The organism is Streptomyces sp. NPDC006450 (genome assembly GCF_040612195.1).
Lineage (GTDB): Bacteria > Actinomycetota > Actinomycetes > Streptomycetales > Streptomycetaceae > Streptomyces.
Map to the genome: position 1 here is coordinate 70,066 of NZ_JBEXPT010000004.1, position 57,671 is coordinate 127,736.

A 57,671-nucleotide genomic window follows, 5' to 3' on the forward strand; every position below is an offset into this window, starting at 1 on the left:
GACACGGTCGAACGGGAGCGCAGCCGGGTCTTCACCGTCGGCTCCGAGGCCACGGCCGCACTGCTGGGCGAGGTCCCCGCGAAGTTCCACGCGGGCGTCAACGACGTCCTGCTGACCGCGCTCGCCGTCACCCTCGCCCGGTGGCGCCGCGGCCGCGGCCAGGAGCAGACCTTCGCGCACATCGAGCTGGAGGGCCACGGCCGCGAAGGACGCCACGTGGCGGGCGACGCCGGCATCGAGCCGGAACTGTCGCGGACCGTCGGCTGGTTCACGACGCTGTTCCCGGTGACCGTGGACCCCGGCACGACCGGCGACTTCACCGACCCCCGGTACCTCGCCGCCGCGCTCAAGGCGGTCAAGGAGGACCTCGCCCGCGTACCGGGCAACGGCGTCTCCTACGGAGCCCTGCGCTACCTGGCCGACACCCCCTTCACGGCCCCGGCACCCCAGGTCCTCTTCAACTACCTGGGCCGCTTCGACGCGGGCGCCTCGGGGGACTGGCAGCTCTCCGGAACCACCGGTCAGCTCGGCGAGAAGCGCGACCCGCGGATGCGCCTGCCGCGCGCCCTGGAGTTCAACGCGATCGCCGAACCCTCCGCCACCGGCGCGTACGAACTCGTCACCACCCTCTCCTGGCCCGACGGGATGTTCACCGACGAGGACATCGAGGCGATCGGCGGGCACTTCCAGGCGGCCCTCACCGCCCTGGCCGCACTCGACGAGGGCGGCCACTCACCCAGCGACTTCCCGCTGGTGCGCCTGACCCAGGCCGACGTCGACGCCCTGGACGGTCCCGCGCTGCGCGCTGTCCTCCCGCTGACCCCGCTGCAGGAAGGCCTGTACTTCCACTCGGTCTTCGACGACGACTCCGCGGGCAGCTACGTCGAACAGCAGCTCCTGACCCTGGAGGGCGAGCTCGACCCCGCCCGCCTCCGGGCCGCTGCCACCCGGCTGCTCACCCTGTACCCGAACCTGGCCGCACGGTTCACGGCGCTCTCCGACGGCCGCGTCGTCTCCGTACTGGAAAGCGGCGCCGAGGCGCCCTTCACCACCCTCGACCGGCCCGGCATCACCGAGGCGGAGCTCCACGAACTCGCCGAGCGGGACCGCCGCGCCGGATTCGACCTGGCCACCGGCCCGCTGATGCGGTTCACCCTGGTCCGCGACCCGGAATCCGGCCGCAACGTCCTCGTGCAGACCGTCCACCACATCATCGCCGACGGCTGGTCGGTGCCCCCGATGCTCCGCACGCTGCTCGCCGAGTACCACGCGCCGGGCAGCACCTACGCGCTGAGCGGCTTCCCCGACTACGTCGGCTGGCTCGCCGCACGCGACGCCGACGAGAGCGACCGCGTGTGGGGCGCCGAACTCGCCGGGCTGCCCGGCCCCTCGCTGGTGGCCAGGGACCACACCCCGTCCGACCGGTTCGCCGACACGTCCGTCGAGCCCGCGGAGTCCCTCGACGTCGACGCCGCCGCCCGTTCCGCCGGCGTACCGCTGAGCGTGGCCGTGCACAGCGCCTGGGCGGTGACCCTGGGCGGGATCCTGCACTCCGCCGACGTGGTCTTCGGCTCCACGGTCTCCGGCCGCGACGCCGACGTCCCCGGCATCGAGGACATGGTCGGCCTGTTCATCAACACCGTCCCGCTGCGTGCGCGGTGGGCCGAAGGCACCACGGCGCGCGAACTGCTCACCTCGGTGCGCGAACACCAGGGCGCGGTCCTGCCGCACCAGCACGTCTCGCTGGCCCGGATCGGCCGGCTGGCGGGCGTCGGCTCCCTCTTCGACACCCTCGTGGTGTTCGACGTGGCCACCGACGTGGCCGCCCTGCGCCGCACCGGCGACACCCTGTCCGTCACCGGCCTCGTCAACGAGGGCGCCCCGCACTACCCGCTGACCCTGGTCGTGGAGCGGGCCCTCGACGGCCGCCCGCGCTTCAACCTGATCTACGACGGCGAACTGCTCCGCGAGAGCAGCGCCCAGGACATCCTGAACCGGTTCACGCACACCCTCACCGGCCTGCTCACCCGGCCGGACGCCCAGGTCGCCGACCTGGCGCCCCAGGGAGCCAGGAGCCCCGCACGGATCACCCCGACCACCCTCGGCGCACTCTTCGATGCCGCCGCGGACCGGAACCCGGCGGCCACCGCCGTCACCCAGTGCGCGCTCGACGGCACCACCCGCTCGCTGACCTACGGCGAACTCGCCGCCGCGAAGAACGAACTGGCCGCCGCCCTGCGCGCGGCCGGGGTCCGGCCGGGCCGGCGCGTCGCCGTGGCCGTCCCGCGCACCATCGAGCAGGTCGTCGCCCTGGTCGCGATCGTCAGCGCGGGCGGCGCGTACGTACCGCTCGACATGGCCTACCCGGACGAGCGGCTGGAGTACGTCCTCGGCGACGCCGCCCCGCAGGCCGTCCTCGTGGACCCCGGTCAGCGCGAACGCTTCACCGCCCTGCTGGAGCGGGCGGGAGTCGCCGCCCGGGTCCTCGTACAGGGCGACGAGCCGGCGCGGGAGCCCGCCGAGGCCGCCGAGGCCGCCGAGGCCGCCGAGGCCGCGGCGGACGAGGTCAGCTGGAACGACCCCGCCTACGTGATCTACACCTCCGGGTCGACCGGCAAGCCCAAGGGCGTCGTCGTCCCGCACTCCAGCGTCGTGGCGCTGCTCGCCAACACCCAGCCCGACATGGGCTTCGGCCCCGACGACGTCTGGGTCCAGTTCCACTCCTACTCCTTCGACTTCGCGGTCTGGGAGCTGTGGGGCGCCCTGGCGCACGGCGGCGAGCTGCTCGTCCCCGACTACGGCCTGACCCGCTCCCCGGTCGACTTCCACCGGCTGGTCCGCGAGCGCGGAGTGACCGTGCTGAACCAGACGCCCTCGGCCTTCTACCAGTTCGTCGAGGCAGACCGGCACGCCGGCCGGTCGCTCACCGGCCCGTCGCTCCCCGCCCTGCGCCGCGTCATCTTCGGCGGCGAGGCACTGGACCTCGGGCGGCTGCGCGGCTGGGTCGAGCGGCACGGCGCCGCCTCGCCCGAGCTCGTCAACATGTACGGGATCACCGAGACCACGGTCCACGTGACCCACCGGGTGCTGACCGACGAGGACTTCGCCTTCGGCGACGACGTGAGCCCCATCGGCGGACCCATCCCGGGCCTGGTCACCCACCTGCTCGACGACCGGCTCCGGCCGGTGCCGCCGGGGCAGGTCGGCGCCATCTACGTGGCCGGCGACCAGGTCTCCCTCGGATACCTCGGGCGGCCGGGCCTCACCGCGGGCCGGTTCGTGGCCAACCCGTTTGCGAACGACGGCTCCCGGATGTACCACACGGGCGACCTGGCCGTCCGCACCCTCGACGGGGAGCTGGAGTTCACCGGCCGCGCCGACGACCAGGTGCAGCTCAAGGGCTTCCGCATCGAGCTCGGCGAGGTCGAGTCCGCGCTGCGGGACCTCGACGGGGTGGTCGACGTGGCCGTCACCGTGGCCGACAGCGGCGACCACCTGGTCGCGCACGTCGTGGGCCGGGTGCCCGGCGACCTCTCCGCCCTGCTCGCCGAGAAGCTGCCCGTGCACATGGTGCCGGGCCGGGTCCTGCCCGTGGACGCCCTGCCGCTGACCGTCAACGGCAAGCTGGACCGCAAGGCCCTGATCGCGCGGGCCGCGCAGGACGACACCGCGGTGGCCGGCGGTTCGTTCGCCGGTTCCACGGGCGGTTCCGCCGCCGGTTCCGTCACCGGTTCCGTCACCGGCGGCACCGAATCCGTACGGGCCTCCCTGGTCGGCATCTTCGCCGAGACCCTGTCCCACCCGGACGCCGACGCCGACACCGACTTCTTCGGCGCCGGCGGCGACAGCATCATCGCCATCACCGTGGTCAACCGCGCCCGGGCGCTGGGCCTGCCGATCGCACCCCGCGACGTGTTCCTCCTGAAGACGCCGCGCGCGCTCGCCGAGCTCCTGGGCACCCGCGCGCCGCAGACCCAGGGCCCCACCGCGACGCCCGCGCGCCGCGAGGACGGCCCGCTGGCGCCCACGCCGATCATCCTGCGCCAGCGCGAACTCGGCGGCTCCCTCGCCCGGTTCGCCCAGGCCCGGACCGTGGACGTGGCCGAAGGCACCGCCTTCGCCGACATCGAGCGCGCCGCGAACGCCGTACTGGCCGCCCACCCGGCCCTGCGGATGCGCCTGAACACCGAGCACGGCGTGTGGACCCTGCGCACCGAACCCGCCCGTGAGGCCACCGTCGTCCGCGCGGACACGGCCGACGCCACGGCCGCCGCGAACGAGGCCGCCGGACGGCTCGACCCCGAGACCGGCGAGGTCGCCGCCTTCACCTGGCTCGCGGCGACCGGCACCCTGGTGGTCACCGTGCACCACATCGCGGTCGACTCGGTGTCCTGGCTGATCCTGCTGGACGACCTGGCCGCCGCCCTGCGCGGGGAGACCCTCGCCCCGGCGACCACCTCCTACGCCGAGTACGCCGACGCGCTGACCCTGCGGTCCGCCGCCGGCGCCGACGACCTCGGGCACTGGGTCGACACCCTCCAGGCGCCCCCGCTGCTGCCCGCGTCCGGCGCGCTGCGCGACACCACCGTGGTCCTCGGCCCCGAGGCCAGCGACCGGGTGACGCGCACCGCCCCCGCCGCGCTCGGCGTCGCCCTCACCGAGCTGCTGTGCGGCGCCCTGCGCACCGCCCTGACCCGGATCCAGCCGGCGCCCACCGATCTCGCGATCGAGCTGGAGCGGCACGGCCGGGTGTCGGTACTGGAGCACCACGACTACACCCGTACGGTCGGCTGGTTCACCGCCATCGCGCCCGTCCGGCTCACCGCGCACACCGACCCGGTCGCGGCGGCCCGCGAGCTCGCCGAGCGGCAGCCCGACGAGTCCGGGCACCTCGCCTACGGCCGGCTGCGCTACCTCAACCCGCAGACGGCCCCGCTGCTGACCGCCCGCCCGCAGGTGCTCTTCAACTACCTCGGCCGGGGCAGCGAGTCCCAGGCACTGCACATCACGGGCGGCGACCAGGGCAGCCCGTACGCCGTGGAGGTCAACGCCTGGACCGACGCGGCCACCGGCAGCCTGCACGCGACCTTCACCCTCGCCGAGGAGATCCCCGACGAGATCACCGCGCACTGGCTGCGGGCCCTGGAAGCCCTCGCGGAAGCCTCCGTGACGGCCGAGCGCACGGCGCCGGTCACCGCGCTCCAGCGCGGCCTGTTCTTCCAGGCCCAGCTGGCCGGCACGGCCGGACACTACGTCGCACAGAGCTACTTCGCCCTCGACCACCGCCTCGACACCGAGGCACTGACCGAGGCCATGGCCGTGGTCATGGCCCGGCACCCGGTCGTCGGCGCCGGCTTCACCACTGACGACGACGGCAACCCGGTCCAGATCCTCACGGCGGGCCGCCGGGTCGGCGTCCACACGGTCGAGCTGTCGACCGAGGAGGAAGTCGAGGCCCTGCGCGTCCGGGACCGCAACACCGGCTTCGACCCGGCCGAGCCGCCGCTGATCCGGCTGACCGTGATCCGGCTGCCGGGCGGCCGCGACGGCCTGCTCCTCAGCTACCACCTGCTGCTGTGGGACGGCTGGTCCCGGGCGATCGTGCTGCGGGACCTGTTCGAGGCCTACCGGGCCCTGCTCGCCGGTGAGCAGCCGTCCGCGACGCCGGCCGTGCCGGGCTTCGAGGACCACGCCCGCGCGCTCGCCGCCAAGGACCCGGCCGTCTCGGAGCGGTTCTGGGCCGAGCACCTGACCGGGCTCTCCGGCCCGACGCTGCTCGCCGGACCCGCGCCGTCCCTCATCGACGACCTGCCGCCCGCGCTCCTGCACACCCTCACCGCCGAACAGTCACAGCTGCTGCGGGAGACGGCCAAGGCGCACGGAGTCACCCTCAACTCGGTCCTCACCGGAGCCTTCGGCCTGCTCCTCGGCGCCCACACCGGCCGCAGCGACGCCGTGTTCGGCGTGACCGTCTCCGGCCGCGAGGGCGAGGGCCTGTCCGACATCGTCGGCGTGCTCCTCAACACCGTGCCCATGTGGACCCGCGCCCGGCCCGGGGACACGGTCGGGGAGTACCTGGCCCGCGTACAGGCGGCCCGGGTCGACGCGATGGAGCACGAGCACCTGGGGCTCGGCGAGATCCAGCGGGCCAGCGGCCACGACACCCTCTTCGACAACCTGTTCGTGCTCCAGAACTTCCTGGACCTGGACGGGCTCGCCGAGATGAACGCCCGCCACGGCATCACCGAGGTGAAGTCGGACGACTCCACGCACTACCCGTTCACCTGGGTCGTGACGCCCGGCGACCGGCTCACGGTCAAGCTGGAGCACCGCCACGGCGACTCCGGCAGCGCCCGCCGCCTCCTCGACGACTACGTCGGCCTGCTCCAGGACCTGGCCAGGTCCACCGGACCGGTGGGCGCGCTGCCCGGCCTCGGGCCGGTGCCCGCTCCCGCGGACCGCACGGACATCGGCACCGACACGGTCGTCGACCGCTTCGACCGGGCGGCGGACCGCGCACCCGAGCGGGTCGCGCTCGTCGCACACGGCCGGAGCATGACCTTCGCCGAACTCCAGGACCGCAGCCGCCTGCTGGCGGGCGTGCTCGCCGGACGCGGCATCGGCCCGGAGAAGACGGTGGGCCTGGCGATCCCGCGCACGCTGGACTGGATCGTCGCGCTGTTCGCCGTACTGCGCACCGGAGCCGCGTACGTACCGCTGGAGCTGGACCACCCGGACGAGCGGATCGCCACGATCGTCGCGGACGCCCGGCCCGAGGTGATCCTCACCGTCAGCGCCGTCTCGCCCCGGCTGACCGGCGACCTGATCGAGCTGGACCGGCCCCTTCCGGAGGCCGAGCCGCTCGTGACGTTCGCGCCGGACGACCCGAACCGGCTGCGGTACCCCGCGTACACGATCTACACCTCCGGTTCGACCGGCAAGCCCAAGGGCGTCGTGACCGAGTACGCCGGACTCACCAACATGCTGATCAACCACCAGCGCCGCATCTTCGAACCGGTGCTGGCGGAGCACGGCAACCGGATCTTCCGGATCGCGCACACCGTGTCCTTCGCCTTCGACATGTCGTGGGAGGAGCTGCTGTGGCTCGCCGACGGCCACGAGGTGCACATCTGCGACGAGGAACTGCGCCGCGACGCACCCGCCCTGGTCGACTACTGCCGTGAGCACGGGATCGACGTCATCAACGTGACCCCGACCTACGCGCAGCAGCTGGCGGCCGAAGGCCTGCTCGACAACCCGGACCGGCGCCCCGCGCTGGTGCTCCTGGGCGGCGAGGCGGTCACCCCGACCCTGTGGCAGCGGCTCGCGGAGACCGAGGGGACGGTCGGCTACAACCTGTACGGCCCGACCGAATACACCATCAACACCCTGGGCGTCGGCACCTTCGAGTGCCAGGACCCGGTGGTGGGCGTGGCCATCGACAACACCGAGGTGTTCGTCCTGGACCCGTGGCTGCGGCCGCTGCCGGACGGGGTTCCCGGTGAGCTCTACGTCTCCGGCATCGGCATGGCCCGCGGGTACCTGGGCCAGCCGGCCCAGACCGCGCACCGCTTCGTGGCCTCCCCGTTCGGTGCGCCCGGCGAGCGGATGTACCGTACCGGCGACCTGGTGGTCCGCCGGCCGGACGGGAACCTGATGTACCTCGGCCGCACCGACCAGCAGGTCAAGATCCGTGGCCACCGAGTGGAGTTGGGGGAGGTGGAGGCCGCGTTCGCCGCGCACCCGGCGGTACGGTTCACCGCCGCGGTCGCCCAACCCGACCCGCAGGTCGACGGCGCCCACCGGCTGGCCGCGTACCTCGTACTGGAGGCCGGAGCCGACCTGGCGGCGGTCGCCGCCGAGGCGGGCACCGGACTGCCGGACTACATGCGCCCGACGCACTACGCTCAGGTCGACGCCATCCCGCTCACGGTGAACGGGAAGGCCGACACCAAGGCCCTGCCGGAGCCCAGGCCGCTGGGCGCGCTGACCACGTCGGGCGAGCGCCGCCCGCAGACCGAGACCGAGATCCTGGTCTGCGAGCTCTTCGCCGAGGCCCTGGACCTGGACGACGACGAGGTGAGCGCCGTGAGCGACTTCGTGTCCCTCGGTGGACACTCCATGCTGGCCGTACGCCTGGTCGGACTCCTGCGCCGTGAATTCGGCCCCACGATCACCATCCGCGACCTGCTCACCCTGCGAACCCCCGAAGCGATTGCCCGGCACCTTGATGACAACTCCTGACGTCCAGAGATCCCGCCGCGCGGGATCCGACATCCTCCGGACCGCCATACGGCGCAATGTCGGCGCCATGGTCTGGGGCACCGTCCTCATGGGCCTGTACCAGGCGGGCGAGACGGCCTTCCCGATCGCGCTCGGCATGATCGTCGATCACACGATGCGCGAACGGAGTCCCGGGGCGCTCGTCCTCTCGATCGCCGCGCTGGCCGTGATCATCACGACCGTGTCGCTGTCGTGGCGGTTCGGGATGCGCATCCTGCAGAAGGCCAACACGACCGAGGCCCACCACTGGAGGGTTCGGGTCGCGTCCTGCGGCCTGCAGCCGGTGGCCCGGGACGTGGACCTGAAGTCCGGCGAGGTCCTCACCATCGCCACCGAGGACGCCGACCAGACCGCCGACATCGTCGAGGTCGTGCCGATGCTGATCAGCTCCTCGGTCGCGGTGCTCGTCGCCGCGGTCGCGCTGAGCCTGGCGGACCTGCGCCTCGGCCTGCTGGTCATGGTCGGGACGGTGGCGATCCTCTCGACGCTCAGCGTGATGTCGAAGCGGATCGGCAGCAGCACCCAGGAGCAGCAGGCCCGGGTGGCGCGGGCGGGTGCGAAGGTCGCCGACCTGATCACCGGCCTGCGCCCGCTGCACGGCTTCGGCGGCAACCACGCGGCCTTCCGCTCCTACCGGAAGGTCAGCACGGAGGCCAAGGAGCAGGCGATCACGGTCGCCAAGGTGAACGGCGCCTACACGGGCACCGCGCTGGCCCTGAACTCGACCCTCGCCGCCGCGGTGACCCTGACCGCCGGCTGGCTGGCCTTCGACGGGCAGATCAGCATCGGTGAGCTCGTCATGGCCGTGGGCCTGGCGCAGTTCATCATGGAACCGCTCCGGCTGTTCTCGGACATGCCCAAGTACGTGATGATGGCGCGCGCTTCGGCGGAGCGGATGGCCCTGGTGCTGTCAGCCCCGCCGGTGGCGGCCCCGGGGACGGCCCGCCCGGCGCCCGGCGGGGACCTGGAGATCGACTGTGTCCGGTACGAGTCCCTCCAGGGCCTGAAGTTCCACGTCCCGGCCGGCCAGTTCACGGCGATCGCGGTCTACCAGCCGCGCGCGGCGGCCGAGCTCGCCTCGATCCTGGCCGTGAACGTGCCGCCGGGCGCCTACGGCGGAACGGTGCGGCTCGGCGGGCAGGACCTCGCGGACCTGTCGGTCGAGGCGGTCCGCGAACTCATGCTGGTGAACCCGTACGACGGGGAGATCTTCGCGGGAACGCTCCGTACGAACATCGACCCGTCGGGCACCAGCCGGACGGTGCCCGAGGCCGTCGAGGCGTCCATGCTGACCGATGTCGTCGCCCTGCACCGGCAAGGACTCGACTACGAGGTCCGCGACCGCGGTGCGAACCTCTCCGGCGGGCAGCGCCAGCGGCTCTCGCTGGCCCGGGCGCTGGCCGCGGACTCCGACGTGCTCGTGCTGCGCGACCCGACCACGGCCGTGGACGCGGTCACCGAGCAGCTCGTCGCCCGCAGGATCGCGGAGCTGCGCCGGGGCCGTACCACCGTGGTCATCACCAGCAGCCCGGCCCTGCTCGACGCGGCCGACCGGGTCCTCGTCCTGGACGAGGGGGTCGTCACGGCCGAGGGCACGCACCGTCACTTGCTGGCCACCGACCCGGCGTACTGCGCGGCGGTCACGCGCTGACCTGGGGCGCCGGTGCGCAGAGGGGGCCCGGGTGCACGGCGAATCGCCGCGCACCCGGGCCCCCTTGTCGTCAGGCCGTCAGGCCGTCGGCCGGTCAGGCGCACAGCCCGTCAGGCCAGCGCCCAGGCGACATCCCGGAGCAGGGCCTGCCGCCAGCCCGCCCGGTCGTGGCCCGACGCCGACCTGGAGACCCGTACGGTCGCACCGGCCTGTTCCGTCAGGGCCTCGACCAGTTCGCAGTGGGGGAGCATGCGGGTCTCGTGCTCGCCCAGGTCGAACGCGATCCGCAGCCCGGGCGGGGCGGGGCGCTCGCGCAGGCGCGCGGCGATGGCGCCGCCGCGCGGGCCGCCCAGGGGGTCGGGCAGGTCGGAGGCCTCCGGCGTCCACCAGAACGACCCCGACTGGCAGGCGACCCGGGACACCAGCTCGGGGAACTCCGTCGCCGCGTAGAGCGCGCTCAGACCGCCCAGGCTCTGCCCGGCGACCACCAGCCGGCCGAGGTCCGCGGGCACCCCGCTGTCGGCGACCAGCGGCAGCAGTTCGTCCCGTACGGCCTCCCACAGCTCGGGCCGGCAACCGAACTCCGCCTGCCGGTCCTTGGTGGGCAGGAACACCAGCGTGGCCGGGGGCATGTCGCCGGCCTCGAAGGCCGCGTCGAAGGCGGTCATGGCCGGGTGCAGGTACAGCCAGTCGTCCCCGTCGAGCAGCAGGACCACCGGTCCGCCGCCGCCCACCGGGTGGACCCGTACGGTGCGCCGCCCGCCGAGCCGTTCGCTCGCCCAGCGGATCCGGGTGCGCGGCAGGGGCAGGACGTCGTCGGCGCCCACGGCGGGCCAGTACGGCTGGGGCGGTGCGTCGGGGGTGGCGACGATGGACCGGTCGCCGCCGGCCCGCAGCGGGTTGAGCGGATCGGGGTACGACGCACCGTCATCCGCGAGGAACCGGTAGGTCACTCGGAGCCGTGCGGGCATGCGCACCTCGGCGTACCAGCAGTCCGTGTCGCGCCACCGGAGCAGCACGACCGGGTCCGACCAGCTCTCGAAGTCGATGACCGTCGGGGTGCCGCGCCAGAGGAACAGGGTGACCCAACCACCGTCTCCGCAAGGCGCGGACACGGGAGTCGCGGTCGCCCAGAACTCATCGGTGCCGGGCGCGGCGGGCAGGCCGAACGCGGCGAAGGGGCTCTCCGAGCCGTCCTCGGCCAGGATCCGTTCGAGTGCAGGCATCGGTGCCTCCTTGTGAGGGGGAAGGGGAAACGTTAAGCTCTATAATTAGGGGAGCCTAACCTAAGTGGATGGCTCTCTTCATTCCCGATCGACCTTCCCCACGGGCACGGCGCCCGCTGTCGGACTGCGCGCGCCGCACACCGACGCCATCCGCCGGTCCCATCGGGCTCCTGGAGGAACCCCAGTATGAGCACCAACCCGTTCGACGACGCTGACGGCCGTTTCCTGGTCCTGGTGAACGACGAGGGTCAGCACTCCCTCTGGCCCTCCTTCGCCGAGGCTCCCGGCGGATGGACGGTCGCGCTCGCCGAGACCACCCGTGACGCGTGCCTGGAGTTCATCGAGTCGAGCTGGACCGACCTGCGCCCCCGCTCCCTCGCGGCGGCCGTCGAAGCCTGACCGGGACCGCCCGGATGGGGTGAACACCCTTGCGGGGAACCGGTGTACGGCCCCGGACGTGCCGCGCTCGCGGCGCGTCCGGGGCCGCTCTGTGCCGGGTGACCCCATCTCGGCCGCGCGAGCACGGCCGGGCTGAATTAGGTTAGGCTAAGCTAACTGCGCAGGGGTTGCGTGGCGCCGCGTGCGGCATCAAGGGGAAGGGGATCGTCATGAGCCTGCCGGCCATCGGCTCCTACCCCATGCCCGATCGCGCCGCCCTGCCCCGCTCCTGCGCGTCCTGGGTCATCGACCCCGGCCGCGCCGCCCTGCTGGTCCACGACATGCAGAACCACTTCGTGGGGGAGCTCCCGACGGACAGGTCCCCGGTCGTGGAACTCGTGGAGAACATCGCGGCACTTCGGGCCCTCGCCACGGCCCTGGGGATTCCGATCGTCTTCACCGCCGAGCCGGCCGCCCAGTCGCCGAGCCGGCGCGGCCTCGCCGCGGACGTCTGGGGGCCGGGCATCGGTGACGGGACCGACGCCGCCGCGATCATCCCGCCGCTCACCCCGCGGCCGGGCGAGCGCGTGCTGGCCAACGAGCGCCAAAACGCCTTCCTCCGCAGCCACTTGGGGACGACGCTGCGCTCGGAGGGCCGTGACCAGCTGATCGTCTGCGGGGTCCACGCCCACCTCGGCGTCCTCCTGACGGCCGCGGACGCCTTCATGAACGACATCCAGCCCTTCGTGGTGGCCGACGCCATCGCCGATTTCTCAGCCGAGGAGCACGCGATGGCTCTGCGCTGGGCCGCCCGCAGCGCGGTGGTGTGCACGACCGAGACCCTGCTCCGCGAGCTGCTGCTCGGCGGAGGGTCCCGGACCGTGCGCACGGATGCCTGAGCGCACCCCGCCGGCGGCCGCACCGCGGCGTCGCCCTGCGCCCCAGGCGCCCACACGAACCGAGAGAGAGCGGAAGAACATGACCGTACGGGTCGCGGTGGCCGGTGTCAGCGGCTACGCGGGCGGGGAGCTGCTCCGCCTGCTGAGCTCGCACCCCGCCGTGGAGATAGGGGCGTTGACCGCGCACAGCAGCGCGGGGCGTCCCCTGGGCTCCGTACAGCCACAGCTTCCGGACTTCGCCGACCGGATCCTCCTGGACACCTCCGCCGCCTCCCTGCGCGGCCACGACGTGGTGTTCCTCGCCCTGCCCCACGGCCAATCCGCCGCATTGGCCGCGGAGTTGGAGCCCGCCACGCTGGTGGTGGACTGCGGCGCCGATTTCCGGCTGCGGGACGCGGCCGCCTGGGAGCGGTTCTACGGCAGCGCCCACGCGGGCACCTGGCCCTACGGGCTGCCGGAACTGCCGGGAGCCCACGCGGAATTGAAGGGAGCAACCCGGATCGCCGTACCCGGCTGCTACCCCACGGCGGTCACCCTGGCCCTCTTCCCCGCCTACGCGGCGCACCTGGTCGAGCCCGAGGCCGTCATCGTCGCCGCCAGCGGAACCTCCGGCGCCGGACGCGCGCTCAGGACACACCTCCTCGGCAGCGAAGTGATGGGCTCCATGAGCCCGTACGGAGTCGGCGGCGGCCACCGGCACACCCCGGAGATCGCCCAGAACCTGTCCCGCGCGGCCGGCGAGCACGTGACGGTCTCCTTCACACCCACCCTGGCACCCATGCCCCGGGGCATCCTCGCCACCTGCTCGGCCCGGCTGCGCCCGGCCGCGGGCACCTCCGCGGTCCCCGCGGAGGACGAGGTGCGCGCCGTGTTCGAAGCGGCGTACGCCGACCAGCCGTTCGTACGCCTGCTGCCGCCCGGCGCGTGGCCCACCACCGCCGCGGTCCTCGGCTCGAACACCGCCCAGGTGCAGATCGCCGTGGACCCGGACGCCCGCAGGCTGATCTGCGTGAGCGCCATCGACAACCTGACGAAGGGCACCGCCGGTGGCGCGGTGCAGAGCATGAACATAGCCCTCGGCCTGCCGGAACGGCTGGGCCTGCCCATGAATGGAGTGGCTCCGTGAGTGTGACCGCAGCCCGGGGATTCCTTGCGGGCGCCGTGCGTGCCGGCATCAAGGAGTCCGGTGACCCGGACCTGGCCCTGGTGGTGAACCGGGGGCCGTCGCGCGCCGCCGCCGGTGTCTTCACCTCGAACCGCGTGCAGGCCGCGCCCGTCCGCTGGTCCCGCCGCGCACTCGCCGACGGGCGGATCTCCGCCGTCGTCCTCAACTCCGGTGGCGCCAACGCCTGTACGGGTCCCGGCGGCGCCCAGGACGCGCAGACGACGGCAGAGCGCACCGCGGCGGCCGTGCAGGCCACCGCCGACGAGGTCGCCGTCTGCTCCACCGGCCTGATCGGTGTCCGGCTGCCGATGGACCGGGTGACGGCCGGCATCGACGCCGCCGCCGGCCGGCTGTCACCCGAGGGCGGTGCGGAGGCGGCCGTCGCGATCAAGACGACGGACTCCGTCCACAAGACGGCCGTCGCCGCAGGCCCCGGCTGGACGGTGGGAGGCATGGCGAAGGGCGCCGGGATGCTCGCCCCGGGACTCGCCACCATGCTGGTCGTCCTGACCACGGACGCCGACGCGAGCGCCGGCGTCCTCGACGCGGCACTGCGCGAAGCGGTGCGCACCACCTTCGACCGGGTGGACTCGGACGGCTGCATGTCCACCAACGACACCGTGCTGCTGCTCGCCTCGGGCAGCTCGGGCATCACGCCCGCACCCGCGGAGCTCACCGCCGCCGTGCACGCCGTGTGCCGGGACCTGGCGCTCCAGCTGGTGGCGGACGCGGAGGGCGCGTCCAAGGAGATCGAGGTGGCCGTCGTCGGCGCGGCCTCGGAGGCGGACGCCGTGGAGGTGGGCCGCTCGGTGGCCCGCAACAACCTCCTCAAGTGCGCCCTGCACGGCGAGGACCCGAACTGGGGCCGGGTGCTGTCCGCGATCGGCACCACCTCGGCCGTCTTCGACGCGGACCGGCTGGACGTGGCGATCAACGGCGTCTGGGTGTGCCGGGACGGAGCCGAAGGAGAGCCGCGCGACAAGGTCGACCTGTCCGGCCGCCGGATCACCCTCACCGTGGACCTGCGCTCCGGTGACTCCTCGGCCGTCATCTGGACCAACGACCTGACGGCCGAGTACGTGCACGAGAACAGCGCCTACAGCTCGTGAACGGGGTCGGGATGACGGCGGAGACGACGCAGGCGCAGGCACGGACACAGGCGCGGACGCGGGTCGGGCCGCAGGCGGCGGCCGCCGTGCCGGCACCCCGGGACCTGCCGTGGCTGGAGCAGCTCCAAGGCCGGACGGTCGTCGTCAAGTTCGGCGGCAACGCCATGGTGGATCCGTCCACGCACCGGACGTTCGCCCAGGACGTCGTGGAGCTCTGGCACGCGGGCCTGCGGCCCGTCGTCGTCCACGGCGGCGGTCCCCAGATCAGCGCACTGCTCGACCGGCTCGGCCTGGAGGTGCGCTTCGAGGCAGGCCTCCGGGTGACCACGCCGGAGACGATGGACGTGGTCCGCATGGTGCTCACCGGCAAGGTCCAGCGCGAACTGGTCGGAGCCATCAACGCCCACGGCCCGTTCGCCGTGGGCCTGTCGGGCGAGGACGCCCACACGATGACCGCCGTACGCCGCCCGGCCTGGGTCGACGGCCTGCCGGTGGACATCGGCCTGGTCGGCGACATCGTGGACGTGGACGCCGCGACGATCGCCGGGCTGCTGGAGCAGGGCCGCATCCCCGTGATCTCACCCGTCGCGCGCGGCGAGGACGGCGAGGTCTACAACGTCAACGCCGACCTCGCGGCCTCGGCCCTGGCCGTGGCCCTCGGGGCCGACCGGCTGGTGGTGATGACCGACGTGGAGGGGCTGTACGCGGACTGGCCGCACAGCACCGAGGTGATCGACCGCCTGACGGCCGGCGAGCTGGACGCCCTGCTGCCGGAGCTCGCGAGCGGCATGCTCCCCAAGATGGAGGGCTGCCTGCGCGCCGTACGGGCAGGCGTCGCCAAGGCGCAGGTCATCGACGGCCGGGTGCCCCACGCGCTGCTGCGCGGAGTGTTCACCGAGGACGGACCCGGCACCACGGTGGTGCCGGACGAGGAGCCCGGGCCCGAGCGGTCCGGAGGCAGGGGAGACGGCGCGTGACCGCCGACAGCACGACACCGCTCGCCGACCGCTGGCGCGCCGTGATGATGGACACCTACGGCACCCCCGCGCTGGCCCTGGTCAGGGGCGAGGGCAGCACCGTCTGGGACGAAGACGGCCGCGCCTACACGGACTTCACCGGCGGGATCGCCGTCAACGCCCTCGGGCACGCCCACCCGGCCCTGGTCTCGGCCGTCCAGGACCAGGTCGCCCGCCTCGGCCACGTCTCGAACCTGTTCGTCTCGGAGCCGGCCGTCGCGCTGGCGGAACGGCTGCTGGCCCTGCTGGACAGGCCGGGCAGGGTGTTCTTCGCCAACTCGGGCGCGGAGGCGGTCGAGGCCGCCTTCAAGATCGCCCGCCGGACCGGGCGCCCGCACCTGGTCGCGACGGAGGGCGGGTTCCACGGCCGCACCATGGGCGCGCTGGCCCTCACCGGGCAGCCGCCCAAGCGCGCCCCCTTCCTGCCCCTGCCCGGGGAGGTCACGCACGTTCCCTACGGGGACGCGCAGGCGCTCCGCGCGGCCGTCACGGAGCACACGGCCGCGGTCGTACTCGAACCCCTGCAGGGCGAGGCCGGAGTCCTCCCGGCGCCCGGGGGGTACCTGCGCGCGGCCCGCGAGATCACCCGCGCCACGGGCACCCTGCTCGTCCTGGACGAGGTGCAGACCGGGATCGGCCGGACCGGCCACTGGTTCGCGCACCAGGCGGAGCCGGGAGCGGAGCCGGACGTGATCACCCTGGCCAAGGGGCTGGGCGGCGGCCTGCCGATCGGCGCCACGGTCGCCTTCGGGGCCGCCGCCGAGCTGCTGACCCCCGGTCAGCACGGCTCCACCTTCGGCGGCAACCCGGTGGCGTGCGCGGCCGGGCTCGCCGTCCTGGAGACCATCGAGAAGGAAGGGCTGCTCGCCCACGCCGGGCGGATGGGGGAGCGGCTGAGGCTCGGCATCGGGGCACTGCGGCACCCCCTGGTCCGAGAAGTGCGGGGCGCCGGCCTGCTCCTGGGCATCGTCCTCGCCGAGCCGGTCGCCGCGCGGGTCCAGCGGGCCGCACAGGACGCCGGGTTCCTCGTGAACGCGGCGGGCGCCGGCGTCGTACGGCTGGCTCCCGCCCTGACGCTGCCGCAGGAGCGGGCCGACGCCCTGGTGGCGGCGCTGCCCGGGATCCTCGACGCCTCGTAGGGCGGACCGGCGGTTCCCCGTAGGTTCTGCGCAGCTTCTTCGTACGCCGGCCGAGGCTTCTTCGTACGCCGGTCGCGGCGCGGGGCGGGTCCCTCAGGGGCCCGCCCCTTCGCCTTCGCGCGGTACCGCCGTCCGGGGTCGGCTAAAGGGCGCGGGACAGGACGCGCGCGCCCCGGCCGGGGTCCAGGGACTGCGCCCACTCGGCCGGCGCCAGGCTCGGGCAGGCCGGGAGGAACCCGTTGAGGAGGAAGAGGCGGCCGCTGCCGGTCGTCGCCGTGAACAGCGTGGGCAGGGAGCGGTTGCGGGCCCGGGCGAACGCCGCGTGCAGCAGGCGGGCGCCCATGCCCGTTCCCTGCCGGTGGGCCGCGACGCAGAAGTTGTACAGCACTCCGGCGGCGGGGTGTTCGCGCAGACCGAGGCAGCCTTCGAGGGTTCCGTCGGGCGCCTGCGCGACGACGAAGTCGGACGTCCGGGAGAGGTAGAGGGAGAGCGGGCGTTCGCGGAGCGCCCCCGCGAGGACGAACGGCCGGGAGAGGGCGGCGAGAGCCGGGCCGTCGCCCCGGCGCGCCGGGCGCACCGAGAACTCGGGGACCTCGTGCCACCGTGGGGCGGGGGCGCGCGGCGACAGGGTGGCGTGCGCGGCGGCAGGGGGCAGCGTGGCCGTGGTCAAGGTGTTCCTTCCTCGGTTCCGCCGTGTGCGTGCGTGTGCGGATGCGGGGGCGGGGCCTCCCGGCGGAACGGTCAAGGTTAGGTTAGCCTTACCTAGCCGGGCGGGCCAAGTCGGCCCGTACGGACGGCGCGTGCCGCCACGTAGCCGGGGGAGGCGGGCACATCGGTGAGGGTCCATCCCGACGGAGCCGAGGGGACGGCGCCGGTGCCCACGTAGGTCAGGGCCGGGTTCCCGCCGAGGCCGATCCCTACTCCTTTGAGATAGGCCTCCTTCCGGGACCAGCAGCGGGCCACCGCGGCGGGGCGCTCGTCGGGCGGCAGCGCCGACAACTCGGCCCGCTCGGCCACGTGGAGGACCTCCGTCAGCTCGGAGGCCACCTGGGCGGCGAGCGCGGGGGCCGGCCACTGCTCGATGTCGACTCCGACCGGACGGTCCGCGAAGCCCACCAGGACGGCGTCTCCCGCGTGGGACAGCGAGAAGTGCAGCGGGGTGCCGGGCACGGCCGGCCGGCCGTGCGGTGCGCCGCAGCCGGGACACGGCTCGCGGACGAAGCGCACCTGCGCCGGGTCCTGGCCGAGGCGCTCGCCCAGCAACTGCCGCAGCACGACGTGGGCGACCCGGTACTGGTCACGGTCGGCGGCGCGCCGGGTCCGCTGGAGCCGGTCCCGCTCGGCATCGTCGAGCAGCCCCTCCAACTCCCGCGCCCGGTCCGCGTACAGGCTCACGCGCACGGCCCAGAGCCCCGGTCCGGGCGAGGTGAGCCAGGGCTGCGCCGAGGCGTCGGCGGTGGCGTCGGCGTCGGGGGCCGGGTCTCCCGCGGCCGTCATCCGCACGGGCGGCCGGGGTAGGCGTCGCCCTCCGGGGCCCCGGCTTCGCGCATCCGGCACAAGACCTCCCCGAGGAGCGCGTCGTCCACGTCGACGGGCATGTTGAACTCCCGGTCGAAGACGAAGGAGTCACCCGCACCCGCGTGCCAGATCACCCAGCGCGGAGGCATGGCGGGCGACTCCCACAACGGGGAGAGCCGTTCCAGAACACCCATCTGACCACTCACGTCCAACACACCCATCACGCCGGTCGCACCCCTCACGTCCATCACACCCGTCACGTCCATCACATCCGTCGCGCCACTCACGCCATTCACGCCACTCACAGCTTTCCCGAATCCGTCGTCCGGTCCCCGTCGACAAAGGTCTCCACGACCTCGATGGCACTGATCCGGGCGGGATCGACGTACCGCGGGTCGTCACCCAGGACGACCAGGTCGGCGCGCTTGCCCGGGGTGAGGCTGCCGGCACTGTCGTCCCACCGGCAGGCGTACGCACCGGCGACCGTGTAGGCGCGCAGCGCCTCCTCGACGGTGACCGCCTCGTCCGGCCCGACCGGCCGCCCGGAGGCCGAGGCGCGCTCGACCATGAACTGGATCGCCCGGAGCGGAGCACCGTCCGTGACGGGGCGGTCCGAGCTGCCCACGAGCGTCACCCCGTGGTCCAGGAAGCCCCGGCCCCGGTACATCCAGGGAGCCCGCTCCGGGCCCATCACGTCCGCGTAGTCGTCCCCGAAGGAGTGGAGGAAGGTCGGCTGGACGACCGCACTGACACCCAGGCGGGCGAAGCGCGGGAGCTGGTCGGGGCGGATCAGCCCGGCGTGCTCGATCCGGTGCCGCGCGTCCGGCCGGGGCCGCAGCCGCTGCGCCTGCTCCAGCGCGTCGAGCGCGAGGTCGGCGGCGCGGTCCCCGATGGCGTGGACGGCGAGCTGCCAGCCGGCGAGGTGACCGTCCACGATGAGCCGGGTGAGGCGGTCGGGGTCGTCCTGGAGCTGTCCGGTGTGGTCCGTGCCCGCGTACGGAGCCGTGAGCGCGGCGGTACGGGCCATCATCCCGCCGTCGGTGTAGATCTTCAGCGCGCCCAGCGACAGCCAGTCGTCGCCGAACCCGGTGCGCATGCCCAGGTCCAGGGCCCGGGGGATCCCGTCCTCCCGGTGCGCCCCGCGCGGCCGCAACGCATCGCCGGCGGGCATGAGCTGCACCCGCAGGGGCAGCCTCCCCTGGTCCCGCAGCAGTTGGTACGCGCCGAGCTCCACCGGGCTGTGGCCGAGCAGCCCGCCGCCGATGCCGGCCTCGGCGACGGCGGTGACGCCCTCGGAGAGGCAGGTCCGGGCCGCGCGCTCGACGGCATCGGCGATCTCGTCCTGCCCGTACGGCAGCCGGAGCCGCCGCGCGGCGGTCATGGCGCCCTCGGCCAGGAAGCCGTCCTGGTGCGGAACGTCCGCGGGAAGCAGGCGCAGCACCGCACTGTTCACGACGCACCCGTGCCCCGAGTCGTGCATCAGGAACACCTTGCGCCCGGGGCTGACCGTATCCAGCTCGGCGGCCGTCAGATGGCGCCCCAGGGCCCGCTGGTCATAACCCATCACGTCGACCCAGGCGCCGTCCCCGGAGGTCCGGGAGGCCGCCTCGGCCACGACCGCCAGCACGTCCTCGACCCGCTCGCACGGGGCGACGCTCGGGGTGCTCTGCTTCAATCCGGTCCAGGCCAGGTGCACATGGCTGTCGATGAAGCCGGGCAGCAGGGTGGCACCTTGCAGATCGACGACCTCGCGGGCGGGCAGCGAGGCCACGTCCTCATCGAGCCCCACGATCCGCCCGCGCCAGATCCCCAGCTCACGGGCGAAGGGACGGTCCGGGTCCATGGTGATGATGTTCGCGTTGGTCAACCTCGAACACAGCAAGGGCGGTCCATCCGTTGCGGCCGTAACTTAGGTAAGGCTAACTGTATTTTCGGTACAGGGTCAATGCGGGGCCGGCCGGGCCGTGGGCCCGGCGCGCCGGGATCGGCGACGTCAGACCGGCAGGCCCGTCGGTTCCTTGATGCGTTTCATGATGATCTGGGAGTTGACCTCCGTGACGCCCGAGAGGGCCGTGAGCTTTTCGATCCAGAGGCGTTCGTACGCGCGGAGGTCCGCGACCGCGATGCGCAGGAGGCAGCCGGGGCTGCCGAAGAGGCGGTAGGCCTCGATGACGTCCGGGATGTCCTGGAGTGCCGCCTCGAAGGCTTCGACGGCCTCGCGGTCGCGCCGGACCTCCACGGAGACCAGGACCTCGAAGCCGCGGCCCACGGCTTCGGGGGAGATCACCGCGCGGTAGCCCTGGATGATCCCTTCCTCTTCCAGCTGGCGGACCCGGCGCATGCAGGGGGAGGGGGTGAGGCCCACGCGCTGGGCCAGCTCCTGGTTGCTGAGCCGGCCGTCGGCCTGAAGCTCGCGCAAGATTTCTTTGTCGATCGCATCCATGGCGCAATTATCACTCAGGGTTTGTTGCGCGGTAGGGGGAAATCGCAATCGCATTGCGCGTAGATCGGCCTACCATTGCGGTTTGTAGAAAATCTGTGCGGGCCGTTTCGGGCTGTGTGAGGGAAGGGTCGTGGTCATGGGACGCATCGTCGTGATCAGTACGGGCGGGACGATAGCCAGCCGCTGGCAGGGTTCCGGTTTCGCGGCCGATGCCGACGGGGCCGAGGTCATGGCGACCGCGCCGCTGCCGGAAGGGGTGAGCGTCGAGGTCGTCGATCTGTTCAGCGTCAACAGCCCCCGGCTGACCACCGCCCACCAGCTGACCCTGCTGCGGACCGTGCACGAGGTGCTCGCCGACCCGGATGTGGACGGCGTCGTCGTCACGCACGGCACGGACACGCTGGAGGAGTCGGCGTTCCTCGTGGACCTGCACCATCACGATGAGCGCTCTGTGGTGTTCACCGGCTCGCAGCGGCCCATGGGGGCGGCGGACGGGGACGGTCCCGGCAATCTCTACGATGCCCTGCTGACCGCGTCGACCACGCGCGGGCTCGGCGTCCTGATCACGTTCGCCGGGCGGGTGCACGCGGCCCGCGGGACCGTGAAGGCGCAGGCGGTGGCGCTCGACGCCTTCGCCGACCCGTCGAAGGAACTGCTGGGCAAGGTCGGTTTCGGCAAGGTCACCGTGCTGCGGACGCCGGTGCGGCCGGAGCCGCTGCCGTTGCCCGCGATGCCCGAGGCGCCGGAAGGGCCGCCGCGGGTGGACGTCGTCGTACACCACGTGAGCGGTGACGCGGTGCTGCTGAACGCCGCGGTGGCGGCGGGGGCGCGGGGGATCGTGCTGGTCGGGACCGGCGCGGGGAACGCGACGCCGGAGGTGGTGGACGCGGTGAAGGCGGCCGTAGCGGAGGGCGTGCTGGTGGCGTTGACCACGCGGGTCGCGGCCGGGCCGGTGACGGAGATCTACACCCATGGGGGCGCGGTGGATCTGGTCGCGGCCGGGGCCGTGCCCACGGGGACGTTGAGGGCGCCGCAGGCGCGGGTCGCCGTGCTGGCGGCGTTGCTCGCCGAGGGGGAGCCGGAGGAGCGGGTACGGGTGCTGCGGCGCGTGCTGGCCACGGGTGGGCCGGTGCTGGTCGCCGCCTGACCCCGGCGGGAGCGGTGCCGGCGCCTGGGACGGTGCCGGCGCCTGGGCGGGGCCGGGTGTGCGCTGCGCGGGCTTGCTCCCCGCCCCGCCCTTGCTCCGTTTCCTGGGGCTCGGCCCCGGACCCCGCGCCTCAAACGCCGGCGGGGCTGGATTCGGCAATGCGGACGGGGCTGGATTTCCCCGTCCGGTCAGGAGTCGGTGAAGGCGGCCAGGAGGCGGTCCGCTGCCAGGGTGGGGGTCAGGGTGCCCCCGCGAACCTCTGATTCCAGGGCCGGGGCCAGGTCCCGTACCGCCGGGTTGGAGCGGAGGCGTTCGAGGAGTTCGTCGCGGACCATCGACCAGGTCCACTCCACCTGTTGGGCCGCGCGCTTCGACGCGAGGCGGCCGCCTGCTTCCAGGAGCACGCGGTGTTGTTCGAGGCGGTTCCAGACCTCTTCCAGGCCTGTGGATTCCCGGGCGCTGCAGGTCAGGACGGGTGGGGTCCAGGCGGCGTCGGCGGGGTGCATGAGGCGGAGTGCGCTGGAGAGTTCGCGTGCCGCTGCTTTCGCGTCGCGTTCGTGGGGGCCGTCCGCCTTGTTGACGGCGAGGACGTCGGCGAGTTCGAGGACGCCTTTCTTGATGCCTTGGAGGCCGTCGCCGGTGCGGGCGAGGGAGAGGAGGAGGAAGGAGTCGACCATGCCGGCGACTGTGGTTTCGGACTGGCCCACGCCCACCGTTTCGACGAGGACGACGTCGTAGCCCGCGGCCTCCATCACGATGATCGATTCCCTGGTGGCTTTCGCCACCCCGCCCAGTGTTCCCGCGGAGGGGGAGGGGCGGACGAAGGCCGCGGGGTCGACCGACAGGCGTTCCATGCGGGTTTTGTCGCCGAGGATGGAGCCGCCGGTGCGGGTGGAGGAGGGGTCGACGGCGAGGACCGCGACTTTGTGGCCGAGGCCGGTCAGCATCGTGCCGAACGCGTCGATGAAGGTGGACTTGCCCACGCCCGGCACACCGCTGATGCCGATGCGGCGGGCCCGCCCCGAGTGGGGGAGGAGTTCCGTCAACAGGCCCTGCGCCAGCACCCGGTGCGCGGGCAGGGTGGACTCGACGAGGGTGATGGCGCGCGCGATGAACGCGCGCTTCCCGTCGAGTACCCCCTTGGCGTAGGCGTCGAGGTCGATCTTCGGCACCTGCTCGCCCCGCCTACAGCTCGTGGCCCAGGTCCGCGGCGAGCCGCGTCACCAGGTCGTGGGCCGCGTCCGGGATGACCGTGCCGGGCGGGAACACCGCCGTGGCCCCCATCTCGAGGAGGGTGGGTACGTCCGCCGGCGGGATGACCCCACCCACGACGATCATGATGTCCTCGCGGCCTTCCGAGGCGAGGGCTTCGCGCAGTGCCGGGACGAGGGTGAGGTGGCCGGCTGCGAGGGAGGAGACGCCGACGACGTGCACGTCGGCCTCCACGGCCTGGCGGGCCACTTCCTCGGGGGTCTGGAACAGCGGGCCGACGTCCACGTCGAAGCCGAGGTCGGCAAAGGCGGTGGCGATCACCTTCTGGCCGCGGTCGTGTCCGTCCTGGCCCATCTTGCAGACCAGGATGCGAGGACGGCGACCCTCCGCCTCCTCGAACCGGTCGACGAGCGTGCGGGTGCGCTCCAGGGACGGGGACTCGCCTGCTTCGGTTCGGTACACACCCGAGATCGTACGGATCTGGCTCGCGTGCCGCCCGTACACCTTCTCCAGGGCGTCCGAGATCTCGCCCACGGTGGCCTTCGCGCGCGCCGCGTCCACCGCCAGGGCGAGGAGGTTGCCGTCCCCGCGCTCGGCCGCGTTGGTCAGCGCCCGCAGGGTGTCCTGGGTGACCGCCTCGTCGCGCTCCTCGCGCAGTCGCCGGAGCTTGGCGATCTGCTGGGTGCGGACGGAGGAGTTGTCGACCTTGAGGACGTCGATCTGCTCGTCCGTCGCCACCCGGTACTTGTTGACGCCGATGACGGGCTGGCGGCCGGAGTCGATACGGGCCTGCGTGCGGGCCGCTGCTTCCTCGACGCGGAGCTTGGGGATGCCTGCGTCGATGGCCTGGGCCATGCCGCCGGCGGCTTCGACTTCCTGGATGTGCTGCCAGGCCCGGCGTGCCAGGTCGTAGGTGAGCTTTTCGACGTACGCGCTGCCGCCCCAGGGGTCGATGGAGCGGCAGGTGCCGGACTCCTGCTGGAGGAGGAGCTGGGTGTTGCGGGCGATGCGCGCCGAGAAGTCGGTGGGCAGCGCGAGGGCTTCGTCGAGGGCGTTGGTGTGCAGGGACTGGGTGTGGCCCTGGGTCGCGGCCATGGCTTCGATGCAGGTGCGGGTGACGTTGTTGAAGACGTCCTGCGCGGTGAGGGACCAGCCCGAGGTCTGCGAATGGGTGCGCAGCGAGAGGGACTTGGCGTTCTTCGGGTCGAACTGCTTGACCAGGCGCGCCCACAGGAGGCGGGCCGCACGCAGCTTGGCGACTTCCATGAAGAAGTTCATGCCGATGGCCCAGAAGAAGGACAGGCGTGGTGCGAAGGCGTCGACGTCCAGGCCGACGGCCTGCCCGGCGCGCAGGTACTCCACGCCGTCCGCGAGGGTGTACGCCAGCTCCAGGTCGGCCGTGGCTCCGGCTTCCTGGATGTGGTAGCCGGAGATGGAGATGGAGTTGTAGCGGGGCATGTTCTGCGAGGTGAAGGCGAAGATGTCGGAGATGATCCGCATCGAGGGCTTCGGCGGGTAGATGTAGGTGTTGCGGACCATGAACTCTTTGAGGATGTCGTTCTGGATGGTCCCGGCGAGCTTGTCGGGCGAGACGCCCTGTTCTTCGGCTGCCACGATGTAGAGGGCGAGGACGGGCAGCACGGCGCCGTTCATCGTCATCGACACGGTCATCTTGTCGAGCGGGATGCCGTCGAAGAGCTGGCGCATGTCATAGATCGAGTCGATGGCCACACCGGCCATGCCGACGTCGCCCGTGACGCGCGGGTGGTCGCTGTCGTAGCCGCGGTGGGTGGGCAGGTCGAAGGCGATCGACAGGCCCTTCTGCCCGGAGGCCAGGTTGCGGCGGTAGAAGGCGTTGGACTCCTCGGCCGTGGAGAAACCCGCGTACTGCCGGATCGTCCAGGGCTGGTTGACGTACATCGTGGGGTACGGGCCGCGCAGGTAGGGGGCCACACCCGGGTACGTCTGCAGGAAGTCCAGGCCCTCCAGGTCACGGCCCGTGTACAGGGGCTGCACGCCGATCCCCTCGGGGGTCTCCCACAGCAGATCGGCGGCTCCCGAGCCGGTGGACTCCTTCAGCGCGGTACGCCACTGGTCCTCGGAACCGGCAGCGGGGGCCGCGCCGTTGAGGGCGAGTTCGGAGAAATCGGGGATGCTCACAGCGCGACTCCCATCCGGTCGAGTACGGAGGACAGCACGGCGATCGCGTCGCAGCCGGCGAAGACGTACTCGTCCACAGCCTCCGCGGCGGTACCGGGCTTGCCCGCGAGGAACACGGTCGTCGCGCCCGCCGAGCGCAGGGCCGCAGCCACCGCCCCGGCCTGCTCCTCATAGAGCGCGTCGCTGGAGCACAGCACGGCCATGCCGTCGGCGCCGCTGGCCGCGTAGGCCGCCGCAGCGCTCTCCGGGGTCACCGATACGGGGTCGTGGACGGGTGTGATTCCGCCCGCCTGGAACAGGTTGGAGGCGAAGGTGGCGCGTGCGGTGTGCGCGGCCGCCGGGCCCAGGGCCGCCAGGAAGACGGTCGGCCGGGCCCCCGTCGCCGCCAGGTGTGCGTCGCTGCGCGCACGCAGAGTCTCGTAGGCCTCATCGCGCCGCACGCGGGGCAGTCCGCCGGCGAGCGGGGCCGGGGCCGCTTCGCGTACGACGGGCTTCTCGGAGAGGTGCGGGAACTCGCTGACTCCGGTGATGGGTTCGCGTCGGGTGGCCAGCTTCTTGGAGCGTGCGGCCCAGGTCGCGGCGAGGCGTTCGGCCACCAGGCCGGAACGCAGGGCGGCGGCCTGGCCGCCGGCCTTCTCCACGGTCTGGAAGAACTCCCAGGCGGCGTGGGCGAGTTCGTCGGTGAGTTGCTCGACGTAGTACGAGCCGCCCGCCGGGTCGATCACGCGGGCCAGGTGGGACTCCTCCAGCAGGATCGTGGAGGTGTTGCGGGAGATGCGCCGCGCGAACGCATCCGGCAGACCGAGCTCCTGGTCGAAGGGGAGCACGGTGACGGCGTCGGCGCCGCCGACACCGGCCGCCATGCAGGCGACGGTGGTGCGCAGCATGTTCACCCACGGGTCACGGCGGGTCATCATCACCGGCGAGGTCACCGCGTGCTGGCGCTGGGCGCCGGCCGCCGGTGCCCCGCAGGCCTCGGCGATGCGGGCCCACAGGCGGCGGGCGGCACGCAGCTTGGCGATGGTGAGGAACTGATCGGCGGTGGCGGCGTAGCGGAACTCCAGCTCACCGAAGGCCGCTTCGGTGCTCAGGCCCGCGTCGGTGAGGGCGCGCAGGTAGGCGACCCCGGTGGACAGGGACAGCCCCAGCTCCTCGGCGGCGCTGCCACCCGCCTCGTGATACGGAAGCGCGTCGACGGTCAGAGCGCGTACGTGGGGCCAGGCGGCCGTTTCCGCGGCGAGCGCGGCGGCTTCCGCCAGGTCCAGGGCCTCGCCCGTCCGGGCCTCGTGGCCCAGCGGGTCGGCACCCAAGGAGGCGTGGGCGGCCTCGGGGGCCACCGCGCGCTCGGCGTACAGCGCGAGCAGGGCTCGGGCGGCCTCGGCGTATCGGGCTCCGGGGTCCAGGGAGACGGGTGCGAGGTCGAGGTAGACGCCCTCCAGCGCCCGGCCCAGGCCCTCGACGGGGAGGCCGGCGTCACCGACGGCCAGCCACAGCGAAGTGGTGCCGTTCTCCAGGTCGGCCAGGGCCGCCTCGTTCACCCGTACGGGATCGGTGCCCGCGATCCGCTGGCGCACGTCCCAGCCCGAGGCGGCGCTGCCCTCGGGGCGTCCGCCCCGTACGAAGGGCGCGAACCCGGGGAAACCGGTGTCCGGCGCGGTTTCGGGCGCGGTGTACAGCGGGCGGGTGGTGAGCCCGTCTTCAAGCTTTGTGGACAACGCGTCTTCCGCTGCCTCGCCGGAAACTTCCTTACCCGACTTGCGCAGCACGCCCTCTACCAGGCGCTGCCACTGCTCATGCGTCGCGTCAGGGAATTCGGCGGCCAAGGAGAGCCCGTCATCAGGCAGGACCGTCATGGCTCGAATGTTAGGGGGGTACCTGTGAACGACCTATAACCACCGGATGTGATCTCCCCCTCTCATGTGAGTCGGGAGGGGTCACGAAAGAGCGGGGCGAGGAGGACGGTCGCGGAGGCAACCGGGAGTACGGCGGGACCCGCCTGCGGGGCGACGATCCGCCGCCCGTAGCGGTCCGGGTCGCCGGCCGCGTCGCGGATCTCGTCGAGGTAGCCGTCGTGGAGGACGCTGGACAGCTCGGCGACCACCATGACGGCCGGGTTGAACACGTCGAGGAGCAGGGCCGCGGCCCGGCCGACGGTACGGGCGCGCTCGCGCAGCAGCCGGTCGGCGCGGGGGTCGCCGGTGGCGGCGGCGTCGACCAGGAGGTTGACCGCGTTGTGGGCGGGTTCCGGGACGATGCCCCGGCGCACGGCCTCCGCGCCGAGGACTCCGTCGGAGGCGCTCGCCTGGAGACAGCCCGTACGGCCGCACGCGCACGGGGTCCGCGAACCGGGCACCGGGAGGTGCGCGACGTCGCCGGCGGCGGCGCCGGGGCCCTGGTGCACGGTGCCCTCGATGCCGAAGGCGGCGTCGACGACGTTTCCGATGAAGAGGTGGAGAAGGCTGGAGCGGGCCTCCGGGCGGCCGAAGAGGATCTCGGCGTGGGCGACGGCGCGGGCGTGGTTGTCCACGGAGACGGGCAGACCGAGGCGGTCGGAGAGCTCCGCGGCGAGGGGGAGCTCGCGCCAGCCGAGGGCGTCGTGGCGCACGACGGTGCCGTCGGCGGGGCGGACCCAGCCGCCGAGGGCGGCGCCGAGGCCGAGCAGGGGGCGGCCGGCTGGACGGGAGCCCCGGAGGAACCGGCCGAGCTCGGCGGCGATGGCGGCGGGCAGGCGGCCGGGGGAGCAGCCCGCGTGCGGGAAGGCCCGGCGGGCCAGGACACGGCCGCGGAGGTCTACGAGGCTGAAGGTGGAGGAGGGCACGCCGATGTGCAGGCCGGCGGCGAGGGGCCCGCCGAGGGCGCCGGTGTGCAGGTCGAGGGGGATGCGGGGGCGGCCGGGCGCGGCGGTGGGTCCCGGGCCGGGGCCGGTCGCCGAGGGCGGCGGCTGCGGTCCCGGGCGCTCGTGCAGCAGGCCGGCGCGGAGGAGGGCGGTGGTCTGGCGGGACACGGCGGCCGGGCTGAGACCGCAGAGCTTCGGGATGTCGCTCCGTGCGAGGGGGCCGTGGGTCAGGACGGCGCGGAGCACGGCGGCGGCGTTGGCGGCGGCCCGGCTGTCACCGGGGGTGGGGGGCACGGGCGGGCTCCTCGGGGGGTGGGGTGTGGTCCCGATCATGCCGTGTCGCTGCGCCCGGCGGGGCGGGGTGGGGTTGCGCCGTGCGGCGGGGCTCCTCGGTGGCCGGCCCCGAGCCCCTGCGCCTCAAACGCCGGCGTGGCTGAGTGGGCCGGGGGGTGTGCGGTGGGGTGCGGCGCCGTTGCCGGGGCTCCGCCCCGGGCCCCGCGCCTCAAACGCCGACGGGGCTGATTTTGGCTGCGGGTGGTGTGGCCTCGTTGTCGGGGCTCTGTGTCGGGCCGGGCTGTTTTTGGCTCCGGGTGGCGTGCGGCGTCGCCGGCTCTCGGCCCTGCCTCAAGCGGCGGCCCGGCGGGTGGTGGCCGGGCTGCGTGGCGGGTGCGTTGCGGGGGCGTGAAATCAGGCCATGGTTTTCGGCCGTTCCGGGAGTGGCGGGAAACGGCGAAAGTGCAGGTCGCGGGGGGTGTGGATCGGAAGATGGGGGTGAGAGTGGGGGGTGCTCGGCGGGGTTGACCGGGCGTGGGGGGCGCTGGCAGTCTCCGGGACATGTCCGCGACCGAGTTCCTCGCCCCGCGGCTCCACACCCCCGGCTTCTGTACCGCGCCGGGCGAGTGTCAGGGCCGTCGTTGTACGGCCCCGCGCTGTTCCTGAGCGTTTGAGCCCCTGAGCCGTCGAGCACTTGGGCCCTGCGCCTCTGAGCCCTGAACGACTCTGGCCCTGAGTCCCCGACTCCCTGAGTCCCCGAGTACCTGAGGCTCTGAGTCACGGGTGACTGGGCGTTCGGGCCCCGTCGTCCGGGGTGTGGAGAGGGGCTCGCGCCGTCCCCCCCGGGATGGTGCCGGGAGTCCGGGGTTCAGGTCGATCGGCTCCGAGCGCCGCCCGCTCACCCGTCGCAGGTCGGCCGCTCCCGTCGAACCTCGTCGTCCGCCGGTCCCATCCGCCGAACCTCACCGTCCGGCGTCCTCTGTCCGTCGAACCTCGTCGCCCGCCCGCCCGCCCGCCGGACGTCGCGGAACGCCGATCCGGCCGCCCGCCTGCCCTTGCCTCCTGTCCAGCAGTCCGTCCGTCCGTCCCCGTAGTCCGTCCTGTTCGGCCGGATCTTCTCCGCCCCCCGCTTCCCCTAATTTCTTCCGCTGCGGAAATAAACAAGGAGCCCTTCATGTCCACTGCCACCCGCACCGACCTCAACGTCACCAAGATCGGCGGCCGCATAGGCGCCGAGATCGGTGGGGTCCGGCTCGGCGGCGAGCTCGACGCCGATGCCGTCGCCGGGATCCGGGCCGCGCTGCTCGCCCACAAGGTCGTCTTCTTCCGGGGCCAGGACCACCTCGACGAGGACGGGCACGAGGCCTTCGCCGAGCTGCTCGGCGCGCCGGTCGCGCACCCCACCGTGCCCTCCGCCGACGGGCGTTACGCACTCGGCATCGACTCCCACCACGGAGCCCGCGCCAACCAGTGGCACACGGACGTCACCTTCGTGCCCGCCTACCCCGCCTTCTCCATCCTGCGTGCCGTCACCATCCCGCCGTACGGGGGCGACACCCTGTGGGCCAACACGGCCACCGCCTACGCCGGTCTGCCCGAGCCGCTGCGCGTCCTCGCCGACAGCCTGCGCGCCGTGCACTCCAACGAGTACGACTACGCGGCCCTGAAGCCCGATGCCCTTCCCGAGGCGCTCGCCCAGTACCGCGAGGTGTTCACCTCGACCAAGTTCCTCACCGAGCACCCGGTGGTCCGGGTCCACCCCGAGACCGGCGAACGCACTCTGCTCCTCGGCAACTTCGTCCAGCGGATCAACGGGCTCACCGGCCGTGACTCGCGCCTCCTCCAGGACCTCTTCCAGGCCCACATCGAGCTCCCCGAGAACACCGTCCGCTGGCAGTGGCAGGCCGGTGACGTCGCGATCTGGGACAACCGCGCCACCCAGCACTACGGCGTCGACGACTCCGACGACCACGAGCGCACCCTGCGCCGGGTGACGGTCGACGGCGACGTCCCGGTCGGGCCCGACGGGGTCCCGTCGCGGCTGATCAGCCCGGAGACCGTGCCGGACCCGGCCTTCGGCATCGCCTCCGGAGCCTCCACCTCCGAGCCCTCCGAGCGCTCCGAGCCCTCCCAGGCATCCGAAGCCTGAGCCGGCAGGCGAAGGCCGGCCCCGCCAGACACCGAACGACCCGTCCCACCCCGCCCCGCCCCGCCCCGCCAGCCAAGGAGCGCTCCGTGCCCAAGCTGCTCGCCCTCACCGGCAGTCCATCCGTCCACTCCCGTACCGACGTGGTCGCCGATCACGTGCTGCGCCGCCTGAACCACGCCGGTTTCGAGACCGCGCAGCTCGCCGTCAGGGAGCTCCCCGCCGCCGACCTGCTCGCCGCCCGCCGCGGCGAGCCGGAGGTCCGCCGGGCCCTCGAAGCCGTCGCCGAAGCCGACGGGATCGTCATCGCGACGCCCATCTACAAGGCCTCGTACACCGGGCTGCTCAAGGCCTTCCTCGATCTGCTCCCGCAGGACGGGCTGGCCGGCAAGACGGTCCTCCCGCTGGCCACCGGCGGCAGCCTCGCCCACGTCCTGACCATCGACTACGCCCTGCGCCCGGTCCTTGCCGCGCTCGGCGCCCGGCACGTCACCGCCGGCCGCTTCGTCCTGGACTCCTCCGTCGAGCGGGGGGCCGGCCCGGACCGGCTGCGCCCCGAGGCGGAGCTGGACCTGTACCAGGCCGTCGACGAGTTCGCCGAGGCCCTGCGCGCAGCTCAGGCCGCCGCGCTCGCCACCGCGCACTGATCTCCGTACGGAAACAGACACCGAAGCAGAAGCAGAAACCGCAGCACAACCGAAATCAGCCGCAACAGCCCGCCCGACCCGGATCGACAAGGAATCGCCATGTCCGCAGCATTCACCACCACCCGTACCTCCCGACGCCAGTTCCTCACCCTGCTCGGCATCTCGGCGGCCGCGGTGAGCTGCGGGACGGCGACCGCCAGCGGCGGCTCCGGCGGCGGGCAGGTCACCTCCCTGAAGTACCAGGGATCGGTCGGCGCGGTCACCATCCCCGAACTCGCCGCCGACCTCGGCTACCTCGGCGACGTGACCCTGGACTGGGTCGGCAACACCATCAGCGGCCCGCAGGACATCCAGTCCGCCGCCACCGGCCAGACCCACTTCGGCAGCGCCTTCAACGGCGCGGTCATCAAGCTGGCCTCCACCAAGGCCCCGATCAAGGCCGTCATCTCCTCCTACGGATCCGACCAGTACTCCTTCGGCGGCTACTACGTACTGGAGGACAGCCCGATCCGCTCCGCCCGCGACCTGATCGGCAAGAAGGTCGGCATGAACACCCTGGGTGCCCACTACCAGGCCCTGCTCGACATCTACCTGAGCCGCGGCGGTCTCTCCAAGGAGGACGCGGCCAAGGTCGAGCCCATAGTGGTCCCGCCCGTCAACACCGAACAGTCGCTGCGGCAGAAGCAGATCGAGGTCGGCGTCCTCACCGGAGTCCTGCGCGACAAGGCCCTCGCGACCGGTGGCATCCGCCCGCTGTTCACCGACGTGCAACTGCTCGGCCCCTTCAGCGCCGGGAGCTACATCATGACCGAGCGCTTCATCAAGCAGAACCCCGACACCGTACGGACCTTCGTGACCGGGGTGGCCAAGGCCATCGACTGGTCCCGCACCACCCCGCGCGAGGAGGTCGTCGCGCGGATGACGGAGATCGTCAAGAAGCGCGGTCGCAACGAGGACACCGCGACCCTGCAGTACTGGCGCTCCTACGGGGTCGCCGAGACGGGCGGCCGGATCGAGGACAAGGAGTTCCAGCTCTGGCTCGACTGGCTCGGCGACCGCGGCGAGATCAAGAAGGGCCAGCTCAAGGCGGCCGACCTCTACACCAACGAGTTCAACGGACACGGGAAGGGCTGACGGCGCCATGGCGAAGATCGTGTTCGAGTCCGTGACGAAGACCTTCCCGACGAAGGACAGGAAGAACAGGAGCAGGGAGGAGTTCACCGCCCTCGACGGCATCGACCTGGAGATCGGGTCGGGGGAGTTCGTGGTCGTCGTGGGCCCCAGCGGCTGCGGCAAGTCCACCCTCCTGGACCTCCTCGGCGGCCTGACCCCGCCCACCTCGGGCCGGATCCTGCTCGACGGCAAGCCGGTCACCGGGCCGGGGCTCGACCGGGGCATCGTCTTCCAGCAGTACGCGCTGCTGCCGTGGCGCACCGCGCTCGGCAACATCGAGTTCGGCCTGGAGGCCACCGGCGTCCCCCGCCGCCAACGTGCCGCGAAAGCGCGCGAGTTCCTGGACCTCGTCGGTCTCACCGGGTTCGAGGACCGGCACCCGCACGAACTGTCCGGCGGCATGCGCCAGCGCGTCGCCATCGCACGCTCCCTCGCGTACGACCCGGACGTGCTCTTGATGGACGAGCCGTTCGCCGCGCTCGACGCGCAGACCCGCGAGTCCCTCCAGGACGAGCTGCGCCGGATCTGGCAGAGCACCGGCAAGACGGTCGTGTTCATCACGCACGGCATCGAGGAGGCCGTGTACCTCGGGCAGCGCGTGGCCGTCATGACGTCCCGCCCCGGCCGGGTCAAGCAGGTCGTCCCGGTGTCGTTCGGCGACCGGGCCGCCTTGGCCACCGGTGAAGACCTGCGCTCCAGCCCGGAGTTCGCCCGTTACCGCCACGAGATCTGGACCCTGCTCCACGACGAGGTGGCCCGCGCCCAGCAACTGGAGAAGGAGGAGGTCGCCGTATGAGCACCACGGTGCACGTGGAGACGGAAGCGGAGACGGGGACCGGGACCGGGACCGGTACCGAGGCGGAGGCGGGGACCGGGGCGGCAGCCGTACGGGACCTCGCGCCGCCCGCCGCACGGGCCCCCGGCCGGACCCCCGTACGGACCCCGGCCGCGCCCTTGGCGTTGCGCGTGCTGCGCGTCCTGCGGGCGGTGGGGCTGCGCTCGGCGGCGATCCTCGCGCTGCTGGCCCTCTGGGAGGCGGCGCCGCGCCTGGGGCTGGTCGACGCGACGTTCCTGCCGCCGGTGAGCGAGGTCGCCGTGGCCTGGTGGGAACTGCTGGGCAACGGGCAGCTCGCCGAGCACAGCAAGGCCAGCCTGGCCCGCTCCTTCGGCGGATTCGGCATCGCGGTGGCCGTCGCGGTCCCGCTCGGGTTGCTGATCGGCTGGTACCGGCCGGTCGCGGCGCTGCTCGGGCCGCTGCTGGAGGTGTTCCGCAACACGGCGGCGCTCGCGCTGCTGCCGGTGTTCGTCCTGCTGCTCGGCATCGGGGAGACCTCGAAGGTCTCGATCGTCGTGTACGCCTGCGTCTGGCCGATCCTGCTGAACACCATCAGCGCCGTGGGCAACGCCGATCCGACGCTGGTGAAGCTGGCCCGCTCGATGGACCTGTCCACGCCGAAGCTGTTCCAGAAGGTGATCCTGCCGGCGTCGGTGCCGGTCATCTTCACGGGCATCCGGCTGGCGGGGGCCGTCTCCATCCTGGTCCTGGTCGCGGCCGAGATGATCGGCGCGAAGGCGGGCCTCGGCTACCTGATCAACGCCTCGCAGTTCAACTTCGCGATCCCGCAGATGTACGCGGGCATCGTCACGATCTCCGCGATCGGCCTGGCCTTCAACCAGATCCTCGTCACGATCGAACGCCGTCTGAGCACCTGGCGCGTCCCGTCCTGACCCCCGGCCACCCCTGACGCCCGAGCCCCGGGCCGTACCGGTCCACGTGGCCCGGGCCCGGGCCCGGGCCGGGGCCCGGACCCATGGCCCCGGGCCCCGGTCCGGTCCGGCCGGCTCCGGCCCCTACCCGGGACCCCTGACCAGGTCCCGGGCCCTTTCCCTGCCCCCTGGCCTTCGGACCGGCCAGGACCCTCGGCCTCCGCCCATGGCTCCCGGCCTCCGCCCATGACTCCCGGCCTCCGGCCGGGCACCAGACCCCGGGCCGTTTCGGCCCCGCTCCACCCGTTCCCGGCCCCTGCCCCGCGGGGCCCCCGCCCGGCTCCGAACCTAGGACACGACATGACCGCACCCCGGACCCTCCACCTCAACGCCTTCCTCATGAACGCCGGGCACCACGACGCCGCCTGGCGCCACCCCGCCAGCAGCCCCGAGCGGATCACGGATCTGCGCTACTTCCAGGAACTGGCCCGCACCGCCGAGCGCGGACGCCTCGATTCGATCTTCTTCGCCGACGGGGTCGCCCTCTGGGGCAAGGCCCGCTACAACGCCGTCGGCGGCTTCGAGCCGCTCACCCTGCTCTCCGCGATCGCCGCCGTCACCGAGCACATCGGGCTCATCGCCACCGTCTCCACCACCTTCAACGAGCCGTACAACCTGGCCCGGAAGTTCGCCTCCCTCGACCACATCAGCGGCGGCCGCGCCGGCTGGAACATCGTCACCTCCGGCAGCGTCGACGAGGCACGCAACTTCAACCGCGACGAGCACCTGGAGCACAACCTCCGCTACGACCGGGCCCGCGAGTTCCTCGACGTGGCCACCAAGCTCTGGGACAGCTGGGAGGACGACGCGATCGTCCTCGACAAGGAGCGCGGCATCTACGCCGACACCGACAAGCTCCACCCCGCCGCGCACCGCGGCGAGTACTTCGGGGTCGCCGGACCGCTCAACGTGCCCCGCTCACCGCAGGGCCACCCGCTGCTCGTGCAGGCCGGGTCCTCCGAGGACGGCAAGGAGTTCGCCGCCCAGTACGCCGAGGCCGTCTTCACCGCCCAGCAGACCCTCGCCGACGGGCAGACCTTCTACAAGGACCTCAAGTCCCGCCTCGCCAAGTACGGCCGCTCCGAGGACGAGCTGCTCGTCCTGCCCGGCATCGCCCCCGTCATCGGCTCCACCGAGGCCGAGGCCAGGGCCCTGGAGCAGGAGCTCACCGAGCTCCAGATCCCGGAGTACGGCCTCGCGCAGCTCTCCAACATGCTGGGCGTCGACCTCAGCGGCCTGCCGCTCGACGGCGGGCTGCCCGACCTGCCCGAGGAGCGGGACATCAACGGCAACAAGAGCCGCTTCACGCTCGTCGCCGAGCTCGCCCGCCGAGAGGGCCTCACCCTGCGCGAGCTGATCGCCCGCCTGGGCGCGGGCCGCGGGCACCGCGTCTTCGTGGGGACGCCCGAGCAGATCGCCGACCAACTGGAGGAATGGTTCACGCAGGGGGCCGCCGACGGCTTCAACATCATGGCTCCCGTACTCCCCACCGGGCTGAGCGACTTCGTCGACCAGGTCGTGCCGATCCTCCAGCGCCGCGGGCTCTTCCGCACCGAGTACACCGGCCGGACCCTGCGCGAGAACTACGGGCTGGCGCGCCCCGCCAACCGCTACGCCACCGCCGGGGCCACCCCGTGAGCGAACACGTCACCGACGTGCTCGTCGTGGGCGGGGGCCCCGCCGCCACCTGGGCCGCCCTCGAGGCGGCCGGGGCCGGGGCCTCCGTGGTCCTGGCCGACAAGGGCTACTGCGGCACCAGCGGGGCGACGGCCGCCGGCGGCACCGGCGTCTGGTACGTCCCGCCGGAGCCGGCGGCCCGCGAAGCGGCGATGGCGAGCCGCGAGGGGCTCGGCGGGTACCTCGCCGACCGGCGCTGGATGTCCCGGGTCCTCGACGAGACGTACGACCGGATGAACGAGCTGGCCCGGGAAGGGCGCTACCCCTTCCCGACCGGCCCGGACGGCAAGCTGCTCCTCAATGGCCTCCAGGGGCCCGAGTACATGCGGCGGATGCGCATCCGGATCCGCCGCGCCGGGGTCCGGATCCTCGACCACAGCCCGGTCACCGAGCTGCTGACCGACGCGGACGGCGCCGTCGCGGGCGCCGCCGGCCACCGCCGCCAGGCCGGCGAGCCCTACCGGGTCCGGGCCGGCGCCGTCGTCCTGGCCACCGGCGGCTGCGCCTTCCTCAGCGGCGCGCTCGGCACGAACACCAACACCGGGGACGGTGCGCTGTTCGCCGCGGAGGCCGGGGCCGAGCTGTCCGGCATGGAGTTCTCCAACTCCTACGGGATCGCCCCCGAGGGCACCTCCGTGACCAAGACGGCCTTCTACAGCTTCGCCACCTTCTACCAGGAGGACGGCGAGGTCCTGGAGGGCGCCGCCAGCCTCGGCGGCCGCTCCGCCATCGCCCGCGAACTCCTCACCGGAGCCCGGGTCCACGCCCGCCTCGACCGGGCCGACGCCACCGCCCAGGCCGCGATGCGCCTCGCACAGCCGAACTTCTTCCTCACCTTCGACCGGCTCGGCATCGACCCCTTCACCGATCGCTTCGCCGTGACGCTGCTCGCCGAGGGCACCGTCCGCGGGACCGGCGGCATCCGGATCACCGGGGACGACTGCGCCACCGCCGTCCCCGGCCTGTACGCCGCCGGGGACGCGGCCACCCGCGAGGAGATCTGCGGCGGTTTCACCGGAGGCGGCAGCCACAACGCCGCCTGGGCGATGTCCTCGGGCAGTTGGGCGGGGGCCGGCGCGGCCCGGTACGCCCGCTCCCTCGCCTCGGGCCGGGCCGCCTTCCGGCCGGTCACCGCGGCCGGCGGGGCGGGCCTGCGTCCGACCGGCGGGGCGGGGTCCGCGGCCGGGCCCGGGGAGGCACGGGAACTCGTACGCCTGGTCCAGGAGCAGGTGCTGCCGTACGACAAGAACTACCTGCGGCGCGGTTCCGTCCTCACCGAGTCGCTCCGCGCCCTCGACGAGCTCTGGGCGCAGGTGCGCGGCTCCCTGCGCGGGGAGGGCGCCGGGCTGGTCAAGGTCCGGCAGGCGGCGGCCATGACGGCGCACGCCCGCTGGATGTACGCCTCGGCGCTGGCCCGTACGGAGAGCCGCGGGATGGCCCGCCGGCTCGACCACCCGGGGCAGGACCCGGCGCAGCACCACCGGATCGTGACCGGCGGGCTCGACCGGGTGTGGACGCGGCCGGCGGAGCTGGTCGCATGATCGAACTGGTCTCGGCCGAGCGGTGCATCGCCTGCGACAAGTGTGTGGAGGTGTGCCCCACCGACGTCTTCGAGCGGGGGCCGCGGGGCATTCCGCTGCTCGCCCGGCAGGAGGACTGCCAGACCTGCTTCCTGTGCGAGGCCAACTGCCCGGTGGACGCGCTGTTCGTGTCCCCGCTGACCCGGCCGGTGCCCGAGGACCCGGCCGTACGGGACGAGGCCGCTCTCGCCGGCCGCGGCCTGCTCGGCAGCTACCGGCGGGACATCGGCTGGGGCGAGGGGCGCACACCGGGCGCGCTGCGGGCGATCGGCCCCTCCCTCGGCCCGGCGGGCGGCGGCGCGGCGGCGCCGCCGATCACCTCCTGAGCGCCGGGCGGACGCGTCGCGCACGGGAGCGGCCTACGGGAGCCGGCCTACGGGAGCTTGCCTACGGGAACACGTGCCGCCGGAGCGAAAGGCTCCGGCGGTGCGCCCGTGTGCGGCGGCCGCAGCAGGGGCCCGCGTCAGACCGTCAGGACTGGTGCGCGCCCTGGGCGGCCGCGGTGCAGGGCCCGCCGGGGGAAGACCCTCAGGCGGGCAGGGTGTTGCGGTGCGAGCCGCGCCGGGCCGCACTGAACAGGGCCTGGATCTGCGCCCCGGACTGCTCCACGTCGTCGAGCGGGGAGGGGAAGGGGATCCGTACGTCGTGGTGGCCGCGCCGTTCCTCCAGGCGCAGGGTGATCCCGTACCGGTCCATGGCGAGGGGCAGCGCGCGCAGGACGGCGGAGCCGGTCCCCGCCTTCGACTGCGCCTCCGTCGCCGGCCGCGGCCGGACCAGGCGCAGCAGCAGGGTGACGAGTTCGGCGTGGTCGTCGAGGAGGTGCGTGAGCATCCCGGCCTCGTAGGGGGCGAGCGGATCGGGGCGGGCCGCGTCCAGCGCGTCGAGACCGACGTACGCGCGGGCGCCGTCGGCGGTTTCGAGGACGGCCCGGCCGAACGCCACGCAGGTGGAGTCGGCGCCCTCGTCCGTGTATGCGGTGGAGGGGGTGAGCAGGCGCCCGACGAGGGTGACCCGGGCGCGCACGCGGTCCCGTACGGGAGTGGGCGCGATGTCCGTGAACTCCAGCCGGATCTCGGGCCGGTGCTCGGCGTGGCCGCCCGGCTCGGCGGGGTGCAGGTGCAGCCGGCCGAGGGGGTCGGTGCCGTCGAGGTGGCGGATCTCCGTGCGCTGCCCGTCGGTGACGACGGTCATGGAGTGGGCGGCGGCCAGGACGGACCGGACCCGCTCGGCGGCGGTGGGGAGCAGCAGGGGCAGGTGCATGGGGATCTCCGTCGTCCGAGGGGCGAGATGGTGTCTACTTAGGTATGCCTAACCTAACCTACTCGGCGGGTCGGGGGGGTGGGCGGGGGTGGTCGGCGGGGTGTCTCAGCTCCCTCGTGTCGGTGTTGGGCTGAACGGGTGAAACGCGAGAGGATGGGGGGATGCACATGAAGCGCAAGGCCGAGGCGGCCTGGTGAGCAGGTACGACGTCACCGACGAACAGTGGGAGGGGCTCGCGCAGGTGGTCCCCCTGCGGAGCCGCAACGAGTGGCCCTCCCGGGTGGATCACCGCACGATCCCCACGGTTCCGGGGGCGTCCGCGGCGGAGCAGCGGCGCTTCGTGGTGATCCGGGTCCAGGTCTTCGCGGACGCGCGGGAGGTGGCGGAATACCTGATCGCGCAGATCCCGGTGCTGCTCGACCTCACGGGCGCGGACGGCGAAGTGGCCAAGCGGATCCTGGACTTCAGCAGTGGTGTGGTCTTCGGGCTGGGCAGCGGCATGCACCGGGTCGACCGGAACGTCTTCCTGCTGGCGCCCGTCGGGACCGAGGTGGAGGGGATCGCGGCCGCGGCCGTCCCCCGATCGTAGGAAGGTCCCGCGGGCGGAACGGTTCGCCGGACCCACGGGGGGTCCGGCGGGCCGTACCGTCCCGCGCATGACCTCGCGCCTCGCCGTTCCCGCGGCTGCCTCCGCGACCGCCTCCGCGGTCTCCGCCGTGCCTGCCGCAGTGTCGGCCGCCGTGCCTGCGTCCGTGCCTGCCTCGATGCCTGCCGCCGTGTCGGCCGGCCCTCCGGCCCCCGCCGCCTCCGCGGTGTCGGCCGCCGTGCGCGCCGCCCCCGCCGCTTCCACCGGGTTCGCCGCCTCCGCCGGTCCGGGGTTAGCCGCGGGCCGGGACCCGGCTCCGGTCCCGGCGTCGGCGTCGGTACCGGCCCAGGGGCCTGCACCGGATCGGGCCCCGACCGCGCCCCCTGCCGCCGGAGGCTCGCATCTGCGGCCGGCCGTCACCGAGTTGCGGCTCTCCGCCTACGGGGCGCACCGCGGGGCACGGTTCGCCCTCGGTCCCGTCACCCTCTTCGCCGGGCCGAGCGGGAGCGGCAAGTCCCAGGTGCTGGAGGCCTACGGAGCGCTGGCCGCTCTGGCCGCCGGGGCCACCCTCGACGAGGTGTTCCCCGACCCGCGGGCCCGGATCCCCGACCGGGCGGTGCCCGACGCCGAGCGGCGCCGGGGGTTCCGGATCGGCTGTACGGTCGACGGCCCCGCCGGGCCGGTCCGGCTCGACCTCGCCGTCCAGGCGGAGCCCACGCTGCGGATCGTCGGCGAACGGCTCTCGGTGGGCGGGCAGGTCCTCCTCGCCACCGCACTGCGCGACCCCGGGCGACGGTCCGTCCAGGCGGCCTGGCTGACCGGCGGAGCCATCGGGGTCACCCGGGCCCCGCTGCCCGACGACCGGCTCGGGACCGCGCTGCTCCCGCTGCGCGTGGCCGGGGCCACCGAGGGGCAGCGGCAGGTGCTGGCCGCCGCCGAGCAAGTGGTGGTCGCGCTGCGCTCGGTGTTCCCCTGCGACCCCCGCCCGGAGCGGATGCGGGAGCCGGTCCCGCCGGGGGAGGGGCGGCTGCTGGGCGACTGCGCCAACCTCGCCGACGTGCTGCGCCGGACCCGCCTGGAGTGCGGCACCCGGTACGGGCTGCTGACCGGGGCCGCCCGGACCGGCTGCGCCGGGTGGGTCGCCGGGCTGGACGTACGGGCCCCCGAGGGCGGCCCGGTCACCGGCCTGCTGGAGCGCGGCCCGGGGAGGCCCGCCACCGAGTTGGCCCGGCTGGGCGCGGGCGAGCTGCGCTTCCTCGCCCTCGCGCTGGTGCTGCTGACCGGGCCGGGGGTCCTGGACGTGGATCCGGCGGCCGAACTGCCCGCCGCGCGCCAGGCGCTGACGGTGCTCGCGGACGGCTTCGACCGGGACCTGGACGGCCGGCAGGGCGCCGAACTGCTGCGGTTGGCGGTACTGGCGTGCGGGCGCGGGCAGGTCAGGCTGGCGGCGTCGGCGGGCGATGCCTGCGCGACGGACGCCCGGGGAGTGGCGGGGGTCTCGGTGGTAGACCTGGGGACATGAGTGAAGAGCGTGGAGTGACCGGGGAAGACAAGGGGGCCGGCGAGCGGATCGACCGGCTCCAGCGGCGGCTCGCCGAGTTCGCGGCGGCGCGCGGGTGGGAGCCCTTCCACACGCCCAAGAACCTGGCGGTGGCGCTGAGCGTCGAAGCGGCCGAACTGGTGGAGATCTTCCAGTGGCTGACGCCGGAACAGTCCGCCAAGGTCATGGAGAAGCCGGACACCGCACACAGAGTGGCCGATGAGGTGGCCGACGTACTCGCCTACCTGCTGCAGTTCTGTGAGGTTCTCGGGGTCGATGTGCTGGATGCGCTCGCCGCGAAGATCGAGCGGAACGAGCTGCGGTTCCCCGTCCCGGGTGCTCCGGGGGCAGATCGTCACTCTTCGGAGTGATGGCGATATCCACAACCATCTTCGGTGTCCACAATTTCCGAATACCCCTGGCTTTACCGGCCCGTTGCCCTCACTCTGGGTAGTGGAGAGAACGGCGAGATGTCGTGCGGACGGGGGACGGCATATGGACGCGGTACGGCTCATCGCAGCCGGCCGGCACGCGCTGGCGCAGAGCGGGGCTGCTTGGGACATCGTGGGCGAGGCCTGGCAGGCGCAGGCCCTCGCGCAGGGGATAGGGAGCTGGCTGGCGGTCACCGGGCCGCCGGAGCTGAGATCGGAGGCGCGGGGGCTGGGTGAAGCGGGGGGCAGAGGCTGCGGGGTGCTCGACCGGGCGGCACTGCGCGGAGAGGGCTACGCGCCCGACCTCCCGCCCCGGGCGGCGCAGTTGACCCAGGTGACGGACGCCCGGCAGGCGTTGCTCGGGCTCCAGGCGCTCCTCGGTGAAGTGGGCATAGCGCTGGTCGGGGTGGCCTGCGGGACGGACGACGAGGGTCTGTACTGGCAGTGCATAGAGTCGATAGACGCGGCGGACGAGTCGAGCGACCGGGTCCGGGCGATCCTGCGGCGGATGGCCGTGCGCGAGCGGGGATCCGCCTCCGGCGTGGCCTGAGCCGGGGTGTTTCGGTGGGGTCCCGCCGCGCGCGACGGGACCCGGGCGGTCAGGAGGACCGGTAGGACGATCGGTCTCCGCTCTCCGGGGTGCGGCCGTCTCCCTGGGGCAGCGCCGTGCCGGGGCTGCGATCGGTGGAGGACTGGAGGTCGGCGTCGAGCTGCGAGAGGTCGGCGTTCAGCGCGGCCATCAGCTCTTCCATCTGCTGCAGCAGGCCCTTCGGCGCACCGCCCTGGGCGGGTACCGCGGACTCCTGGCGTGCGTGGTCGTGCGCTGCCTGCCCGGTCTGACAGTCCTGACGTGATTGCCGGTGGGTCTCCGGCGCGGACTCCTGGGACATGGCGGCCTCCTCGGCCCTGGCCCTTCCGGGGGGCGGAAGGGGGCGGTGGACGCACCGGCGAAGGCCGCCGGCGCGCGGGCCGGGCGGTCCGGCTCCGTCCGAGCCAACGATCCCCATCCGGGCTGGTCACTGGCGGGGGCGGCGGGGAGCGCCCGGTTGACTCAGATTCACCCGGCCGGGGTCGAAAGGGCAGGATGGAGGCATGGATCTCCGTATCTTCACCGAGCCCCAGCAGGGCGCGAGCTACGACACCCTCCTGAGCGTCGCCAAGGCCACCGAGGACCTGGGCTTCGACGCCTTCTTCCGCTCGGACCACTACCTGCGCATGGGTACGGCCGACGGGCTGCCCGGTCCCACCGACGCCTGGATCACCCTGGCGGGCCTGGCCCGCGAGACCCGGCGGATCCGGCTGGGCACGCTGATGACGGCCGGGACCTTCCGGCTCCCCGGCGTGCTCGCCATCCAGGTCGCGCAGGTCGACCAGATGTCGGGCGGCCGGATCGAACTCGGCCTGGGTGCCGGCTGGTTCGAAGAGGAGCACAAGGCGTACGGCATTCCCTTCCCGGCCGAGCGCCTGGCCCGGCTGGAGGAGCAGCTGGCGATCGTCACCGGCCTGTGGGCCACGGAGCCGGGCGCCACCTTCGACTACAAGGGCGTCCACTACCAGGTGGAGAACTCCCCGGCGCTGCCCAAGCCCGCCCAGGACAAGATCCCGGTCCTGATCGGCGGTCACGGCGCGAAGCGCACCCCGCGCCTCGCCGCCCGGTACGCGGACGAGTTCAACATGCCCTTCGCCTCGATCGCGGACAGTCAGCGGCAGTTCGGCCGGGTCCGGGCGGCCGCCGAGGAGGCCGGCCGCAAGCCCGGCGACCTCGTCTACTCCAACGCCCTCGTCGTGTGCGTGGGCAAGGACGACGCGGAAGTGGCCCGGCGGGCCGCCGCCATCGGCCGCGACGTGGCGGAGCTCAAGGCCAACGGTCTGGCGGGCTCCCCGGCCGAAGTGGTCGACCGGATCGGAGCCTACGAGGCGGTGGGCTCCTCCCGCCTCTACCTCCAGCTGCTCGACCTCGGCGATCTGGACCACCTGGAGCTGATCTCCTCCCGGGTCCAGTCCCAGCTCGGCTGACGGGAGCGGCGACCGTGCCCCGCGCGTCCCGCCCGCTCGCCGAGGCCCTGGCCGGCCCCGGCGAGCGGGCCGTGCTCCTGGACGGCGGGCTGAGCAACCAGCTCGCCGACCAGGGCTGCGACCTGTCCGGCGGCCTCTGGACGGGCCGGGTCCTCGCCGAGCGGCCGGGGCAGGTGACGGCCGCCCACACCGCCTACGCGCGGGCCGGCGCCGAGGTCCTGATCACCGCGAGCTACCAGGTGGGGTACGCCGCCTTCGCCCGGCGCGGCTACGGCCCCGAGCCCACGACGGCCCTGCTGCGGCGCAGCGTGCGGCTGGCCGACGCGGCGGCCCGGGCCGCGGAGCACGGGGTGTGGGTCGCCGCGTCCGTCGGCCCGTACGGGGCGGTGCTGGCGGACGGCTCCGAGTACCGGGGCCGGTACGGCCTGAGCGTGCGCGAGCTGGCCGACTTCCACCGGCCCCGGATCGCGGCGCTGCTGGCCGAGGGCCCCGACGTCCTGGCCCTGGAGACCGTCCCGGACGCCACCGAGGCCGAAGCCCTGCTCACCGTCCTCGCGCAGACCGGGGCCCGCGCCTGGCTGAGCTACACGGTGGAGGGCGGCCACACCCGGGCCGGCCAGCCCCTGCCCGAGGCCTTCGCCCTCGCCGCCGGGTCCCCGCAGGTCATCGCCGTCGGCGTGAACTGCTGCGACCCGGCGGAGGTCCTGCCCGCCCTGGAAGCGGCCGCCGCCGTGACCGCCAAACCGCTGTTGGCGTACCCCAACGACGGCTCGGTCTGGGACGCCGCGACGCAGACCTGGCGGGCCCCGGACACCCCCGCCCCCTGGCCCACGGCCGCCTGGCGGCGCACCGGCGCCCGCCTCGTCGGCGGCTGCTGCCGCATCGGCCCCGACCGCATCGCCGAACTGGCCGCTACGCTCCGCTGAGGTCCCAGCGCACGCCCGGCGATCCGCCGCCCGAGGCCACGAGTGCGCTCATCTCGGCTTCCACAGCCGCCAGTTCGTCCTGGGATTCCATGAGGAGCAGCTGTTCGCGGTAGTGCACCAGCGAGGTGAGGAGCAGTTGGGTCTCCTCGGGCTCCAGCGCGCACATCCGGCGCGCGGCGGCGACGGACTCGGCGCGCAGGGCAAGCGCCATCCCGGGCCGGTGGGCGAACTCCTGACGGCTGTACGCGAACAACGCGGCGGCCAGCAGGGGCAGATAGGCCAACGGACTCACCCGGACGAGGACGCGATAGGCGGCCACCCGCTCCCGGACGGGCAGCGTGCCCGATCCGAGAAGCGCCACCCGGGCTCGCAGCACGGCGTCGTGATTGATGTTCTCCGTGGGATTCATGAGGGAGATTCTGTGAGCCGTGCAGGGCCCGGAACAAGGGTGATCGGCTGTGCCCTCCGTCCTACGAAAACCGCCCCTGACCTGTCATGATGGAGACGTCATCACCCTGAGGGACGGCCTAGTCCTCGCTCATCACCGCCTCGCAGCCGGGGCACACCGAGTCGGCGTACTCCGGCGGGCACCAGGCGTCCGGATGCTCGGACGGATTCCAGTCGGCCGTTTCCATGGCGAAGGTGTCCTTGCCGCACATGGTCCGCGGGCCGCGCCCGGTGCTGCTTCCCGGAGCGCGGGGGGCAGCGTGCACCCGGTGGACGGACCCTTCCACCGGCTGGTCGAGCTCGTACACAACGACGATGCCGCTCATGGTTCGACGGTAAGCGCCGACGGAAAATAGGGCGCGGGCAACATCGGTGACCAGCAAGAATCGCCCGCATGTTCCTGACGATCTCCACGACCGGCACGGCCGGGCGTCCCGCCACCGACCTGGGTTTCCTGCTGCACAAGCATCCCGGCAAGACGCAGGCGTTCTCCACCTCCCACGGCACCGCCCACGTCTTCTACCCCGAAGCCACGGACGAGCGGTGCACGGCGGGCCTGCTGCTGGAAGTGGATCCCGTCGCCCTCGTGCGGCGTGGTCAGGGCAAGGGCCAGGGCGGCACGCCCGACGCCGCGCTCGCGCAGTACGTCAACGACCGGCCCTACGCCGCCTCCTCGCTGCTGGCCGTCGCGCTGAGCGGCGTGTTCCGCAGCGCGCTGAAGGGGCAGTGCGCGGCCCGCCCCGAGCTGCCCGACGAGGTGCGCCCGCTGCGCATCGAGATCCCGGTGCTGCCCGCCCGGGGCGGCGCCGAGCTCGTGCGCCGGCTGTTCGGCCCGCTCGGCTGGGAGTCGGTCACCGTCACCCCGGTCGCACTCGACGAGACCTTCCCGGAGTGGGGGGACTCCCGGTACGTACGCCTCGTCCTGGAGGGCGAGCTGAGGCTCTCCGACGCGCTGCGCGGCCTGTACGTCCTGCTGCCCGTCCTCGACGACTCCAAGCACTACTGGATCGCCTCCGACGAGGTGGACAAGCTGCTGCGCGCCGGGGACGGCTGGCTCGCCGAACACCCCGAGAGCGGCCTGATCACCTCCCGCTACCTGGCCCGCCACAAGCGGCTGACCCAGGACGCCCTGGAGCGCCTGGAGCTGGTCCGCCTCGCCGAGGCCGACGGCAGTGAGGTGGAGGAGATCGACAATGCGGTCGACGAGAGCAGCGACACGGAGGAGAAGCCCGTACCGCTGGCGGTGCTGCGCCGCGAGGCGATCCTCGCCGCGCTGGGAGCGGCCGGTGCGGCCCGGGTCCTCGACCTGGGCTGTGGCCAGGGCCAGCTGGTGCAGGCGCTGCTCAAGGACCCGGCGTACACCGAGATCGTCGGTGTGGACGTGTCCGTCCGGGCGCTGAACATCGCCGCGAAGCGGCTGCGGCTGGAGCGGATGGGGGAGCGGCAGAGCTCCCGCGTCCGCCTGACGCAGGGCTCGCTCGCGTACACCGACAAGCGGCTCGTGGGCTACGACGCGGCCGTGCTCAGCGAGGTCATCGAGCACCTGGACCTCGAGCGGCTGCCCGCACTGGAGTACGCGGTGTTCGGTTCGGCCCGCCCCCGCACGGTCCTCGTGACCACTCCGAACGTCGAGTACAACGTCCGCTGGGAAACCCTGCCCGCCGGGCACGTCCGGCACGGCGACCACCGCTTCGAGTGGACCCGCGAGGAGTTCCGGGCCTGGGCCGGTGACGTCGCCTCCCGGCACGGCTACAGCGTCGCCTACGTGCCCGTCGGGGACGAGGACCCCGAGGTGGGGCCGCCGACCCAGATGGCCGTCTTCACCCTGACCACCCCGAACAGCGGCGCCACCGCACCCACCGCAGCCACCGGCACCGATACCCCGAAGGAGGGCGAGGCAGCATGACCACCGACACCACCGACACCACCGACACCACCGACACCACCGACACCACCGACACCACCGGGACGACCGTCGCCGGCGACGTCCCCACCGACCGCAAACGCGTACTTCCCGTCACCGACCTGTCCCTCGTCGTCCTGATCGGGGCCACCGGATCGGGCAAGTCCACCTTCGCCCGCAGGCACTTCAAGCCCACCGAGGTCATCTCCTCCGACTACTGCCGGGGCCTGGTCGCCGACGACGAGAACGACCAGAGCGCCAGCAAGGACGCCTTCGAGGTCCTGCACTACATCGCGGGCAAGCGGCTCGCCGCCGGCCGCCTCACCGTGGTCGACGCCACCAGCGTCCAGGCCGAGTCCCGCCGGCAGCTGGTCCAGCTCGCCCGCGCGTACGACGTCCTGCCCATCGCGATCGTCCTCGACCTGCCCGAAGAGGTCTGCGCCGAGCGCAACGCGGCCCGCCCCGAGCGGGCGAAGCTGCCGCGCGCCGTCATCCAGCGCCACCGCCGCGACCTGCGGCGCTCGCTGCGCGGGCTGGAGCGCGAGGGCTTCCGCAAGGTGCACGTGCTGCGCACGCCCGAGGAGGTCGAGTCGGCCGAGGTGGTGCTGGAGAAGCGATTCAACGACCTCACCCACCTCACCGGCCCCTTCGACATCATCGGCGACATCCACGGCTGCGCCTCCGAGCTGGAGACCCTGCTCGCCAAGCTCGGCTACCAGGATGGCGCCCACCCCGAGGGCCGCACGGCGGTGTTCGTCGGCGACCTCGTCGACCGCGGCCCGGACAGTCCGGGCGTCCTGCGCCGGGTGATGGGCATGGTCGGCTCCGGCAACGCCCTGTGCGTGCCCGGGAACCACGAGAACAAGCTCGCCCGCCACCTCAAGGGATCCAAGGTGCAGCGGACCCACGGCCTCGCCGAGACGATCGAGCAGCTCGAAGCGGAGCCGGAGGAGTTCGTCCGCGAGGTCCGCACCTTCATCCAGGGCCTGGTCAGCCACTACGTCCTCGACGGCGGCAAGCTCGTGGTCGCGCACGCCGGGCTGCCCGAGAAGTACCACGGCCGCACCTCCGGCCGGGTGCGCTCGCACGCCCTGTACGGGGAGACCACGGGCGAGACCGACGAGTTCGGGCTGCCCGTGCGCTACCCGTGGGCCGAGGACTACCGGGGCAAGGCCGTCGTGGTCTACGGCCACACGCCGGTCCCGAACACCGCCTGGATCAACAACACCATCTGCCTCGACACCGGAGCCGTCTTCGGCGGGAAGATGACCGCCCTGCGCTGGCCCGAGCGCGAACTGGTCGACGTACCGGCCGAGAAGGTCTGGTACGAGCCGGTCAAGCCGCTCGCCACCGAGGCGCCGGGCGGGCACGACGGGCGTCCGCTCGACCTGGCCGACGTCCACGGCCGCCGGATCGTCGAGACCCGGCACCTGGGCAACGTCAACGTCCGGGAGGAGAACGCGGCCGCCGCGCTGGAGGTGATGAGCCGCTTCGCCGTGGACCCGCGCCTGGTGCCGTACCTCCCGCCCACCATGGCGCCCACGGCCACCTCGCAGGAGCAGGGCTACCTGGAGCACCCGGCAGAGGCCTTCGCGCAGTACCGCAAGGACGGCATCGCGCAGGTCGTCTGCGAGGAGAAGCACATGGGCTCCCGCGCCACCGTGCTGCTCTGCAAGGACGCCGGCGCGGCCCGCGAGCGGTTCGGGGTCGACGGTCCCACCGGGTCCGTCTACACCCGCACCGGGCGGCCGTTCTTCAAGGACCCCGAGGTCACCGAGGAGGTCCTCGCCCGGCTCCGCTCGGCGGTCGCCGACGCCGGGCTGTGGGAGGAGCTCGCCACCGACTGGCTGCTCGTCGACGGCGAACTGCTGCCCTGGTCGCTGAAGTCCACCGGCCTGCTGCAGAACCAGTACGCCGCAGTGGGCGCGGCCTCCGGCGCCGTGTTCCCGGACGCCGTCGCCGCCCTGGAGGCGGCCACGGCCCGGGGCATCGAGACCGGGGAGCTCCTGGAGCGCCAGCGCGGCCGAGCCGCCGACGCGGCGAAGTTCACCGAGGCGTACCGGCGTTACTGCTGGAGCACCGACGGGCTGGACGGCGTACGGTTCGCCCCGTTCCAGCTGCTGGCGGCGGCCGGCCGTTCGCTGGCCGCCGTACCGCACGACGAGCAGCTCTTCTGGCTGGACCGGCTCGTCGCCGCGGACGAGGCCGCCGGGACCGGACTGCTGCGCCGCACCGGCCGGATCCTGGTGGACACCGCGGACGAGGCCTCGCTGCGGGCGGGCACCGACTGGTGGCTGGAGCTGACGGCCGCCGGCGGCGAGGGCATGGTCGTCAAACCGCTCCAGGCGTACGCCAAGGACGGCAAGGGCCGGCTCGTGCAGCCGGGGGTGAAGGTGCGCGGACGGGAGTACCTGCGGATCATCTACGGTCCGGAGTACACGCGTCCGGACCACCTCGAGCGGCTGCGCGGACGCCACCTCGGGCACAAGCGCTCGCTCGCCCTGCGCGAGTACGCGCTCGGTCTGGAGGCCTTGGACCGGCTGGCGGCCGGGGAGCCGCTGTGGCGGGTCCACGAGGCGGTCTTCGCCGTCCTCGCGCTGGAGTCGGAGCCGGTGGACCCGCGGCTCTGACGCGGCGGACCCCGGTTCCCAAGACGTCAAGGAAGGACCCCCGTACGGCCGCTCATTAGGTCGTATGGGGGAACTTTCGCGGAGAACTCCGGGAAACCCCCCGGCGGGATCGTTCATCCAGGGCAGCGGAATGTCCGCGACCCTGGAAGGACGGAACGTCACCTATGAAGATGACCGCGCGCGGAAGCATTGCGGCACTCATGACCTGTATGGCCGCGGCAGCCGCAGCCACCCCGGCCGTGGCCGACGCGGTGCCGGTGGGGGTGCCCCTGGACGCGGTGAAGACCACGCTCGGCGTGGACGTCCCGCACCTGGCCACCGGAGTCCCCGTGCCGGTCGTCGGAGCGCCCGAGGCACCCCGCTTCCACACGGGGGAGATGCTCCCGTCCCCGTTGCTCCCGGTGGTTCCGGTCAGTACCGAGCTCGGCAGGACCCTCGTCACCTCCCCGGTGCCCAACGTGATGGGTGAGCCGAGGACGGACGGCGAGGGCTCCGTGGAGTCCCCGGCCACCACCCTGCTCACCGAGGGGCCCGGCGCGGTCGTCGGCTCCCCGCTGACCATGCCGAACGCCGCCAACTACGGTCTCCCGGACGTGACCCTGCCCAAGCTGGGCGTGATCTCCCCCTCGGTCATCGGTGCACCGACGGCCCTCCTCGGCCTGCGCTGAACCCGCTGGGCCGACGCCACCTCAAAAGGCCGCCCGGTCTGCGAACGTGTACGGCATGGGATTCCATGTCGATTCCGAGACCGGGCGGCTTCGCCGCGTCATCCTCCACCGGCCCGACCTGGAGCTGAAGCGGCTCACACCGAGCAACAAGGACGCGTTGCTCTTCGACGACGTGCTGTGGGTGCGCAGGGCCCGCCAGGAGCACGACGGCTTCGCCGACGTACTGCGCGACCGGGGCGTGGAGGTCCACCTCTTCGGTGACCTGCTGGTGGAGGCCCTGGAGATCCCGGAGGCGAGACACCTCGTCCTGGACCGGGTCTTCGACGAGAAGGAGTACGGCCCGCTCGCCACGGACCACCTGCGGGCCGTCTTCGACGGACTGCCTTCGGCGGACCTGGCCGAGGCGCTGATCGGCGGGATGACCAAGCGGGAGTTCCTGGAGCGGCACGCGGAGCCGGTGTCGGTCCGCTTCCACGCCCTGGACCTGGACGGCTTCCTGCTGGGGCCGCTGCCGAACCACCTCTTCACCCGGGACACCTCCGCCTGGATCTACGACGGGGTGTCCATCAACGCGATGCGCTGGCCGGCCCGGCAGCGCGAGACCGTGCACTTCGAGGCCATCTACAAGCACCACCCGCTCTTCACCGGCTCCGGGCCCTTCCACACCTGGTCGCAGGGGCAGGCCGACTACCCGTCCACCATCGAGGGCGGCGACGTCCTGGTCATCGGCAACGGCGCCGTGCTGATCGGGATGAGCGAGCGGACCACCCCGCAGGCGGTGGAGATGCTGGCGCGCGGGATGTTCGCCGCCGGGTCGGCCACGACGATCGTGGCGCTCGACATGCCCAAGCGGCGGGCGTTCATGCACCTGGACACGGTGATGACGATGGTCGACGCGGACACGTTCACCCAGTACGCGGGCCTGGGCATGCTGCCCTCCTACACGATCGAGCCCGGCGGCGGCCCGAGCGAGCTGAAGGTGACCGACCACCCGGCGGAGCACATGCACCGGGCCATCGCCGCCGCCCTCGGGCTGGACGCGATCCGGGTGCTCACGGCGACCCAGGACGTGCACGCCGCCGAGCGCGAGCAGTGGGACGACGGCTGCAACGTGCTGGCCGTGGAGCCGGGCGTGGTCGTCGCGTACGAGCGGAACGTCACGACCAACACCCACCTGCGCAAGCAAGGCATCGAGGTGATCGAGATCCCGGGCAGCGAGCTGGGGCGCGGGCGGGGCGGGCCGCGCTGCATGAGCTGTCCGGTGGAGCGGGACGCCACGTAGCGCCGTTCGGGGACGGGTACCGGGGAGGGCGCCGGCGCGAGGGCCGGGGTGGGCACCCTCAGGGGTCTGTATATCAATGCAGAGCGTCGTATAGACTTCCAGAATCCCGTCACCGTGACTTTGGAGTCCCCATGGCCACCGATCTCGTCGGCCGCAGTTTCCTGAAGGAGCTCGACTTCACCGCCGCCGAGTTCCGCGGCCTGGTCGAGCTCGCCGCCGAACTCAAGGCGGCCAAGAAGGCCGGGACCGAGCGGCGCCGCCTCGAGGGCAAGAGCATCGCCCTGATCTTCGAGAAGACCTCCACGCGCACCCGTTGCGCCTTCGAGGTCGCCGCCGCCGACCAGGGTGCCCACACCACGTACCTCGATCCCTCCGGCTCCCAGATGGGCCACAAGGAATCGGTCAAGGACACGGCGCGGGTGCTGGGCCGGATGTTCGACGGCATCCAGTACCGGGGTGACGCGCAGGACGCCGTCGAGCAGCTCGCCGCGCACTCCGGCGTGCCCGTCTTCAACGGCCTCACCGACGACTGGCACCCCACCCAGATGCTGGCCGACGTGCTCACGATGACGGAGCACTGCACCAAGCCCCTGGAGCGGATCGCCTTCGCCTACCTCGGCGACGCCCGCTTCAACATGGGCAACTCGTACCTGGTGACCGGCGCGCTGCTGGGCATGGACGTACGGATCGTCGCGCCGCGGCACTACTGGCCGGCCGAGCCCGTGGTGGCCGCGGCCCGCGAGCTGGCGGCCGCCAGCGGCGCCCGGATCACGCTCACCGAGGAGCTCGCGGCGGGCGTCGGGCAGGCCGATTTCGTCGTGACCGACATCTGGGTGTCCATGGGGGAGCCCAAGGAGGTCTGGGACGAGCGGATCGCGGCGCTGAGCCCGTACGCCGTCACCATGGACGTGCTGCGCGCCACCGGGAACCCGGACGTGAAGTTCATGCACTGCCTGCCGGCGTTCCACGATCTCGGCACCAAGGTGGCCCGGGAGATCCACGAGCGGCACGGGCTGGAGTCGCTGGAGGTGACGGACGAGGTGTTCGAGTCGGCGCACTCCGTCGTCTTCGACGAGGCCGAGAACCGGCTGCACACCATCAAGGCCGTGCTCGTCGCGACCCTGGGGGAGCCGGCCGCATAGTCATGCGCCGGGCTGGGGGCTAGCGGGGCGGCCGGGACGGCAGCGTGAACCAGACGGCCTTGCCGTGCGCGGTGGCGCGGTGGCCGCAGGCCGAGCTCAGGGTACGGATCAGCAGCAGGCCGCGGCCGTGCTCCTGCCAGGGGTCGGGGTGGGCGTCGTCCGGGCCGGGGGCGGTCAGGTCGGCGGGGGGCTGCGGATCCCCGTCGTGGACCTCGACCTGGCAGCCGTTCGCCAGCAGCTCCACGACGAGCTCGATGGGGGCGTCGCCCGGGGTGTGTTCCACGGCGTTGGCGACCAGTTCGGCGGTGAGCAGTTCGGCGGTGTCGCTGTCGGCGGGTGCGTCGATGTCCGCGAGGGCCGTACGGACGAGGGCGCGGGCGATGGGTACGGCAGCCGTCGTGTGCGGCAGGGCGATCCGCCAGGCGGAGGCGTCGGGCACAGCAGGACCGTCCTTTCCGTGGGAGGCGCAGGGGCATCGGGCGTACGGGGTGTACAGGGCGTACGGGGTGCTGCGGGGGAAATCCTGTTTTCAACGATACGAAGTGGAAATGTCCCGCCGTAGGGCACCCCGGTGTGATCGCGAGGGACGAGGGGCACACCGGCTCGGGACGTTCGGCGCGCGTGGCGTCCGCGCCGGGCACGGACCCACAGTTATCGCGCTTCCCTGACGACAGTCATGGACCGGTGATACCTTCGGGAGGGTGAGTCCCTTCCTCGGTTCCACGCCCGCGACCGAACGCTGGAACCACCTCCGGGTGGACCGGCGGGACGGCGTCGCCACCGTCACCCTCGACCGCCCCGAGAAGCTCAACGCGCTCACCTTCGGCGCCTACGCCGACCTGCGCGACCTGCTCGCCGAACTGTCCCGGGAGCGGTCCGTACGCGCCCTCGTGCTCGGCGGCGAAGGGCGCGGCTTCTGCTCCGGAGGTGACGTCGACGAGATCATCGGCGCCACCCTCGCGATGGACACCGCCCAGCTCCTCGACTTCAACCGGATGACCGGGCAGGTCGTGCGCGCCCTGCGCGAATGCCCCTTCCCGGTCATCGCCGCCGTCCACGGCGTCGCCGCGGGCGCCGGGGCCGTCATCGCGCTCGCCGCCGACTTCCGCATCGCCGACCCCACGGCGCGCTTCGCCTTCCTCTTCACCCGGGTCGGCCTCTCCGGCGGGGACATGGGCGCCGCGTACCTGCTGCCCCGCGTCGTCGGGCTCGGGCACGCCACCCGGCTGCTGATGCTGGGGGAGCAGGTCAGGGCCCCGGAGGCCGAGCGGATCGGGCTGCTCAGCGAGGTCACCGAGGAGGGCAAGGCCTCCGTGCGCGCGGCGGAGCTCGCCGCGCACCTCGCCGCCGGCCCCGCCCTCGCGTACGCGCAGACCAAGGCGCTGCTGACCGCCGAGCTGGACATGCCGCTCGCCGCCTCGGTGGAACTCGACGCGAACACCCAGGCGTTGCTGATGAACGGCGAGGACTACCGGGAGTTCCACGCGGCCTTCACCGGGAAGCGGCCGCCCCAGTGGAAGGGCAGGTAGCGCGATGAACACCGGCCGGACATCCGCCGCGCTGCGGGTCGCCGTGGTCGGCGGGGGCCCGGGCGGGCTGTACGCCGCCGCGCTGCTGGCGCGGCAGGGCCACGCGGTGGACGTGTGGGAGAAGAACGCCCCCGACGACACCTTCGGCTTCGGAGTGGTCCTCTCCGACGAGACCCTCGGCGGCATCGAAGCGGCCGACGCCGTGGTCCACGCGGCCCTGAGCGCCGAGTTCGTCCGCTGGGACGACATCGACATCGTGCACCGGGGCCGCCTGCTCACCTCGGGAGGCCACGGGTTCGCCGCGCTGGGGCGGCGCCGGCTCCTGGAGGTCCTGCACGAGCGCTGCGCGGGCCTCGGGGTCCGGCTCCGCTTCCGCACCCGGGCGCCCGAGCCCGAGGTGCTCGCAGCCTCGTACGACCTGGTGGTCGCGGCCGACGGGGTGCACAGCCCGACCCGGGAGGCCGCGGCGGAGCACTACGGGCCCACGCTGACGGGCGGGCGGTGCCGGTACATCTGGCTGGCCGCCGACTTCGCCCTCGAGGCCTTCCGCTTCGAGATCGCGGAGACCGAGCACGGGGTCATGCAGCTGCATGCCTACCCCTATGCGGCGGACTCCTCCACCGTGATCGTCGAGATGCGCGAGGAGGTATGGCACCGCGCCGGCTTCGACCTCTGCGACGAGGCGGAATCGGCGGCGCGCTGCGCGAAGATCTTCGGCGAGGCGCTGCGCGGACGGCCGCTGCGCGGGAACGGCTCCGCGTGGACGCAGTTCCGTACGGTGGTCAACGCGCGCTGGTCGCACGGCAACACCGTGCTGATCGGCGACGCCGCGCACACCGCGCACTTCTCGATCGGCTCCGGCACCAAACTGGCGGTGGAGGACGCGCTCGCGCTGGCGCGGGCGGTGGAGACCGAGGCGGACGTCCCGGCCGCGCTGAGCGCGTACGAGGCCGCGCGGCGGCCGGCCGTGGCCTCCACCCAGCGGGCGGCGGCCGCCAGCATGCGGTGGTTCGAGGAGCTCGCGGGGTACGTGGACCAGCCCGCCCGGCAGTTCGCCTTCAACCTCCTCACCCGCAGCCTGCGCGTCACCCACGGCAACCTGCGGCTGCGCGATCCGCGCTTCACCGGCGCGGTGGAGCGCGACTTCGGCTGCCCGGAGGCGGAGGGCCTGGAGGGGGCCGCGGGCGGTGGCCCGGACGAGGCGGGCACCCCGCCGATGTTCACGCCGTTCACCCTGCGGGGGCTGACCCTGCGCAACCGGGTCGTGGTGTCCCCGATGGACATGTATTCGGCTTCGGCCTCCTCTTCGGCGACCGGCGGCGACGGCGTGCCGGGCGACTTCCACCTGGTGCACCTCGGCGCGCGGGCGCTGGGCGGGGCCGCCCTGGTGATGACCGAGATGGTCTGCGTCAGCCCCGAGGGCCGGATCACCCCGGGCTGCACGGGCCTGTACACCGCCGAGCAGGCGGCCGCCTGGGCGCGGATCGCCGACTTCGTGCACACTTCGGCGCCCGGCACCGCGCTGGGCGTCCAGCTCGGCCACTCGGGCCGCAAGGGCTCGACCCGGGTGATGTGGGAGGGCATGGACGTCCCGCTGCCCGAGGGGAACTGGCCGCTGGTGGCCGCCTCCGCGCTGCCCTACCGCCCCGGGGTCTCGGCCGTGCCCCGGGCCATGGACGCCGCCGACCTCGCCGCCGTCCGCTCCGACTTCGCCGCCGCCGCAGTCCGGGCAGCGGCAAGCGGCTTCGACCTCCTGGAGCTGCACTGCGCGCACGGCTACCTGCTCTCCGGCTTCCTCTCCCCGCTGACCAACCACCGCACCGACGCCTACGGCGGCCCGCTGGAGAACCGGCTCCGCTTCCCGCTGGAGGTCTTCGACGCGGTCCGCGCGGTCTGGCCCGCGGACCGGCCGATGACGGTCCGCCTCTCGGCCACCGACTGGGCGCCCGGCGGTACCTCGCCCGAGGAAGCGGTGGCCATCGCCGGAGCCTTCGCGGCCCGCGGCGCGGACGCCATCGACGTCTCGACGGGCCAGGTGGTGGCGGAGGAGACCCCCGAGTACGGGCGCGCGTACCAGACCCCGTACGCCGACCGGATCCGCAACGCCCTGAACGTCCCGGTGATCGCGGTCGGCGCGATCTCCTCCTGGGACGACGTCAACTCCCTGCTGCTGGCCGGCCGCGCCGACCTCTGCGCGCTCGGCCGCCCCCACCTCTACGACCCGCACTGGACCCTGCACGCGGCCGCCGACCAGTCCTACACCGGCCCGGCCGCACCCTGGCCCGCCCCCTACCGCGCCGGCAGCCGCAAGCCGCCGACGGGCCGGGGGTAGCCCCCCGGCTACCGATGGGGCCGCAGGGCCAGGCACTCGTGGCAGTGGCAGGGCTCCGGATGCGGCCGGTCGGGCCAGGCGCCGGAGCGGAGCTCCCAGGCGAGGTGCTCCATCGCCACGGCGTCCTCGCGGGCCTCGGCCTCGTCCCGGAAGCCCCCGAAATCGGAAGAGGCGGCCGCCCGCAGCACGGCCGGACTCCGCACGAGGCGGGGCCGGAAGCCGTACAGGTGGCGGGTGGCCACGAACGCCAGGCGGTACGGGCGGCCGTGCCGGGGCCGGCCGATGACCTGGCACTCCTCCCAGCCGTTCGTGCGGTAGTGGACGTACACCTTGGAGCCGCCCTTGAACATCCGGGTGCCAGGGCGCTGGCCCTGGCCGCCCTCGCCGTGGCGGCGCCACAGGACGACGTTCGCGGCCAGCATCCAGAGCGGCTCCAGCGGTTCCAGTGGCTCGCGCAGTTCGAGCGGCTCGTCGCGCCCGGTCATCTCAGCGCCACCTCCACCCGGTCCTCGACCGGGGTGTAGCCCAGGCGCTGGTAGACGCGGTTGCTGGTGGCCGGTAGAGGCGGTTCTCCTCCACGACCTCGGTCGGCCTCCCCCAGGAGGCGGCCAGCTCCGTCGCGTCCTCGCGGCGGGCGCTGAGCGCGTCGACTCCGGCGAGCGCCGGCTCGGCGGCGAGCGCGGCCCCCAGCTCCCGGACAGCCTCCGCGGGCAGCGCGCCGATCAGCAGCGGGTGCGGCGGGCACCGCACCACGGCGCCCGCGACCTGCCCGTCGGCCCCGGTCCACGAGCCGAAGAGGGGCGGCTCGGACCCGAAGGCGTCCCGGCCCTGCCGCTCCAGCGCGTCGATGACCGTGACCAGCTGGGTGTTGGGTACGGGCTGCGCCGCCACGGCGGGGCGGACGGCGGCCGGCCAGGCCGCCAGATCAGGGGTGAAGGTCCACGTCATGGCACATGATCGCCCCGGGCCCGGTGTGCGGTACAGCCGTTTTCCCGCCCGCAGGGGTCACGGTTCCACGAAGCCCGCCCCGAGGTCCCGCAGCCGTTCGTGGAGCTCCGCGAAGACCGCCGCCGAGCGGTCTCCCGGCCAGTCCGCCGGGAGCAGCCCGCGCGGCAGGCCCGGGTCGGCGTACGGGAGCCGGCGCCAGGTGTCCAGGGCGAGCAGGTAGCCGCGGTAGGCGGCCTCCGGGGTGGGGACGGCCGCGCCCGTCTGCAGGGCGCGCAGCGACGGCTCGTGGAGGTCGAGGAACTCCTCGTGCTGCTTGGCCAGCGCCGCCAGGTCCCACCAGCGGGCCACCGACTCGGTCGTCGGGGCGAAGCCCAGGTGGGCGCCCCGGAAGAGTTCCACGTACGCGGTCAGGTGCAGCCGCTCCAGGGTGCGGCGGGTCTCCCCTTCCCACCGCGCCGGGGCGATCCACACGCCGGGCGTCACCGAGCCGAAGCCGAGCCCGGCGAGCCGGGAGCGCAGCAGGTGCCGTTTCGCCCGCTCCTGCTCCGGGACGGAGAAGACGGCCAGCAGCCACTCCTGGGACTCC

The 57,671-nt window shown here is 73.2% G+C and carries 48 protein-coding genes (2 of these 48 only partly in view); 30 read left to right on the forward strand and 18 right to left on the reverse strand.

The window, feature by feature from the left end; translation table 11 throughout:
- Together ABZY57_RS03020 and ABZY57_RS03025 are read left to right on the forward strand one after the other, a co-directional pair.
- Positions 1-8,244, forward strand: partial view of an amino acid adenylation domain-containing protein gene (locus ABZY57_RS03020; RefSeq protein WP_356507502.1) — the 3' portion only. The gene continues 2,784 nt to the left of window position 1, outside the view; 8,244 of the gene's 11,028 nt are visible here — the last part of the coding sequence; its start codon lies off the left edge, out of view; the stop codon is at positions 8,242-8,244.
- Complete coding sequence (locus tag ABZY57_RS03025; RefSeq protein ID WP_356507504.1) at positions 8,231-9,934, forward strand: ABC transporter ATP-binding protein; 1,704 nt, start codon at positions 8,231-8,233, stop codon at positions 9,932-9,934. Before ABZY57_RS03020 ends, ABZY57_RS03025 begins: the two co-directional genes overlap by 14 nt.
- A 110-nt stretch (positions 9,935-10,044) precedes the next feature.
- Here the strand turns inward: ABZY57_RS03025 and ABZY57_RS03030 are convergent, their stop codons facing one another.
- Positions 10,045-11,160, reverse strand: coding sequence for an alpha/beta hydrolase-fold protein (locus ABZY57_RS03030; protein WP_356507506.1), 1,116 nt, complete (start codon positions 11,158-11,160; stop codon positions 10,045-10,047).
- A 186-nt stretch (positions 11,161-11,346) separates the two neighbouring features.
- On the opposite strand from ABZY57_RS03030, the gene ABZY57_RS03035 reads away from it, so the two are divergent.
- The 6 genes from ABZY57_RS03035 to ABZY57_RS03060 all read left to right on the forward strand — a co-directional run bounded on the left by ABZY57_RS03035 (position 11,347) and on the right by ABZY57_RS03060 (position 16,866).
- Positions 11,347-11,559 (forward strand): MbtH family protein, encoded by a 213-nt coding sequence (locus ABZY57_RS03035; protein ID WP_266886023.1) that lies wholly within the window; start codon positions 11,347-11,349, stop codon positions 11,557-11,559.
- A gap of 209 nt (positions 11,560-11,768) precedes the next feature.
- A complete protein-coding gene (locus ABZY57_RS03040) occupies positions 11,769-12,437 on the forward strand; it encodes an isochorismatase family protein (protein ID WP_356507508.1) in 669 nt (222 codons plus the stop codon).
- Positions 12,438-12,516: 79 nt separating this feature from the next.
- Positions 12,517-13,563, forward strand: a complete 1,047-nt coding sequence (gene argC, locus ABZY57_RS03045) for an N-acetyl-gamma-glutamyl-phosphate reductase (RefSeq protein WP_356507510.1) — start codon at positions 12,517-12,519, stop codon at positions 13,561-13,563.
- Entirely contained in the window at positions 13,560-14,711 is a 1,152-nt protein-coding gene (gene argJ / locus ABZY57_RS03050) for a bifunctional glutamate N-acetyltransferase/amino-acid acetyltransferase ArgJ (protein ID WP_356507512.1), read from the forward strand. The genes argC and argJ overlap by 4 nt, the downstream gene beginning before the upstream one ends.
- A gap of 11 nt (positions 14,712-14,722) precedes the next feature.
- A complete protein-coding gene (gene argB / locus ABZY57_RS03055; RefSeq protein WP_356507514.1) occupies positions 14,723-15,688 on the forward strand; it encodes an acetylglutamate kinase in 966 nt (321 codons plus the stop codon).
- Positions 15,685-16,866, forward strand: a complete 1,182-nt coding sequence (locus tag ABZY57_RS03060; protein WP_356507516.1) for an acetylornithine transaminase — start codon at positions 15,685-15,687, stop codon at positions 16,864-16,866. The genes argB and ABZY57_RS03060 overlap by 4 nt, the downstream gene beginning before the upstream one ends.
- A 142-nt stretch (positions 16,867-17,008) precedes the next feature.
- Here the strand turns inward: ABZY57_RS03060 and ABZY57_RS03065 are convergent, their stop codons facing one another.
- From ABZY57_RS03065 to ABZY57_RS03085, 5 genes are all read right to left on the reverse strand, one after another.
- The gene (locus ABZY57_RS03065) at positions 17,009-17,443 is read right to left on the reverse strand and encodes a GNAT family N-acetyltransferase (protein ID WP_356507608.1); all 435 of its coding nucleotides are present in this window, start codon (positions 17,441-17,443) and stop codon (positions 17,009-17,011) included.
- A gap of 185 nt (positions 17,444-17,628) precedes the next feature.
- Complete coding sequence (locus ABZY57_RS03070; RefSeq protein ID WP_356507610.1) at positions 17,629-18,363, reverse strand: 4'-phosphopantetheinyl transferase superfamily protein; 735 nt, start codon at positions 18,361-18,363, stop codon at positions 17,629-17,631.
- Positions 18,360-18,671 (reverse strand): hypothetical protein, encoded by a 312-nt coding sequence (locus tag ABZY57_RS03075; RefSeq protein WP_356507518.1) that lies wholly within the window; start codon positions 18,669-18,671, stop codon positions 18,360-18,362. The genes ABZY57_RS03070 and ABZY57_RS03075 overlap by 4 nt, the downstream gene beginning before the upstream one ends.
- 14 nt (positions 18,672-18,685) lie before the next feature.
- A complete protein-coding gene (locus tag ABZY57_RS03080) occupies positions 18,686-20,266 on the reverse strand; it encodes an amidohydrolase (RefSeq protein WP_356507520.1) in 1,581 nt (526 codons plus the stop codon).
- 111 nt (positions 20,267-20,377) lie between these two features.
- Entirely contained in the window at positions 20,378-20,827 is a 450-nt protein-coding gene (locus ABZY57_RS03085) for an Lrp/AsnC family transcriptional regulator (RefSeq protein ID WP_254384480.1), read from the reverse strand.
- 136 nt (positions 20,828-20,963) lie between these two features.
- Here ABZY57_RS03085 and ABZY57_RS03090 point away from each other — a divergent pair, with 136 nt between their 5' ends.
- The gene (locus ABZY57_RS03090) at positions 20,964-21,974 is read left to right on the forward strand and encodes an asparaginase (RefSeq protein ID WP_356507522.1); all 1,011 of its coding nucleotides are present in this window, start codon (positions 20,964-20,966) and stop codon (positions 21,972-21,974) included.
- A 188-nt stretch (positions 21,975-22,162) separates the two neighbouring features.
- Here ABZY57_RS03090 and meaB read toward each other — a convergent pair whose 3' ends face one another.
- The 4 genes from meaB to ABZY57_RS03110 all read right to left on the reverse strand — a co-directional run bounded on the left by meaB (position 22,163) and on the right by ABZY57_RS03110 (position 28,476).
- Positions 22,163-23,146, reverse strand: a complete 984-nt coding sequence (gene meaB / locus ABZY57_RS03095; RefSeq protein ID WP_356507524.1) for a methylmalonyl Co-A mutase-associated GTPase MeaB — start codon at positions 23,144-23,146, stop codon at positions 22,163-22,165.
- A 13-nt stretch (positions 23,147-23,159) separates the two neighbouring features.
- Positions 23,160-25,346, reverse strand: coding sequence for a methylmalonyl-CoA mutase (gene scpA / locus ABZY57_RS03100; protein WP_356507526.1), 2,187 nt, complete (start codon positions 25,344-25,346; stop codon positions 23,160-23,162).
- Entirely contained in the window at positions 25,343-27,199 is a 1,857-nt protein-coding gene (locus ABZY57_RS03105; protein ID WP_356507528.1) for a methylmalonyl-CoA mutase family protein, read from the reverse strand. Before ABZY57_RS03105 ends, scpA begins: the two co-directional genes overlap by 4 nt.
- 62 nt (positions 27,200-27,261) lie before the next feature.
- Positions 27,262-28,476 carry an ROK family transcriptional regulator gene (locus tag ABZY57_RS03110; RefSeq protein WP_356507530.1) on the reverse strand — a complete coding sequence of 405 codons (1,215 nt, stop codon included), beginning with the start codon at positions 28,474-28,476 and terminating at the stop codon, positions 27,262-27,264.
- 1,153 nt (positions 28,477-29,629) lie between these two features.
- Here ABZY57_RS03110 and ABZY57_RS03115 point away from each other — a divergent pair.
- The 8 genes from ABZY57_RS03115 (at position 29,630) to ABZY57_RS03150 (ending at position 37,771) form a co-directional block, all read left to right on the forward strand.
- A complete protein-coding gene (locus ABZY57_RS03115) occupies positions 29,630-30,604 on the forward strand; it encodes a TauD/TfdA family dioxygenase (protein WP_356507532.1) in 975 nt (324 codons plus the stop codon).
- An 86-nt stretch (positions 30,605-30,690) separates the two neighbouring features.
- Positions 30,691-31,248, forward strand: coding sequence for an NADPH-dependent FMN reductase (gene ssuE / locus ABZY57_RS03120; RefSeq protein WP_356507534.1), 558 nt, complete (start codon positions 30,691-30,693; stop codon positions 31,246-31,248).
- 99 nt (positions 31,249-31,347) lie between these two features.
- Complete coding sequence (locus ABZY57_RS03125) at positions 31,348-32,382, forward strand: ABC transporter substrate-binding protein (RefSeq protein WP_356507536.1); 1,035 nt, start codon at positions 31,348-31,350, stop codon at positions 32,380-32,382.
- A gap of 7 nt (positions 32,383-32,389) precedes the next feature.
- On the forward strand, positions 32,390-33,217 hold the full coding sequence (locus ABZY57_RS03130) for an ABC transporter ATP-binding protein (protein ID WP_356507537.1): 828 nt from the start codon (positions 32,390-32,392) through the stop codon (positions 33,215-33,217).
- Positions 33,214-34,149 (forward strand): ABC transporter permease, encoded by a 936-nt coding sequence (locus ABZY57_RS03135; protein ID WP_356507538.1) that lies wholly within the window; start codon positions 33,214-33,216, stop codon positions 34,147-34,149. The genes ABZY57_RS03130 and ABZY57_RS03135 overlap by 4 nt, the downstream gene beginning before the upstream one ends.
- A 339-nt stretch (positions 34,150-34,488) precedes the next feature.
- Entirely contained in the window at positions 34,489-35,826 is a 1,338-nt protein-coding gene (locus ABZY57_RS03140; RefSeq protein ID WP_356507540.1) for an LLM class flavin-dependent oxidoreductase, read from the forward strand.
- On the forward strand, positions 35,823-37,406 hold the full coding sequence (locus tag ABZY57_RS03145; RefSeq protein ID WP_356507542.1) for an FAD-binding protein: 1,584 nt from the start codon (positions 35,823-35,825) through the stop codon (positions 37,404-37,406). Before ABZY57_RS03140 ends, ABZY57_RS03145 begins: the two co-directional genes overlap by 4 nt.
- Positions 37,403-37,771, forward strand: coding sequence for a ferredoxin family protein (locus tag ABZY57_RS03150; RefSeq protein WP_356507544.1), 369 nt, complete (start codon positions 37,403-37,405; stop codon positions 37,769-37,771). Before ABZY57_RS03145 ends, ABZY57_RS03150 begins: the two co-directional genes overlap by 4 nt.
- A 202-nt stretch (positions 37,772-37,973) precedes the next feature.
- Here the strand turns inward: ABZY57_RS03150 and ABZY57_RS03155 are convergent, their stop codons facing one another.
- The gene (locus ABZY57_RS03155) at positions 37,974-38,705 is read right to left on the reverse strand and encodes a DUF2470 domain-containing protein (RefSeq protein ID WP_356507546.1); all 732 of its coding nucleotides are present in this window, start codon (positions 38,703-38,705) and stop codon (positions 37,974-37,976) included.
- Between the two features lie 193 nt (positions 38,706-38,898).
- Here ABZY57_RS03155 and ABZY57_RS03160 point away from each other — a divergent pair, with 193 nt between their 5' ends.
- From ABZY57_RS03160 to ABZY57_RS03175, 4 genes are all read left to right on the forward strand, one after another.
- A complete protein-coding gene (locus ABZY57_RS03160; protein WP_250742110.1) occupies positions 38,899-39,294 on the forward strand; it encodes a cell division protein SepF in 396 nt (131 codons plus the stop codon).
- A 175-nt stretch (positions 39,295-39,469) separates the two neighbouring features.
- The gene (locus tag ABZY57_RS03165; RefSeq protein ID WP_356507612.1) at positions 39,470-40,813 is read left to right on the forward strand and encodes an ATP-binding protein; all 1,344 of its coding nucleotides are present in this window, start codon (positions 39,470-39,472) and stop codon (positions 40,811-40,813) included.
- A complete protein-coding gene (locus tag ABZY57_RS03170; RefSeq protein WP_356507548.1) occupies positions 40,810-41,202 on the forward strand; it encodes a nucleotide pyrophosphohydrolase in 393 nt (130 codons plus the stop codon). Before ABZY57_RS03165 ends, ABZY57_RS03170 begins: the two co-directional genes overlap by 4 nt.
- A 124-nt stretch (positions 41,203-41,326) precedes the next feature.
- Complete coding sequence (locus ABZY57_RS03175; protein WP_356507550.1) at positions 41,327-41,812, forward strand: DUF6099 family protein; 486 nt, start codon at positions 41,327-41,329, stop codon at positions 41,810-41,812.
- A 49-nt stretch (positions 41,813-41,861) separates the two neighbouring features.
- On the opposite strand, the gene ABZY57_RS03180 is transcribed toward ABZY57_RS03175, so the two are convergent.
- Complete coding sequence (locus ABZY57_RS03180) at positions 41,862-42,152, reverse strand: hypothetical protein (protein WP_356507614.1); 291 nt, start codon at positions 42,150-42,152, stop codon at positions 41,862-41,864.
- 202 nt (positions 42,153-42,354) lie between these two features.
- On the opposite strand from ABZY57_RS03180, the gene ABZY57_RS03185 reads away from it, so the two are divergent.
- Together ABZY57_RS03185 and mmuM are read left to right on the forward strand one after the other, a co-directional pair.
- On the forward strand, positions 42,355-43,278 hold the full coding sequence (locus tag ABZY57_RS03185) for an LLM class F420-dependent oxidoreductase (protein WP_356507552.1): 924 nt from the start codon (positions 42,355-42,357) through the stop codon (positions 43,276-43,278).
- Between the two features lie 14 nt (positions 43,279-43,292).
- Positions 43,293-44,204 carry a homocysteine S-methyltransferase gene (gene mmuM / locus ABZY57_RS03190; protein ID WP_356507554.1) on the forward strand — a complete coding sequence of 304 codons (912 nt, stop codon included), beginning with the start codon at positions 43,293-43,295 and terminating at the stop codon, positions 44,202-44,204.
- On the opposite strand, the gene ABZY57_RS03195 is transcribed toward mmuM, so the two are convergent.
- Together ABZY57_RS03195 and ABZY57_RS03200 are read right to left on the reverse strand one after the other, a co-directional pair.
- Positions 44,191-44,613: a hypothetical protein gene (locus tag ABZY57_RS03195; RefSeq protein WP_356507556.1), complete on the reverse strand. Its 423-nt coding sequence runs from the start codon at positions 44,611-44,613 to the stop codon at positions 44,191-44,193. The genes mmuM and ABZY57_RS03195 overlap by 14 nt on opposite strands.
- Positions 44,614-44,731: 118 nt before the next feature.
- Positions 44,732-44,977, reverse strand: a complete 246-nt coding sequence (locus tag ABZY57_RS03200; RefSeq protein WP_356507557.1) for a hypothetical protein — start codon at positions 44,975-44,977, stop codon at positions 44,732-44,734.
- 68 nt (positions 44,978-45,045) lie between these two features.
- Between ABZY57_RS03200 and ABZY57_RS03205 the strand changes: the two genes are divergently transcribed.
- The 5 genes from ABZY57_RS03205 to argF all read left to right on the forward strand — a co-directional run bounded on the left by ABZY57_RS03205 (position 45,046) and on the right by argF (position 52,276).
- On the forward strand, positions 45,046-46,557 hold the full coding sequence (locus ABZY57_RS03205) for a 3' terminal RNA ribose 2'-O-methyltransferase Hen1 (RefSeq protein ID WP_356507559.1): 1,512 nt from the start codon (positions 45,046-45,048) through the stop codon (positions 46,555-46,557).
- The gene (locus tag ABZY57_RS03210) at positions 46,554-49,184 is read left to right on the forward strand and encodes a polynucleotide kinase-phosphatase (protein ID WP_356507561.1); all 2,631 of its coding nucleotides are present in this window, start codon (positions 46,554-46,556) and stop codon (positions 49,182-49,184) included. The genes ABZY57_RS03205 and ABZY57_RS03210 overlap by 4 nt, the downstream gene beginning before the upstream one ends.
- A gap of 200 nt (positions 49,185-49,384) precedes the next feature.
- Positions 49,385-49,852 (forward strand): hypothetical protein, encoded by a 468-nt coding sequence (locus ABZY57_RS03215; protein WP_356507562.1) that lies wholly within the window; start codon positions 49,385-49,387, stop codon positions 49,850-49,852.
- Between the two features lie 55 nt (positions 49,853-49,907).
- Positions 49,908-51,134 (forward strand): arginine deiminase, encoded by a 1,227-nt coding sequence (locus ABZY57_RS03220; RefSeq protein ID WP_356507564.1) that lies wholly within the window; start codon positions 49,908-49,910, stop codon positions 51,132-51,134.
- 131 nt (positions 51,135-51,265) lie between these two features.
- Complete coding sequence (gene argF, locus ABZY57_RS03225) at positions 51,266-52,276, forward strand: ornithine carbamoyltransferase (protein ID WP_356507566.1); 1,011 nt, start codon at positions 51,266-51,268, stop codon at positions 52,274-52,276.
- A gap of 19 nt (positions 52,277-52,295) precedes the next feature.
- Here argF and ABZY57_RS03230 read toward each other — a convergent pair whose 3' ends face one another.
- On the reverse strand, positions 52,296-52,715 hold the full coding sequence (locus ABZY57_RS03230; protein WP_356507568.1) for an ATP-binding protein: 420 nt from the start codon (positions 52,713-52,715) through the stop codon (positions 52,296-52,298).
- A 262-nt stretch (positions 52,716-52,977) separates the two neighbouring features.
- On the opposite strand from ABZY57_RS03230, the gene ABZY57_RS03235 reads away from it, so the two are divergent.
- Complete coding sequence (locus tag ABZY57_RS03235) at positions 52,978-53,805, forward strand: enoyl-CoA hydratase family protein (RefSeq protein WP_243331536.1); 828 nt, start codon at positions 52,978-52,980, stop codon at positions 53,803-53,805.
- A gap of 4 nt (positions 53,806-53,809) precedes the next feature.
- Positions 53,810-56,137 (forward strand): bifunctional salicylyl-CoA 5-hydroxylase/oxidoreductase, encoded by a 2,328-nt coding sequence (locus ABZY57_RS03240; RefSeq protein WP_356507570.1) that lies wholly within the window; start codon positions 53,810-53,812, stop codon positions 56,135-56,137.
- Between the two features lie 8 nt (positions 56,138-56,145).
- Here the strand turns inward: ABZY57_RS03240 and ABZY57_RS03245 are convergent, their stop codons facing one another.
- The 3 genes in view from ABZY57_RS03245 to ABZY57_RS03255 are tightly spaced (at most 57 nt apart) and all read right to left on the reverse strand, a layout consistent with a single transcriptional unit that may run on beyond the window.
- Positions 56,146-56,622, reverse strand: coding sequence for a hypothetical protein (locus ABZY57_RS03245; RefSeq protein WP_356507572.1), 477 nt, complete (start codon positions 56,620-56,622; stop codon positions 56,146-56,148).
- Between the two features lies 1 nt (position 56,623).
- A complete protein-coding gene (locus tag ABZY57_RS03250) occupies positions 56,624-57,085 on the reverse strand; it encodes a hypothetical protein (RefSeq protein ID WP_356507574.1) in 462 nt (153 codons plus the stop codon).
- Between the two features lie 57 nt (positions 57,086-57,142).
- Positions 57,143-57,671 carry the 3' portion of a PaaX family transcriptional regulator C-terminal domain-containing protein gene (locus tag ABZY57_RS03255; protein WP_356507576.1) on the reverse strand. It continues 281 nt past the right edge of the window, so only the last 529 of its 810 coding nucleotides appear in the window; its start codon lies beyond the right edge, outside the window — the gene reads right to left on this strand; it ends in the stop codon at positions 57,143-57,145.

Bases quoted from the DNA above. Each gene is read 5' to 3' on its own strand.
- ABZY57_RS03025 (WP_356507504.1), top strand. From the start codon at position 8,231: ATGACAACTCCTGACGTCCAGAGATCCCGCCGCGCGGGATCCGACATC.
- ABZY57_RS03030 (WP_356507506.1), bottom strand. From the start codon at position 11,160: ATGCCTGCACTCGAACGGATCCTGGCCGAGGACGGCTCGGAGAGCCCC.
- ABZY57_RS03035 (WP_266886023.1), top strand. From the start codon at position 11,347: ATGAGCACCAACCCGTTCGACGACGCTGACGGCCGTTTCCTGGTCCTG.
- ABZY57_RS03040 (WP_356507508.1), top strand. From the start codon at position 11,769: ATGAGCCTGCCGGCCATCGGCTCCTACCCCATGCCCGATCGCGCCGCC.
- argC (WP_356507510.1), top strand. From the start codon at position 12,517: ATGACCGTACGGGTCGCGGTGGCCGGTGTCAGCGGCTACGCGGGCGGG.
- argB (WP_356507514.1), top strand. From the start codon at position 14,723: ATGACGGCGGAGACGACGCAGGCGCAGGCACGGACACAGGCGCGGACG.
- ABZY57_RS03070 (WP_356507610.1), bottom strand. From the start codon at position 18,363: ATGACGGCCGCGGGAGACCCGGCCCCCGACGCCGACGCCACCGCCGAC.
- ABZY57_RS03085 (WP_254384480.1), bottom strand. From the start codon at position 20,827: ATGGATGCGATCGACAAAGAAATCTTGCGCGAGCTTCAGGCCGACGGC.
- ABZY57_RS03090 (WP_356507522.1), top strand. From the start codon at position 20,964: ATGGGACGCATCGTCGTGATCAGTACGGGCGGGACGATAGCCAGCCGC.
- ABZY57_RS03105 (WP_356507528.1), bottom strand. From the start codon at position 27,199: ATGACGGTCCTGCCTGATGACGGGCTCTCCTTGGCCGCCGAATTCCCT.
- ABZY57_RS03115 (WP_356507532.1), top strand. From the start codon at position 29,630: ATGTCCACTGCCACCCGCACCGACCTCAACGTCACCAAGATCGGCGGC.
- ABZY57_RS03125 (WP_356507536.1), top strand. From the start codon at position 31,348: ATGTCCGCAGCATTCACCACCACCCGTACCTCCCGACGCCAGTTCCTC.
- ABZY57_RS03130 (WP_356507537.1), top strand. From the start codon at position 32,390: ATGGCGAAGATCGTGTTCGAGTCCGTGACGAAGACCTTCCCGACGAAG.
- ABZY57_RS03135 (WP_356507538.1), top strand. From the start codon at position 33,214: ATGAGCACCACGGTGCACGTGGAGACGGAAGCGGAGACGGGGACCGGG.
- ABZY57_RS03140 (WP_356507540.1), top strand. From the start codon at position 34,489: ATGACCGCACCCCGGACCCTCCACCTCAACGCCTTCCTCATGAACGCC.
- ABZY57_RS03150 (WP_356507544.1), top strand. From the start codon at position 37,403: ATGATCGAACTGGTCTCGGCCGAGCGGTGCATCGCCTGCGACAAGTGT.
- ABZY57_RS03155 (WP_356507546.1), bottom strand. From the start codon at position 38,705: ATGCACCTGCCCCTGCTGCTCCCCACCGCCGCCGAGCGGGTCCGGTCC.
- ABZY57_RS03165 (WP_356507612.1), top strand. From the start codon at position 39,470: ATGCCTGCCGCCGTGTCGGCCGGCCCTCCGGCCCCCGCCGCCTCCGCG.
- ABZY57_RS03170 (WP_356507548.1), top strand. From the start codon at position 40,810: ATGAGTGAAGAGCGTGGAGTGACCGGGGAAGACAAGGGGGCCGGCGAG.
- ABZY57_RS03175 (WP_356507550.1), top strand. From the start codon at position 41,327: ATGGACGCGGTACGGCTCATCGCAGCCGGCCGGCACGCGCTGGCGCAG.
- ABZY57_RS03180 (WP_356507614.1), bottom strand. From the start codon at position 42,152: ATGTCCCAGGAGTCCGCGCCGGAGACCCACCGGCAATCACGTCAGGAC.
- ABZY57_RS03185 (WP_356507552.1), top strand. From the start codon at position 42,355: ATGGATCTCCGTATCTTCACCGAGCCCCAGCAGGGCGCGAGCTACGAC.
- ABZY57_RS03195 (WP_356507556.1), bottom strand. From the start codon at position 44,613: ATGAATCCCACGGAGAACATCAATCACGACGCCGTGCTGCGAGCCCGG.
- ABZY57_RS03200 (WP_356507557.1), bottom strand. From the start codon at position 44,977: ATGAGCGGCATCGTCGTTGTGTACGAGCTCGACCAGCCGGTGGAAGGG.
- ABZY57_RS03205 (WP_356507559.1), top strand. From the start codon at position 45,046: ATGTTCCTGACGATCTCCACGACCGGCACGGCCGGGCGTCCCGCCACC.
- ABZY57_RS03210 (WP_356507561.1), top strand. From the start codon at position 46,554: ATGACCACCGACACCACCGACACCACCGACACCACCGACACCACCGAC.
- ABZY57_RS03215 (WP_356507562.1), top strand. From the start codon at position 49,385: ATGACCTGTATGGCCGCGGCAGCCGCAGCCACCCCGGCCGTGGCCGAC.
- ABZY57_RS03220 (WP_356507564.1), top strand. From the start codon at position 49,908: ATGGGATTCCATGTCGATTCCGAGACCGGGCGGCTTCGCCGCGTCATC.
- argF (WP_356507566.1), top strand. From the start codon at position 51,266: ATGGCCACCGATCTCGTCGGCCGCAGTTTCCTGAAGGAGCTCGACTTC.
- ABZY57_RS03240 (WP_356507570.1), top strand. From the start codon at position 53,810: ATGAACACCGGCCGGACATCCGCCGCGCTGCGGGTCGCCGTGGTCGGC.
- ABZY57_RS03245 (WP_356507572.1), bottom strand. From the start codon at position 56,622: ATGACCGGGCGCGACGAGCCGCTCGAACTGCGCGAGCCACTGGAACCG.
- ABZY57_RS03250 (WP_356507574.1), bottom strand. From the start codon at position 57,085: ATGACGTGGACCTTCACCCCTGATCTGGCGGCCTGGCCGGCCGCCGTC.